The 57,523-nt window shown below is 67.2% G+C and carries 48 protein-coding genes and 3 tRNA genes (1 of these 51 cut by a window edge); 27 read left to right on the plus strand and 24 right to left on the minus strand.

Features of this window, described 5'->3' with window-relative positions; translation table 11 throughout:
• A protein-coding gene (locus E1J61_RS26060; RefSeq protein ID WP_133096835.1) for an ATP-dependent DNA helicase crosses the window boundary here: on the plus strand, positions 1-920 show its final stretch. Its footprint begins 1,288 nt before the window's first position; only the last 920 of its 2,208 coding nucleotides appear in the window; the start codon falls outside the window, past its left edge; the stop codon is at positions 918-920.
• Between the two features lie 84 nt (positions 921-1,004).
• On the opposite strand, the gene E1J61_RS26065 is transcribed toward E1J61_RS26060, so the two are convergent.
• Positions 1,005-1,835 carry an outer membrane protein assembly factor BamD gene (locus E1J61_RS26065; RefSeq protein WP_133096836.1) on the minus strand — a complete coding sequence of 277 codons (831 nt, stop codon included), beginning with the start codon at positions 1,833-1,835 and terminating at the stop codon, positions 1,005-1,007.
• 17 nt (positions 1,836-1,852) lie between these two features.
• On the opposite strand from E1J61_RS26065, the gene E1J61_RS26070 reads away from it, so the two are divergent.
• Positions 1,853-3,100, plus strand: coding sequence for an RluA family pseudouridine synthase (locus tag E1J61_RS26070; protein ID WP_133096837.1), 1,248 nt, complete (start codon positions 1,853-1,855; stop codon positions 3,098-3,100).
• Positions 3,084-3,887, plus strand: a complete 804-nt coding sequence (gene pgeF, locus E1J61_RS26075) for a peptidoglycan editing factor PgeF (protein WP_133096838.1) — start codon at positions 3,084-3,086, stop codon at positions 3,885-3,887. The genes E1J61_RS26070 and pgeF overlap by 17 nt, the downstream gene beginning before the upstream one ends.
• A gap of 10 nt (positions 3,888-3,897) precedes the next feature.
• Here pgeF and E1J61_RS26080 read toward each other — a convergent pair whose 3' ends face one another.
• Complete coding sequence (locus tag E1J61_RS26080) at positions 3,898-4,128, minus strand: hypothetical protein (protein WP_133096839.1); 231 nt, start codon at positions 4,126-4,128, stop codon at positions 3,898-3,900.
• A gap of 433 nt (positions 4,129-4,561) precedes the next feature.
• Between E1J61_RS26080 and phaC the strand changes: the two genes are divergently transcribed.
• The 9 genes from phaC (at position 4,562) to E1J61_RS26125 (ending at position 15,455) form a co-directional block, all read left to right on the plus strand.
• Positions 4,562-6,331 (plus strand): class I poly(R)-hydroxyalkanoic acid synthase, encoded by a 1,770-nt coding sequence (gene phaC, locus E1J61_RS26085; protein WP_133096840.1) that lies wholly within the window; start codon positions 4,562-4,564, stop codon positions 6,329-6,331.
• Positions 6,332-6,412: 81 nt separating this feature from the next.
• Positions 6,413-7,594, plus strand: a complete 1,182-nt coding sequence (locus E1J61_RS26090; protein ID WP_133096841.1) for an acetyl-CoA C-acetyltransferase — start codon at positions 6,413-6,415, stop codon at positions 7,592-7,594.
• Positions 7,595-7,698: 104 nt separating this feature from the next.
• Positions 7,699-8,439 carry a 3-ketoacyl-ACP reductase gene (locus E1J61_RS26095; RefSeq protein ID WP_133096842.1) on the plus strand — a complete coding sequence of 247 codons (741 nt, stop codon included), beginning with the start codon at positions 7,699-7,701 and terminating at the stop codon, positions 8,437-8,439.
• Positions 8,440-8,864: 425 nt separating this feature from the next.
• Positions 8,865-9,416: a polyhydroxyalkanoate synthesis repressor PhaR gene (gene phaR, locus E1J61_RS26100; RefSeq protein WP_018004481.1), complete on the plus strand. Its 552-nt coding sequence runs from the start codon at positions 8,865-8,867 to the stop codon at positions 9,414-9,416.
• A 229-nt stretch (positions 9,417-9,645) separates the two neighbouring features.
• Positions 9,646-10,614, plus strand: coding sequence for a tRNA-dihydrouridine synthase (locus tag E1J61_RS26105; protein WP_133096843.1), 969 nt, complete (start codon positions 9,646-9,648; stop codon positions 10,612-10,614).
• Between the two features lie 144 nt (positions 10,615-10,758).
• On the plus strand, positions 10,759-12,138 hold the full coding sequence (gene rimO, locus E1J61_RS26110) for a 30S ribosomal protein S12 methylthiotransferase RimO (protein WP_133096844.1): 1,380 nt from the start codon (positions 10,759-10,761) through the stop codon (positions 12,136-12,138).
• A gap of 115 nt (positions 12,139-12,253) precedes the next feature.
• Complete coding sequence (bktB, locus tag E1J61_RS26115) at positions 12,254-13,438, plus strand: beta-ketothiolase BktB (RefSeq protein ID WP_133096845.1); 1,185 nt, start codon at positions 12,254-12,256, stop codon at positions 13,436-13,438.
• Positions 13,439-13,455: 17 nt separating this feature from the next.
• Positions 13,456-14,064 (plus strand): hypothetical protein, encoded by a 609-nt coding sequence (locus tag E1J61_RS26120; RefSeq protein WP_243736978.1) that lies wholly within the window; start codon positions 13,456-13,458, stop codon positions 14,062-14,064.
• Between the two features lie 164 nt (positions 14,065-14,228).
• Positions 14,229-15,455 (plus strand): cystathionine beta-lyase, encoded by a 1,227-nt coding sequence (locus tag E1J61_RS26125; RefSeq protein ID WP_133096847.1) that lies wholly within the window; start codon positions 14,229-14,231, stop codon positions 15,453-15,455.
• A gap of 45 nt (positions 15,456-15,500) precedes the next feature.
• Here the strand turns inward: E1J61_RS26125 and E1J61_RS26130 are convergent, their stop codons facing one another.
• The 7 genes from E1J61_RS26130 to mfd form a co-directional block, all read right to left on the minus strand.
• Positions 15,501-15,740 carry a DUF2789 domain-containing protein gene (locus E1J61_RS26130; RefSeq protein WP_029049291.1) on the minus strand — a complete coding sequence of 80 codons (240 nt, stop codon included), beginning with the start codon at positions 15,738-15,740 and terminating at the stop codon, positions 15,501-15,503.
• 64 nt (positions 15,741-15,804) lie between these two features.
• Entirely contained in the window at positions 15,805-17,451 is a 1,647-nt protein-coding gene (locus E1J61_RS26135) for a PepSY domain-containing protein (protein WP_243736979.1), read from the minus strand.
• Between the two features lie 10 nt (positions 17,452-17,461).
• Positions 17,462-17,764: a hypothetical protein gene (locus E1J61_RS26140; RefSeq protein WP_165971543.1), complete on the minus strand. Its 303-nt coding sequence runs from the start codon at positions 17,762-17,764 to the stop codon at positions 17,462-17,464.
• Entirely contained in the window at positions 17,761-18,075 is a 315-nt protein-coding gene (locus E1J61_RS26145) for a hypothetical protein (RefSeq protein WP_133096848.1), read from the minus strand. The genes E1J61_RS26140 and E1J61_RS26145 overlap by 4 nt, the downstream gene beginning before the upstream one ends.
• A 232-nt stretch (positions 18,076-18,307) precedes the next feature.
• Complete coding sequence (gene serB, locus E1J61_RS26150) at positions 18,308-19,162, minus strand: phosphoserine phosphatase SerB (protein WP_133096849.1); 855 nt, start codon at positions 19,160-19,162, stop codon at positions 18,308-18,310.
• 262 nt (positions 19,163-19,424) lie between these two features.
• A complete protein-coding gene (gene argE / locus E1J61_RS26160) occupies positions 19,425-20,639 on the minus strand; it encodes an acetylornithine deacetylase (RefSeq protein ID WP_133096850.1) in 1,215 nt (404 codons plus the stop codon).
• Between the two features lie 91 nt (positions 20,640-20,730).
• Positions 20,731-24,180, minus strand: coding sequence for a transcription-repair coupling factor (gene mfd / locus E1J61_RS26165; protein ID WP_133096851.1), 3,450 nt, complete (start codon positions 24,178-24,180; stop codon positions 20,731-20,733).
• Positions 24,181-24,414: 234 nt separating this feature from the next.
• Here mfd and ispD point away from each other — a divergent pair, with 234 nt between their 5' ends.
• On the plus strand, positions 24,415-25,164 hold the full coding sequence (gene ispD, locus E1J61_RS26170; protein ID WP_133096852.1) for a 2-C-methyl-D-erythritol 4-phosphate cytidylyltransferase: 750 nt from the start codon (positions 24,415-24,417) through the stop codon (positions 25,162-25,164).
• Positions 25,165-25,178: 14 nt separating this feature from the next.
• The gene (gene ispF, locus E1J61_RS26175) at positions 25,179-25,688 is read left to right on the plus strand and encodes a 2-C-methyl-D-erythritol 2,4-cyclodiphosphate synthase (protein WP_133096853.1); all 510 of its coding nucleotides are present in this window, start codon (positions 25,179-25,181) and stop codon (positions 25,686-25,688) included.
• Positions 25,689-25,730: 42 nt separating this feature from the next.
• On the opposite strand, the gene E1J61_RS26180 is transcribed toward ispF, so the two are convergent.
• The 5 genes from E1J61_RS26180 to ompR all read right to left on the minus strand — a co-directional run bounded on the left by E1J61_RS26180 (position 25,731) and on the right by ompR (position 30,123).
• Positions 25,731-26,306 (minus strand): GNAT family N-acetyltransferase, encoded by a 576-nt coding sequence (locus E1J61_RS26180; protein WP_133096854.1) that lies wholly within the window; start codon positions 26,304-26,306, stop codon positions 25,731-25,733.
• A 214-nt stretch (positions 26,307-26,520) separates the two neighbouring features.
• The gene (locus tag E1J61_RS26185; RefSeq protein WP_133096855.1) at positions 26,521-27,042 is read right to left on the minus strand and encodes a carboxymuconolactone decarboxylase family protein; all 522 of its coding nucleotides are present in this window, start codon (positions 27,040-27,042) and stop codon (positions 26,521-26,523) included.
• Between the two features lie 118 nt (positions 27,043-27,160).
• Entirely contained in the window at positions 27,161-27,709 is a 549-nt protein-coding gene (locus tag E1J61_RS26190; RefSeq protein WP_133096856.1) for a peroxiredoxin, read from the minus strand.
• A gap of 317 nt (positions 27,710-28,026) precedes the next feature.
• On the minus strand, positions 28,027-29,376 hold the full coding sequence (locus E1J61_RS26195; protein ID WP_133096857.1) for an ATP-binding protein: 1,350 nt from the start codon (positions 29,374-29,376) through the stop codon (positions 28,027-28,029).
• A gap of 24 nt (positions 29,377-29,400) precedes the next feature.
• Positions 29,401-30,123: a two-component system response regulator OmpR gene (gene ompR, locus E1J61_RS26200; RefSeq protein ID WP_010810107.1), complete on the minus strand. Its 723-nt coding sequence runs from the start codon at positions 30,121-30,123 to the stop codon at positions 29,401-29,403.
• Between the two features lie 316 nt (positions 30,124-30,439).
• Here ompR and E1J61_RS26205 point away from each other — a divergent pair, with 316 nt between their 5' ends.
• Entirely contained in the window at positions 30,440-30,790 is a 351-nt protein-coding gene (locus tag E1J61_RS26205; protein ID WP_133096858.1) for a hypothetical protein, read from the plus strand.
• Positions 30,791-30,806: 16 nt separating this feature from the next.
• Here E1J61_RS26205 and E1J61_RS26210 read toward each other — a convergent pair whose 3' ends face one another.
• Together E1J61_RS26210 and hpnD are read right to left on the minus strand one after the other, a co-directional pair.
• Entirely contained in the window at positions 30,807-32,069 is a 1,263-nt protein-coding gene (locus E1J61_RS26210; protein WP_133096859.1) for a Zn-dependent hydrolase, read from the minus strand.
• A gap of 36 nt (positions 32,070-32,105) precedes the next feature.
• Complete coding sequence (hpnD, locus tag E1J61_RS26215; protein ID WP_133096860.1) at positions 32,106-32,942, minus strand: presqualene diphosphate synthase HpnD; 837 nt, start codon at positions 32,940-32,942, stop codon at positions 32,106-32,108.
• 300 nt (positions 32,943-33,242) lie between these two features.
• On the opposite strand from hpnD, the gene E1J61_RS26220 reads away from it, so the two are divergent.
• Entirely contained in the window at positions 33,243-34,430 is a 1,188-nt protein-coding gene (locus E1J61_RS26220; RefSeq protein WP_133096861.1) for an efflux RND transporter periplasmic adaptor subunit, read from the plus strand.
• A 7-nt stretch (positions 34,431-34,437) separates the two neighbouring features.
• The gene (locus E1J61_RS26225) at positions 34,438-37,551 is read left to right on the plus strand and encodes an efflux RND transporter permease subunit (RefSeq protein WP_133096862.1); all 3,114 of its coding nucleotides are present in this window, start codon (positions 34,438-34,440) and stop codon (positions 37,549-37,551) included.
• 41 nt (positions 37,552-37,592) lie between these two features.
• Here E1J61_RS26225 and E1J61_RS26230 read toward each other — a convergent pair whose 3' ends face one another.
• The 3 genes from E1J61_RS26230 to E1J61_RS26240 all read right to left on the minus strand — a co-directional run bounded on the left by E1J61_RS26230 (position 37,593) and on the right by E1J61_RS26240 (position 38,475).
• The gene (locus tag E1J61_RS26230) at positions 37,593-37,946 is read right to left on the minus strand and encodes a hypothetical protein (RefSeq protein WP_133096863.1); all 354 of its coding nucleotides are present in this window, start codon (positions 37,944-37,946) and stop codon (positions 37,593-37,595) included.
• A complete protein-coding gene (locus E1J61_RS38920; protein ID WP_133096922.1) occupies positions 37,943-38,389 on the minus strand; it encodes a MarR family transcriptional regulator in 447 nt (148 codons plus the stop codon). Before E1J61_RS38920 ends, E1J61_RS26230 begins: the two co-directional genes overlap by 4 nt.
• Positions 38,389-38,475: transfer RNA gene (locus tag E1J61_RS26240), tRNA-Leu, on the minus strand. Before E1J61_RS26240 ends, E1J61_RS38920 begins: the two co-directional genes overlap by 1 nt.
• A gap of 259 nt (positions 38,476-38,734) precedes the next feature.
• Between E1J61_RS26240 and E1J61_RS26245 the strand changes: the two genes are divergently transcribed.
• Positions 38,735-39,106, plus strand: a complete 372-nt coding sequence (locus E1J61_RS26245) for a VanZ family protein (RefSeq protein WP_133096864.1) — start codon at positions 38,735-38,737, stop codon at positions 39,104-39,106.
• Positions 39,107-39,137: 31 nt separating this feature from the next.
• Here the strand turns inward: E1J61_RS26245 and E1J61_RS26250 are convergent, their stop codons facing one another.
• Positions 39,138-39,995 carry a 23S rRNA (adenine(2030)-N(6))-methyltransferase RlmJ gene (locus tag E1J61_RS26250; protein WP_133096865.1) on the minus strand — a complete coding sequence of 286 codons (858 nt, stop codon included), beginning with the start codon at positions 39,993-39,995 and terminating at the stop codon, positions 39,138-39,140.
• Between the two features lie 143 nt (positions 39,996-40,138).
• On the opposite strand from E1J61_RS26250, the gene mnmC reads away from it, so the two are divergent.
• The 8 genes from mnmC to E1J61_RS26290 all read left to right on the plus strand — a co-directional run bounded on the left by mnmC (position 40,139) and on the right by E1J61_RS26290 (position 51,272).
• Positions 40,139-42,112 (plus strand): bifunctional tRNA (5-methylaminomethyl-2-thiouridine)(34)-methyltransferase MnmD/FAD-dependent 5-carboxymethylaminomethyl-2-thiouridine(34) oxidoreductase MnmC, encoded by a 1,974-nt coding sequence (gene mnmC, locus E1J61_RS26255; protein WP_133096866.1) that lies wholly within the window; start codon positions 40,139-40,141, stop codon positions 42,110-42,112.
• A gap of 210 nt (positions 42,113-42,322) precedes the next feature.
• On the plus strand, positions 42,323-43,681 hold the full coding sequence (gene tig, locus E1J61_RS26260; RefSeq protein WP_133096867.1) for a trigger factor: 1,359 nt from the start codon (positions 42,323-42,325) through the stop codon (positions 43,679-43,681).
• Between the two features lie 120 nt (positions 43,682-43,801).
• Positions 43,802-44,452, plus strand: a complete 651-nt coding sequence (gene clpP / locus E1J61_RS26265; protein WP_029049269.1) for an ATP-dependent Clp endopeptidase proteolytic subunit ClpP — start codon at positions 43,802-43,804, stop codon at positions 44,450-44,452.
• 271 nt (positions 44,453-44,723) lie between these two features.
• Positions 44,724-46,001 carry an ATP-dependent Clp protease ATP-binding subunit ClpX gene (gene clpX / locus E1J61_RS26270; protein WP_133096868.1) on the plus strand — a complete coding sequence of 426 codons (1,278 nt, stop codon included), beginning with the start codon at positions 44,724-44,726 and terminating at the stop codon, positions 45,999-46,001.
• Between the two features lie 255 nt (positions 46,002-46,256).
• Positions 46,257-48,668, plus strand: a complete 2,412-nt coding sequence (gene lon, locus E1J61_RS26275) for an endopeptidase La (protein ID WP_133096923.1) — start codon at positions 46,257-46,259, stop codon at positions 48,666-48,668.
• Positions 48,669-48,849: 181 nt separating this feature from the next.
• Positions 48,850-48,925 (plus strand) — tRNA-Val (locus E1J61_RS26280).
• Positions 48,926-48,975: 50 nt separating this feature from the next.
• Positions 48,976-49,052: transfer RNA gene (locus tag E1J61_RS26285), tRNA-Asp, on the plus strand.
• A 288-nt stretch (positions 49,053-49,340) separates the two neighbouring features.
• On the plus strand, positions 49,341-51,272 hold the full coding sequence (locus tag E1J61_RS26290) for a SurA N-terminal domain-containing protein (protein WP_133096869.1): 1,932 nt from the start codon (positions 49,341-49,343) through the stop codon (positions 51,270-51,272).
• Between the two features lie 118 nt (positions 51,273-51,390).
• Here the strand turns inward: E1J61_RS26290 and E1J61_RS26295 are convergent, their stop codons facing one another.
• On the minus strand, positions 51,391-52,080 hold the full coding sequence (locus E1J61_RS26295) for an arylesterase (protein ID WP_133096870.1): 690 nt from the start codon (positions 52,078-52,080) through the stop codon (positions 51,391-51,393).
• Between E1J61_RS26295 and E1J61_RS26300 the strand changes: the two genes are divergently transcribed.
• A complete protein-coding gene (locus E1J61_RS26300; RefSeq protein WP_133096871.1) occupies positions 52,067-52,765 on the plus strand; it encodes an ABC transporter ATP-binding protein in 699 nt (232 codons plus the stop codon). The two genes, E1J61_RS26295 and E1J61_RS26300, sit on opposite strands and share 14 nt — an antisense overlap.
• 4 nt (positions 52,766-52,769) lie before the next feature.
• Here the strand turns inward: E1J61_RS26300 and pgi are convergent, their stop codons facing one another.
• The 3 genes from pgi to E1J61_RS26315 form a co-directional block, all read right to left on the minus strand.
• On the minus strand, positions 52,770-54,413 hold the full coding sequence (gene pgi, locus E1J61_RS26305; RefSeq protein ID WP_133096872.1) for a glucose-6-phosphate isomerase: 1,644 nt from the start codon (positions 54,411-54,413) through the stop codon (positions 52,770-52,772).
• A 181-nt stretch (positions 54,414-54,594) separates the two neighbouring features.
• Entirely contained in the window at positions 54,595-56,202 is a 1,608-nt protein-coding gene (locus E1J61_RS26310) for an NAD(P)H-hydrate dehydratase (protein WP_133096873.1), read from the minus strand.
• Positions 56,203-56,207: 5 nt separating this feature from the next.
• On the minus strand, positions 56,208-57,503 hold the full coding sequence (locus E1J61_RS26315) for a D-amino acid dehydrogenase (RefSeq protein WP_133096874.1): 1,296 nt from the start codon (positions 57,501-57,503) through the stop codon (positions 56,208-56,210).
• Between the last annotated feature and the right edge of the window lie 20 nt (positions 57,504-57,523).

Consider the following 57,523-nt stretch of genomic DNA (forward strand, 5'->3'; position numbering starts at 1 on the left):
CCCAGGCGCCGGCGCCCGCTGAAACCGTACGCTGGGTCGAAGTGTTCTCCCACACCGTGCAGCTGCACCGAACCCCGCTGTCGATCGCGCCGATTTTCTCGCGCCAGCGCGGCGGCCAGCCGCGTGCGTGGGTCTTTACCTCGGCCACGCTGTCGGTCAAGGGCAACTTTACGCACTATGCAGCCCAGCTTGGTCTCGACAAGGACCGTTCGCTGACGCTGCCGAGTCCGTTCGACTACGCGAAGCAGGGGCTGCTGTATGTGCCGCGCGACATGCCCGCGCCGCAGTCGCCGCAGTTCACCGATGCCGTGGTGCAGGCCGCGCTGCCGCTGATCGAAGCGGCCGGCGGGCGCACCTTCCTGCTGTGCACCACGCTGCGCGCGGTGCAGCGCGCCTCCGACCTGCTCTACGACGCCTTCGCCGAGCGCGGGCTGAACCTGCCGCTGCTGGTGCAGGGCCAGGCCAGCCGCACCGAGCTGCTCGATCGCTTCCGCGAACTGGGCAACGCCGTGCTGGTGGGCAGCCAGAGTTTCTGGGAAGGGGTGGACGTGCGCGGCGAGGCGCTGTCGCTGGTGATCATCGACAAGCTGCCGTTCGCGCCGCCCGACGACCCGGTGCTGGCCGCGCGCATGGAAGTGCTGCAGAAGAAGGGGCTGAGTCCGTTTGCCGCGCACCAGCTGCCGCATGCGGTGATCACGCTGAAGCAGGGCGCGGGGCGGTTGATCCGCTCGGAGTCCGACCGCGGCGTGCTGGCCATCTTCGACACCCGGCTGGTGGAAAAGCCCTATGGCCGCCAGATCTGGCAGAGCCTGCCGCCGTTCACGCGCACGCGCGAGGCGGCCACGGTGGTGCGCTTCCTGGAATCGCTGCGCGGGGAGGGCAAGGCGGCGCGTGCCGCGGAAGCGGGCGCGGAAGACTGAAGGGCGCACCCCTGGAAAGCAAAAACGGGACGGTCATGCGACACGTCCCGTTTTTTTATCGCCGCCCGTGGGCGTTGGCGAGGTTCAGAACACTTCCCACCAGGACTTGTCCTTGCGGCGTTCGCCGTACTTGATGAAGTCGCTTTCCGGGAAGTTCTTCTCCATCACGCGGGCGGTATCGTCGCGCAGGTCCTTCATGCCCAGCGCATCGTACGAACGGATCATGATGTACAGCGCTTCCTCGTTAGCCGGCGCGCCGTCATAGTCCTTCAGCGCCTGCTGCGCGCGGTTCACCGCGGCCAGGTAGGCGCCGCGCTTATAGTAGTAGCGCGCGGCATGCACCTCGTGCTGGGCCAGCGAGTTGACGATGTACTGCATGCGCAGCGCGGCGTCGGGGGTGTACTTGCTGTCCGGGTACTTGGTGACCAGCGTATTGAACGCGTCGTAGGCGGCGCGTGCGGCCTTGGGGTCGCGCTCGCTCAGGTCCTGGCCGGAGAAGCGGCCCAGCCAGCCCAGGTTGTCGTTGAAGTTGATCAGCCCCTTGAGGTAGTAGGCGTAATCGATGTTGGGGTGGTTCGGGTGCAGCTGGATAAAGCGGTCCACCGCGGCCAGCGCTGCGGCCGTCTCGCCGTCCTTGTAGTTGGCGTAGGCGGTGTCGATCTGCGCCTGCTGCGCATAGCGCCCGAACGGATAGCGGCCTTCGAGCTTTTCGTACAGCTTGACGGCGCGGGTGTAGTCGCCGCCATCCAGTGCGTCCTTGGCTTCCGAATATAATTTGTTGGCCGACCAGCCGGCAGTTTCGTCGGGCTGGTCCGCCAGCAGGCCGCATGCCGACAGCATGACGCAGCCGCCTGCGAGCAGAACCGCTCCAATTGTCGCGCGCCACGGCGCGCGTTTCATGCTCTGCAATTGCATGGGCAATCGTATCCCGGATGAAGAAAAATAGCGTCAAGCATTATAGCCCAAGCCCCCAACCTCAAGCCCGACCGGGCGCGGGTGTGGGAGGACTGCCACCCGAACAGGTGCGCGCCGCCGCAGCCGTGGCCGATTCCGAGGAATTCGAGGACCTTGCCGAGGCCGCGCCGGCCAATGCCGCGCCGGGCGCCGAGGCCGGGGTAACGCTGTCCCTGGAGGTGGACAGTGCCGCGCATGGCGAACGCCTCGACAAATTGCTCGCGCGTCACTTCAGCGAGTTCTCGCGCAGCCGCCTGCAGCAGTGGATCGAAAGCGGCGCGGTGCGCGTTGACGGCCAGGTGCGGCGCCCGCGCGATGCGGTGCAGATGGGCAACCGCATCGAGGTGCAGCCGCAGGCCGCGCCCGAATCTTCTGCCTTTGCGCCCGAGGATGTGCCGCTGGACGTGGTCTATGAAGACGACACGCTGCTGGTCATCAACAAGCCCGCCGGGCTGGTGGTGCATCCGGCCGCCGGCAACTGGAGCGGCACCGTGCTCAACGGGCTGCTGCATCGCGACCCGGCCGCCAGCGCCCTGCCGCGTGCGGGCATCGTGCACCGGCTCGACAAGGAAACATCTGGCCTGATGGTGGTCGCGCGCACCCTGACCGCGCAGACCGACCTGGTGCGCCAGCTGCAGGCGCGCACGGTCAAGCGCACGTACATTGCGCTGGTGTGGGGCCGCACCTACGACGAGGGCACCATCGACGCGCCGATCGGCCGCGACGCGCGCGAACGCACGCGCATGGCGGTGGTGCATACGGCCAGCGGCAAGCCCTCGCGCACGCATTTCCGCACGCTGGCCACGGTGCCGCTGGGCCGCAGCTTTGTCTCGATGGTGATGTGCAAGCTCGAGACCGGGCGCACGCACCAGATCCGCGTGCACTTCGAATCGATCGGCCATCCGCTGGTGGGCGATCCGGTCTACTTCCGCGCGACCCAGCGCGGCCAGCGTCCGGCCATCCGCGTGCCGCTGCCGGTGCCGTTCGAGCGCCAGGCGCTGCATGCGTACAAGCTTGGCCTGGTGCATCCGGCCACCGGCCGGCACATGTCGTGGACCGCGCAGCCGCCGGCGGACCTGCAGGCACTGGTCGATGCGCTCGACTTCGAAAGCGCGCAGGATGAAGAGGAAGAAGAGGCCTGGGACGAGGTGTGGGAAGGCGGTGAAGCCCACTGGGAATATGCCGGCGAGGGTGACGAGGATGAAGACGATGAGCGCGACGCCTGACTCCCAATGGCTGGTGCCCGGCTGGCCGGCGCCGGCGCGCGTGCGCGCGCTCTCGACCACACGCCATGGCGGCGTCAGCCAGGGACCGTACGGGCTTGCCGGCGGCATGCCGGGCGGGCTCAACCTGGGCACGCATGTGGGCGACGATCCGGCGGACGTCGCGCGCAATCGGGAACGGCTGGCCGCGCACCTGCCGTCGATGCCGCGCTGGCTAGACCAGGTGCATGGCTGCGCCGTGGCCACGGCCGGCCACGTGGCCGGTGCAGGCGATCAGGCCCCGCAGGCCGATGCCAGTGTCGCGAGCGCACCGGGCCATGTCTGCGCCGTGATGACGGCCGACTGCTTGCCGGTCCTGCTGTGCGATGCGCAAGGCACGGTGGTGGGTGCGGCGCACGCCGGCTGGCGCGGGCTGTGCAATGGCGTTATCGAAGCCACGCTGGCCCGCATGCAGGCCGCGGCCGGCGGTCAGGACCAGCGCTGGCTGGCGTGGCTGGGTCCGGCCATCGGGCCGGATGCGTTCGAGGTCGGCGCCGAGGTGCGCGACGCCTTCCTGGCGCAGGCGCATGCCGGCGAGCAGGCCGCTGTTGCGGCGGCTTTCCGTGCCGGTGCCCCGGGCAAGTACCTGGCCGACATCTATGCACTCGCGCGCACGCGGCTGGCACGGGCCGGCTGCACCGAGGTGTATGGCGGTGATGCCTGCACCGTCACCGACGCAGCGCGCTTCTACTCCTATCGCCGCGACGGCGTGACCGGCCGCATGGCCAGCCTGGTCTGGCTGGCCGACTGAGGCGTCAGTCCTACTTCTCCGGCGGTGTTTCCGCCACCGGCGGCGCATTGCCGCCGGCCTGCGCCGCGCGCTCGGCTTGCGCTTTGCGCCGCCGCCGCGCCGGCGTGCCCAGGATGTACAGCACCAGTGCCACCGGCGCCAGGCCATAGAACACGAACGTGGCGACGCCCGCCACCACCGTGTGCTCGGTGATCGCCATCATCAGCGCGACATAGAGCCAGCCAATGGCTACGATGTACATAAAATTTTCATCCTTCTCGCCTATCCTGCGGAGCCTCGGCGGAGGCAGGCGCGGCATACCGTCCGGTAGGTCGGGGAGCCCGTTTCGCCAGGAGGGATTTCCACATTGACAGTACATACGTTGCAAGGCAACAATGGCCTCAAATGTCTCGGGATCGCTGACGATTCCAAGGGTTTTTGCCGGCAAGCATACCGCATGGCGTTGCCAGCCAGAGCGCCGCGGTAGCCGGTAAAAAGGGAGTTGCTATCGGGATGGGCGGAATCCGCCGCGCAAGCGCGGCGCCGGGGTTCCGGCGAATTATCTGGCTAGCCTGCCCGGTTCGGGTGAGGCGCGCGCCGGGTCCATCCGGATAGCATCTCCCAATGCAAAAGTGCCGGCCAGGGCAATGCCCGGAGCCGGTTCGTATAGTGACGGCAGAGAGACAATTCACATCATGGCGACCGGCAAAGGTGCGGCAGCTTCCACCCAGGAAGGCAAGTCCCAACCGTTCAAGTTCACGCCGGGGCCATTCGATCCAGCCACATGGCTGGAATGGTCCCGCCAGTGGCAGGGCACAGGAGGTAACGGCCATGCGGCCGTCGCAGGCATTCCGGGCCTGGACGCGCTCGCAGGCATGAAGATCGCCCCGGCGCAGCTGGGCGATATCCAGAAGCGCTACATGAACGACTTCGTGGCCTTGTGGCAGGCCATGGCCGAGGGTAATCCCGACGCCGCGGGGCCGCTGCATGACCGGCGCTTCGCCGGCGAGGCGTGGCGCAATAACGTTCCTTATCGCTTCGCCGCCGCGTTCTACCTGCTCAACGCACGCGCCATGACCGAGCTGGCCGACGCTGTCGAGGCCGATGCCAAGACGCGCCAGCGCATCCGCTTTGCGATCTCGCAATGGGTCGATGCCATGTCGCCGGCCAATTTCCTGGTCACCAACCCCGAAGCGCAGCGGCTGCTGATCGAATCGGGCGGCGAATCGCTGCGCGCCGGCGTGCGCAACATGCTCGAAGACCTGACGCGCGGCAAGATTTCGCAGACCGACGAGACCGCGTTCGAGGTCGGCCGCAACGTTGCCGTGACCGAAGGTGCGGTGGTCTATGAAAACGAATACTTCCAGCTGCTGCAATACAAGCCGCTGACCGCCAAGGTCCATGCGCGCCCGCTGCTGCTGGTGCCGCCGTGCATCAACAAGTACTACATCCTCGACCTGCAGCCGGAAAGCTCGCTGGTGCGGCATGCGGTGGAGCAGGGCCATACGGTGTTCCTGGTGTCGTGGCGCAATCCCGATGCCAGCCTTGCGGCCGCCACCTGGGACGATTACATCGAGCACGGCGCCATCAAGGCCATCGAGGTTGCGCGCGATATCGGCGGCCAGGACCAGATCAACGTGCTGGGCTTCTGCGTGGGCGGCACCATCGTCTCGACCGCGCTGGCAGTGCTGGCCGCGCGCGGCGAGCATCCGGCCTCGAGCCTGACGCTGCTGACCACGCTGCTCGATTTCGCCGATACCGGCATCCTCGACGTGTTCGTGGACGAAGCCCATGTGCAGCTGCGCGAAGCCACGCTGGGCGGTGGTGCCGGCGCACCCTGCTCGCTGCTGCGCGGGCTGGAGCTGGCCAATACCTTCTCGTTCCTGCGCCCGAACGACCTGGTGTGGAACTACGTGGTCGACAACTACCTGAAGGGCAACACGCCGGTGCCGTTCGACCTGCTGTTCTGGAATGGCGACGCCACCAACCTGCCGGGCCCGTGGTACTGCTGGTACCTGCGCCACACCTACCTGCAGGACGAGCTGAAGGTGCCCAACAAGCTGACCGTGTGCAACGTGCCGGTCGACCTGGGCAGCATCGACACGCCGACGTATCTCTACGGCTCGCGCGAGGACCATATCGTGCCGTGGACCGCCGCCTATGCCTCGACCGCGCTGCTGAAGAACAAGGTGCGCTTCGTGCTGGGCGCATCCGGGCATATCGCTGGCGTGATCAACCCGCCGGCCAAGAACAAGCGCAGCCACTGGACCAACGACAAGCTGGCGGCATCGCCGCAGCAATGGCTGGCCGATGCCACCGAGCACCACGGCAGCTGGTGGCCAGACTGGATGGCATGGCTTGCCGGCCATGCCGGTGCCAAGCGCGCCGCGCCCGCCGAGTACGGCAACGCGCGCTATCCCGTGATCGAACCCGCGCCTGGGCGTTACGTCAAAGCCAAGGCATGATGCTTGCATGATGGCCGGGCCGCCACACTGGCGGCATCGGCTGCCGCGCAGGCTTTCCATTTCCATCGAAAGGACTACACCATGACTGACGTTGTCATCGTTTCCGCGGCCCGTACCGCAGTAGGCAAGTTTGGCGGATCGCTGGCCAAGATCCCGGCCCCCGAACTGGGCGCAGTAGTCATCAAGGCGGCGCTGGAGCGTGCCGGCATCAAGCCGGAACAAGTCAGCGAAGTCATCATGGGCCAGGTGCTCGCCGCCGGCTCGGGCCAGAACCCGGCGCGCCAGGCGTCGATCAAGGCCGGCCTGCCGGCCATGGTGCCGGCCATGACCATCAACAAGGTTTGCGGCTCGGGCCTGAAGGCCGTGATGCTGGCGGCCAATGCCATCGCTGCCGGCGACGCCGAGATCGTGGTGGCCGGCGGCCAGGAAAACATGAGCGCCGCTCCGCACGTGCTGCCGGGCTCGCGCGACGGCTTCCGCATGGGCGACACCAAGCTGGTCGACACCATGATCGTCGATGGCCTGTGGGATGTGTACAACCAGTACCACATGGGCATTACCGCCGAGAACGTCGCCAAGGAATACGGCATCACGCGCGAGGCACAGGATGAATTTGCCGTCGGCTCGCAGAACAAGGCCGAGGCCGCGCAAAAGGCCGGCAAGTTCGACGAGGAAATCGTGCCGGTGCTGATCCCGCAGCGCAAGGGCGACCCGGTTGCGTTCAAGACCGACGAGTTTGTCCGCCAAGGCGCCACGCTGGACAGCATGTCCGGCCTGAAGCCCGCCTTCGACAAGGCCGGCTCGGTAACCGCGGCAAATGCCTCGGGCCTGAACGACGGCGCCGCCGCGGTGGTGGTGATGTCGGCGGCCAAGGCCAAGGAACTGGGCCTGACGCCGCTGGCCACGATCAAGAGCTTCGCCAACGCCGGCGTCGATCCCAAGGTGATGGGCATGGGCCCGGTGCCGGCTTCCAAGCGCGCGCTGTCGCGTGCCGGCTGGACGCCGCAGGACCTCGACCTGATGGAAATCAACGAGGCCTTTGCCGCGCAGGCGCTGGCGGTGCACCAGCAGATGGGCTGGGATACCTCCAAGGTCAACGTCAACGGCGGCGCCATCGCCATCGGTCACCCGATTGGTGCATCGGGCTGCCGTATCCTGGTGACGCTGCTGCACGAGATGAAGCGCCGCGACGCCAAGAAGGGCCTGGCCTCGCTGTGCATCGGCGGCGGCATGGGCGTGGCGCTGGCGGTTGAGCGCAACTGATCCGCAACCAGTTCGGTATCAAGCGGCAACGAATCAGCAGTAGGCCGGGCCAGCGGTCCTCGCGGGCCCGGCAACGATAACGAAGAGCCAATCAAGGAGTGGACATGACTCAGCGCATTGCGTATGTGACCGGCGGCATGGGCGGCATCGGGACCGCCATTTGCCAGCGCCTGGCCAAGGATGGCTTTCGTGTGGTGGCCGGCTGCGGCCCCAACTCGCCGCGCCGTGAAAGGTGGCTCGAGCAGCAGAAGGCGCTCGGTTTCGATTTCGTTGCCTCGGAAGGCAACGTTGCCGACTGGGATTCGACCAAGGCCGCTTTCGACAAAGTCAAGGCCGAGGTTGGCGAGGTCGATGTGCTGATCAACAACGCCGGCATCACGCGCGACGTGGTGTTCCGCAAGATGACGCGCGCCGACTGGGATGCGGTGATCGACACCAACCTGACCTCGCTGTTCAACGTCACCAAGCAGGTGATCGACGGCATGGTCGACCGTGGCTGGGGCCGGATCGTCAATATCTCGTCGGTGAACGGCCAGAAGGGCCAGTTCGGCCAGACCAACTACTCCACCGCCAAGGCCGGCCTGCACGGCTTCACCATGGCGCTGGCGCAGGAAGTGGCGACCAAGGGCGTGACGGTCAACACCGTTTCGCCGGGCTATATCGCCACCGACATGGTCAAGGCGATCCGCCAGGACGTGCTCGACAAGATCGTCGCCACGATCCCGGTGAAGCGCCTGGGCGAGCCGGACGAGATCGCTTCGATCTGCGCCTGGCTGTCGTCCGATGAGTCCGGTTTCTCGACCGGCGCCGACTTCTCGCTGAACGGCGGCCTGCACATGGGCTGACCTGCCGGCGTGATCGGCAACCGCGCCGGCGGCCGCATTTTGCGGTGCAGCCAGCGCGGCGCACAAGGCGGCGGAGGTTTGGTTTCGCTGTCTCTTTCGCGGGCCGCAAGGGCCCGCGAATCATTTCCGCGCAGCGGTTTGTCTGCCGATTTGGCGTGGGTTTACCGGGTTTTCCTTAAGCTGGGTCGCTTTTCTTAGTGCTGTGTTGGGCATAGAATCAGGGCAGCGGCGCAGCCAGCACCATAGTCGTGCAGTGCGGCCCTCGCGGGGGCGAGGTGGCGAAGCCGCAACGCGCAGCCATGCGCGAACACGCCGCGGCAAGCCGACACGACAAACACAGATGGCGCAGGCGGTACCGATTTGCGCAGTGCACCCCATGCGGTGCAGCAGCGCGCAATCAGCGACGACACAAGGACAGAGCACCGATGGCCACGACCAAAAAAGGCGCAGAGCGACTGATCAAGAAGTATCCGAACCGCAGGCTCTACGACACCCAGACCAGCACCTATATCACCCTGGCTGACGTCAAGCAGCTGGTCATGGATTCCGAAGAATTCAAGGTCGTTGACGCCAAGTCGGGGGATGAACTGACCCGCAGCATCTTGCTGCAGATCATCCTTGAAGAAGAGACCGGCGGCGTGCCGATGTTCTCCAGTGCCATGCTGTCGCAGATCATCCGGTTCTACGGCCATGCCATGCAGGGCATGATGGGCACCTACCTGGAAAAGAACATCCAGGCCTTTATCGATATCCAGAACAAGCTGGCCGAGAATTCCAAGGGCCTGTATTCGGGCGAGGCCTTCAGCCCCGACATGTGGTCGCAGTTCATGAACATGCAGGGCCCGATGATGCAGGGCATGATGAGCAACTACATCGAGCAGAGCAAGAACCTGTTCGTGCAGATGCAGGAACAGATGCAGAACCAGGCCAAGAACATGTTCGGGACGTTCCCGTTCAACCAGCCGGACAAGAAGTAATCGACGTGGCGGCGGGCCGTTCGGCCTGCCGCTTTTCCTGTGCGCTGTCGATAAACAGCCCCGTCGTGCAGCGCAGCGGCCAAAGCGGTTAAAATGCCGACCTCCTGAACTGGCGGCTCATTTGCGGACTCGCCTGCATAGCGCGAATCCCGATGCCTTCCAGAATCCACCGTCCTTGCCATTTATGCGCCCGCGAAGCCGGCGCACGCCGCCTGGCGCACTCCTGATCATGAGCCGGCTGATCCTCGCTCCGATGGAGGGGCTTGCGGACTACGTCCTGCGCGACGTGCTGACCGGCCTTGGCGGCTACGACGGCTGCGTATCGGAGTTCGTCCGGGTGACGGGCTCGCTGCTTCCCGCGCGCGTCTATGAGCGTGATACGCCCGAAACCCTGCAGGGCGGCTACACCAACAGCGGTACGCCGATGGTGATCCAGCTGCTCGGCAGCGACCCCGAATGGCTGGCGCGCAATGCCGCCTATGCCGCGACCCTGTCGCCGCACGGCATCGACCTGAATTTCGGCTGTCCGGCGAAGGTGGTCAACCGGCATGGCGGCGGCGCCATGCTGCTCGGGCAACCTGACTTGCTGAACCGCATCGTGGCCGCAGTACGCGCCGCGGTGCCGGCGCATATCTCCGTGACCGCCAAGATGCGGCTGGGCATTTCCGATACCGCTCTCGCGCTGGACTGCGCCGCCGCGCTGGCGGAGGGCGGGGCGGCGTCGCTGGTGGTGCATGCGCGCACGCGCGACGACGGCTACCGGCCGCCCGCGCATTGGGAGTGGATCGCGCGGATCGCCGAGGCCATCGACATTCCGGTCATTGCCAACGGCGACGTCTGGACCGTCGCCGACTGGGAGCGCTGTTGCGCAGTGACCGGTTGCGACGATGTGATGATCGGGCGCGGCGCGGTCTCCGACCCTTTCCTGGTCCGGCGCATCCGCGGCCAGATGGAGCGCACGCCGTCCGCCGCCGAATGGCCGCTGGTGCTGCGCCAGATCTCGCTGTACCTGAAGAAGCTGCACGAACGGATCTCGTCCTGCCATGAGCACGGCCGGGTCAAGCTCTGGCTCAGCTACCTGAAGCGGACCTGGCCGCAGGCCACCGAACTGCATGACGCAATCCGGCGCATGCACGACTCGGCCGAGATCGCGCGTCTGCTGCTGAGTGTTCCCGGCGCCTCTCCGATTCCTGGCTGAACCAGCCATCAAGTGTGGCGTCAGGCGCCGGCAAAGACTGGCAAACGGGTAAAATACGCGATTGGCCTGCATCGCCTGGCGCCCGATCGCCCGCGCGATAACCGGATATACTCCGCCGCGCCTGCCCCACATTCGTATCGCACCGTGAAAAACCCTTCAGAATCAACGACCCAGAAAGACAGCAGTCCGCGCGTGGGTTTCGTTTCGCTCGGCTGTCCCAAGGCCCTGGTCGACTCCGAGCAGATCATCACCCAGCTGCGCGCCGAGGGCTATGCCATCAGCGGCACCTATGACGGCGCCGACCTGGTGGTGGTCAATACCTGCGGCTTTATCGACGAGGCTGTGCAGGAAAGCCTGGACGCCATCGGCGAGGCGCTGACCAAGAACGGCAAGGTCATCGTGACCGGCTGCCTCGGTGCCAAGAAGGATGCGGCGGGGCACGACATCGTGTCGTCGGTGCACCCCAAGGTGCTGGCCGTGACCGGCCCGCATGCGCTGGGCGAAGTGATGCAGGCCGTGCACACGCACCTGCCGAAGCCGCACGACCCGTTCACCGACCTGGTGCCGGCCGCCGGCATCAAGCTGACGCCCAAGCACTACGCCTACCTGAAGATTTCGGAAGGCTGCAACCATCGCTGCTCGTTCTGCATCATCCCGTCGATGCGTGGCGACCTGGTGTCGCGCCCGGTGGCCGAGGTCATGCTGGAGGCCGAGAATCTGTTCAAGGCCGGCGTCAAGGAACTGCTGGTGATCTCGCAGGACACCAGCGCCTATGGCGTCGACGTCAAGTACCGCACCGGCTTCTGGAACGGCCGTCCGCTCAAGACCCGCATGACCGAACTGGTGGCGGCGCTGGGCGAACTGGCCGCGCAGTACGGCGCCTGGGTGCGCCTGCACTACGTCTATCCGTACCCGCACGTCGACGAGATCATCCCGCTGATGAACAACGGCCACGTGCTGCCGTACCTGGACGTGCCGCTGCAGCACGCCCACCCGGACGTGCTCAAGCGCATGAAGCGCCCGGCCAACGCCGAGAAGACCATGGACCGCATCCGTGCCTGGCGCGAGATCTGCCCCGAGCTGACCATCCGCAGCACCTTTATCGCCGGCTTCCCGGGCGAGACCGAGGCCGAGTTCCAGACGCTGCTGGACTTTATCGCCGAGGCCGAGCTGGACCGCGTCGGCTGCTTTGCATACTCGCCGGTGGAAGGCGCCACGGCCAACGACCTGCCGGGCGCGCTGCCCGACGAGGTGCGCGAGGAGCGCCGCGCCCGCTTCATGGAAGTGGCCGAGGAAGTGTCCGCGCGCCGGCTGCAGCGCAAGGTCGGCCAGACCCTGCGCGTGCTGGTCGACGAGGTCAACCAGGACGGCGGCATCGGCCGTTCGTCGGCGGATGCGCCGGAAATCGACGGCCTGGTCTATATCGCGCCGCCGGAGCGTACCTCGCAGCGCTACCGCGCAGGCGAGTTCGTCGACGTGAAGATCACGGGCGCCGATGGTCACGACCTGTGGGGCGAGGTCTGAGCTAGTCCTGCCGGACGAGGCGGGGCGCGGCGCGATTAGGTAAAAGTACGGTCGTTCGTTTCTGGCGCTGCACCGCTATACTGTGCGGTGCAGCATAACCTCCTGGAGACAAGTCATGACGCGTGAAGTCGTAGTGGTGAGCGGTGTCCGTACCGCGATCGGGACCTTTGGCGGCAGCCTGAAGGACGTGGCGCCGGCAGAATTGGGCGCGCTGGTCGTGCGCGAGGCGCTGGCCCGCGCGCAGGTGTCGGGCGACGACGTCGGCCACGTGGTATTCGGCAACGTGATCCAGACCGAGCCGCGCGACATGTATCTGGGCCGTGTCGCCGCGGTCAACGGCGGGGTCTCGATCAACGCACCCGCGCTCACCGTGAACCGCCTGTGCGGCTCGGGCCTGCAGGCCATCGTCAGTGCCGCGCAGACCATCCTGCTGGGCGATACCAACGTCGCCATCGGCGGCGGTGCCGAAAGCATGAGCCGCGCCCCGTACCTGGCGCCGGCGGCCCGCTGGGGCGCCCGCATGGGTGACGCCGGCCTGGTCGACATGATGCTGGGCGCGCTGCACGACCCGTTCCACCGCATCCACATGGGTGTCACGGCCGAGAACGTGGCCAGGGAATACGACATTTCGCGTGCGCAGCAGGACGAAGCCGCGCTGGAATCGCACCGCCGCGCGTCCGCCGCGATCAAGGCCGGCTATTTCAGGGACCAGATCGTCCCGGTGGTGAGCAAGGGCCGCAAGGGCGATGTGACGTTCGACACCGACGAGCACGTGCGCCATGACGCCACCATGGACGACATGACCAAGCTCAAGCCGGTGTTCGCCAAGGAAAACGGCACCGTCACGGCCGGCAATGCCTCGGGCCTGAATGACGCTGCCGCCGCGGTGGTGATGATGGAGCGCGCCGAGGCCGAGCGCCGCGGCCTGAAGCCGCTGGCGCGCCTGGTCTCGTACGGCCATGCCGGCGTCGATCCGAAGACCATGGGCATCGGCCCGGTGCCGGCGACGAAGATCGCGCTGGAACGCGCCGGCCTGCAGGTGGCGGACCTGGACGTGATCGAAGCCAACGAGGCCTTCGCCGCGCAGGCTTGCGCCGTGACCAAGGCGCTGGGCCTGGACCCGGCCAAGGTCAACCCGAATGGCTCGGGCATCTCGCTGGGCCACCCGATCGGCGCCACCGGCGCGCTGATCACGGTCAAGGCGCTGTACGAGCTGCAACGCGTGCAAGGCCGCTACGCGCTGGTGACGATGTGCATCGGCGGCGGGCAGGGCATTGCCGCGATCTTCGAACGCGTCTGAGGTTCGACTTGCGCCGTGTGCTGCTGAAATTGTCTGTCCCGGCGCTGGCTGCCGTGCTCGTCCTGGCGGGCACGGCGCAGGCGGCACCGGCGACCGAGTTGTCGACCGGCCCGGTTGGGGCGGCATCGGTTGGCGGTGAAAGCCTGGGCATCAACCAGGCCATCCGCGATGGCGAGGCCAAACGTGGCACGGCACTGTCGACCGGCGCGCCCAGGCCGCTGGCGCCGCGCCCCGAGTATTCCTCGCTGCCGGTCTATGTCGGCAAGGTCGGCGACCAGCCCGTGCGACTGCGGCTCGGCCCCAAGCCCGACGAGCGCGACAGCGTGCGCGGCGAATACAGCGGCCGCGGCGCCGGTGTGCGCCTGCTTGCCGGCGAATGGGAAAACGGCGCTTTCCTGATGGAAGAGTCGGACGATGGTACGCGCGTAACCGGCAACTGGGAGGGCAACATCGACGCCAGCGGCGCCGTGCGCGGCACCTGGACCGATGCCTTCAATCCCGCCATCGTGCTGCCGTTCTTTATCCGCCCGCTGGGCGTGCTGGTCATCCCGCCTTTCGACATGACGCCCAACAGCGGCGTCACCTACGCCCCGCCGCCGCCCAAGTCGTCGATCTCGGGCTGGTAAGCGCACGCATCTTCCCCTGAAATGCGAACCGCCGTCGTTCCCGGTGGCGCGGCCGGCATTTGCTGGTAAGCTCGAAGGCTCACCGAGTCTCATTCCTGGCCGGACAGCGTGATGCCTGCTTGGCATCGTGCCAGCGCCGGCCAGCAGCCAGCAAGGAATCCGCCGTGTCCGATTCGCCGTCCGACAAGCCCGCATCCCGCCCCCATTACCTGCAGACCGTCGCGGTCCAGCCCGAGCTGGACATCGCCTCCGGCTTTGCCTCATTCTCGCCCGCCACCCACCGTGGCTCGACCGTGGTGTTCCGCAACCTGGCCGAACTGCGTGCGCAAGGTGACGGCTCCACCACCTACTGGCGTTACGGCCTGCACGCCACCCCGACCAGCGAGGCGCTGTGCCAGCACCTGGCACTGATTGAAGGGGCGCGCCATACCTTGCTGCTGCCTTCCGGGCTGGCGGCGATTTCGCTGGTCTACTTCGCGCTGCTCAAGAGCGGCGACGACGTGCTGATGCCGCACAACGTCTACGGCCCCAACCGCGACCATGGCGAATGGCTGGCGCGCGACTATGGCGTGTCGGTGCGCTACTACGATCCGATGGACGCTGCCGGCATGGCCGCGATGATCCGGCCCGAGACGCGCCTGATCTGGATGGAGTCGCCGGGTTCGGTGACGATGGAAGTGGCGGACACCGATGCCATCGTCGCCGCCGCGCGGGCGCATGGCGTGCTGACCGCGATCGACAACACCTGGTCGGGCGGCGTCTACTTCCGCCCGTTCGAGAAAGGCATCGATATCTCGGTGCAGGCGCTGACCAAATACCAGTCCGGCGGCAGCGATGTGCTGATGGGCGCTGTCATGACCTGTGACGAAGCGCTGCACGACCGCCTGCGGCGCACCCGCATGCTGATGGGCTGGGGCGTGTCCGCCGATGACTGCCACCTGGTGCTGCGCGGGCTGCCGAGCCTGCCGGTGCGGCTGGCGGCGCACGACCGCGGCGCGCGCGAAGTCGCCGAATGGCTGCGCCAGCGGCCCGAGGTCGCGCGTGTGCTGCATCCCGCGCTGCCTGACTGCCCGGGCCACGCCAACTGGCGGCGCGACTTCACCGGCGCTACCGGCCTGTTCGCCATCATCCTGCGCGCGCGCTACTCGCGCCAGCAGGTCGATGCCTTTGTCGAGGCGCTGCAGTTGTTCGCGATCGGCTGGTCGTGGGGCGGCGCGCACAGCCTGGCAGTGCCTTACCACGTCCAGAACATGCGTCCGGCAGGCACCTGGCCGCCGGCCGGCTGGCAGGACACCGGTGAACTGGTGCGGCTCTATATCGGCCTGGAAGACACGCGCGACCTGATCGCCGACCTGCGCCAGGCGATGGAGGCGCAGTTGGGCGCGGCGTAAGGGATGTAAGGCTTAGGCGGGGCGCGCAGGCGCCCCGCGCCCGCTTCAGGCAGGCTTGCGCAGAGCCAGGTTGAGCTGGTCGACCACCTCGGCCCAGTCGGCGTCGTCGAGAAGCTCGTCGTGCAGCAGCGCTGACTGCGCCGGCGTCCAGAACGGCGCCTCTGCCAGCTCCACATCGTCTGGCAGCGGCGCGTGCTGGCCGATGAAGCTGCGGATGCTGGCCTCATCGGAAGCCAGGCCGAGTTGCGCGAACAGTTCGGAAAACTGGTGGAAGGTCGGTTCCATGGCGGTCGGGTCTGTTGGTTGGGGGCTCATGTAGTGTAGCCGAGCCCCGTTCAACCGCCGGCGCTCAGCGGGCGTCGGCGCCGGACATCGGCTTGGCGCCGGCGGCGGCCGTGTCCGTGGCCGCGGCGGCGGCACGCGGCAGCGCCCACACCGACTCGGCCGGTCCGCTGCGCGCACGCCGCCGGGTGGCGCGGGCGAGGGCGACGAAGCCTGCCGCCAGCGCGATGGCGCCGATATCGAAGCCGGCGATGATCCAGTGCCCGCTGGGGATGCTGCGCAGCAGGTGGTCGCCGGTCAGGATGGCGTTGGACAGCGGCACGGCCAGCGCGGCCAGTGCCGCCACGTACAGCAATTCGATCGCCCCGCAGACCGGCGCGCGCAGCAGCGCCCACGCGCAGGCAAGGCCGAACGCCGTGAAGTAGGTGTAGCTCACCGCGCGTTCGGGCCACAGCAGCGCTGCCGGAAAGCACAGTGCCACGCCGATGCAGCAGCCGATGCAGACACCGACGGTCGCCTGCGCCAGCAGCCGGTGCACGCGCGGCTGTTCGGCCTGGCGCAGCTTGCGCCGCGACTCGATCCACAGCAGGTTGCCCGAGTAGAACAGAAATGCGCCTGCCAGGCCCGCCAGCAGGTAAACCAGCCGCACCGGCAGGTCGCCGAAGGTGCCGAAGTGCAGCGCGTACAGTGCGCTGTAAAGCCCGTGATTGCTGTCGCGCGCGCCGGCAGTCTGGTTGGCGGTCAGCTGGCCCGCATTCGGTTCGCCCTGCGCGGCGTGGATGCCGACCGCGCCGAGGCTGCCGAGCGCCCTGGTGCTGGTGCCGCGCACTTCGACCACGGCATTGGCGTCGCCGAAGCGCTGGAAGCGGAACGACTCCGGCGTGAAGCGTTCGCCGCCATGCTGTTGCGCGATCCGCACCAGGGTCTCGGTGGACATCGTCGGCACCGCGCGGCCGGCGGCAGCTACCTCCGGCACCGCGGTGGTGGCGCGCGGCACCGCTTCGAACAGGCGGCCGTCGAAGGTCAGCGCGTTGAACACCATCATCAGCACCAGCGACAGGCAGAACAGTGCGCCGGTGATGGCAAAGACCAGGTGGAAGGGCAGGCTGAACAGCCCCAGCACGTTGTGCGTATCCATCCAGAAGCGCTTCAGGTTGCGTCCTGGGCGCACTGCGAACAGGTCCTTCCCGAGGCGCGGCAGGTGCAGCAGCACGCCCGATACCAGCGCCAGCCCGTACAGCACCGAGATCGCGCCCATAAAGTAGATTCCGCCGACCGGGATGCCGAGCGAATAGTGCAGGCTGTTCAGGAACGCCGAAAGTTCGCCGATCACGTGGTCGTGCGAGGTGTCGCGCTGCATCGTGGCGTCGCCGGCCAGGCGTGAGTCGGTGGTCATCTGCCATTCGCCGGCGTTGTCCTGCCAGTAGGCGGCGATATTGGGCTCGCCTTCGGACGGCATGATCACATAGGCGCTGGCGGCGGCCTCCGGGTGGAGCGCCACAAGCTTATGCATGAAGCGGTCGACCGCTGCCGGGTCGGCCTTGGCCTCGACCGGCGCACTGCCTTTCAGGCGCGTCGGCGACTGCCAGACGTGCAGCTCGTGGTGGAACACGGTCACGGCGCCGGCAAAGAAGGCGATGAACAGGGCCCAGCCGGCCATCAGGCCGACCCAGGTATGCAGCGTCTGGTACAGGCGCAGGGTTGCGGTTTTCATGATGGCGTTCTCAGGAGACGGGCAGTGCTGCCGGCACCAGGCCGGCCAGCCGCAGCGCCCACAGCGCGCCGAAACAGACCAGGTTGGCGCCCCCCAGCCACAGCCAGGCCGAGCGGCTGGTGCCGAACAGCAGGCTGCAGCTGATGATGGTCACCCATACTGGCAGGCAGGCGACTACGGCGGCGACGATACCGGTTTCCCAGCCGCCTGGCAGCCACAGGATCGACAGCGTGCACAGCGCCACGGCGAGGGGCAGGCCGAGCAGGATGCCTGCCAGCCACTTGGTGCCCATGGTATCGGAGGCCGCGTTCATGCCCGTTGTCCTCCTTGGCCGGTTTGCACCATCCGAGCCAGCGCCGCCTGGCGCTTGCGATGGGCATAGGTGCCGACGAAGGGCCAGGCCGACAGCGCGCAGGGCACCGTCGCCAGGCTGGCGGCGATCGCCACCGGCCAGCCATTGGTGGTGCTCCACAGCCAGGTGCTGGCGATCACCAGCGCCAGGCCCAGCCAACCAAATACGCGCGGCCGCGGGCTGCGTCCGGGCGGCAGCAGGACCTGGTTAGGCGCAGCCAGGTACAGGCACGCAGCCGCGGCCAGGCCCAGGAAAACGGCCAGAACTTGCATGAAGGGAAATGTCAGCGAATCGAAACATTAATGGTAATGATTCGTATTTGACGCTGCAAGCGGAATGTTGGAGAAGGGGCGTCGAAAGGTGGCACAACCGCCACCCACCGGCGCAACGGACCTGACGCCATGGAATCCACGCCATGGAATCCACGCCATGGAATCGACACCAGGGAATCGACGCCACGGAATCGACGCCACGGAAGCGGCGCTGCCGCCCCCTTGCGTGACTTCAGTGGGGGAACAGTGCCAGCAGCCCGTCCAGCCCGACATGGTTGAACGCCACGCTGGCCTGCGCGCGCACCACCGGCTTGGCGCGGAAGGCCACCGAGAGCCCGGCTACGGCCATCATCTTGAGGTCATTGGAACCGTCGCCCATGACGATGGCCTGGTCCGGCGTGGCGCCGATCCGCGCGCAGACCTCCTGCACGGTACGGGCCTTGACGTCGGCATTGACGATCTCGCCGACCACGTTGCCGGTCAGCTTGCCGTCGACGATTTCCAGCGTATTGGCACGGGTGAAGTCCAGCTTCAGGCGCGGCTTGAGCTGATCGGTAAAGTGGACGAAGCCGCCCGACACCAGCAGCGTCTTGATGCCCAGCGCCTGCACGGCCTGCAGCATGCGCTCGGCACCCGGCGACAGGCGCAGGCGCTCGGCGTAGACGCGGTCGAGCACGCTGGCGTCCAGGCCCTTTAGCAGCGCCACGCGGCGCCGCAGGCTTTCGTTGAAGTCGGTGATCTCGCCACGCATCGCGGCTTCGGTGATGGCGGAGACCTCGGCCTTGAGGCCGCAGAAGTCGGCGATCTCGTCGATGCACTCGATCGTGATCAGCGTCGAGTCCATGTCCATCGCCACCAGCCGGAAATCCGACAGCCTGCGTCCGGCCGGGACCACGGCCCAGTCGATCGCGCGCGGACCGCAGAAATCATCCAGCGCATCGCGCAGCGCCGGCGTCAGCGGCGCGCAGTCCTCGGCGGCAGCCACGGTGTCGCTGCGCGGCACCAGCGCGGAGGCGCGGGCGAGGGTGCGGGCGGTGTCGAGGTCGGCGGCGGAAAGCGGGGCGGTGCTCTGGAGGATCAGGGGCATGGCAGGTGAGGATCGGGCGCGCGCAGCATGGCGGGCAGGCAGGGCGGCAACGCGGAAAAACCGCTATTGTAGCCGCCCTGGCCGGCTGGCTGAGCACTGCCCGGATGCTCAGCGCCGCGCCATCAGCATGTAGTCCACCGTCAGGTTGGACAGCGCGCGCACGCCGTTGATCAGCGCCGGCTCGTCCACATAGAACTCGGGCGAGTGGTTGAAGGGCGCCCTGGTCACATCCTGAGCCTGGTGTCACGCCAGACATAGTTGGTCAGGCCATGCGCAGGCTATCCACCACCTTATGCAGGAACGCTTCGCACGCCGCCAGCTGCTCCAGCGCGACAAACTCATCCGGCTTGTGCGCCTGCTGGATATCGCCAGGCCCGCACACCACCGCCGGAATGCCCGCGCGCTGGAACAGCCCGGCCTCGGTGCCATAGGCAACCTTGTTGGTCTCGCGATCGGCCGTCAGCGCGCGCACCAGCTGCGTGATCGCGGCCTGCTCGGCAACATCCAGCGACGGCGCGGCGGCAATCTTGCTGAGCGTCAGGTCGGCATCGGCATGCTCGGCGCGCATCTTCGGCAGCAGCACGTCGTTGGCGTAGGCATGGATCCGCGCGTAGATCGCTTCCGGATCCACCCCGGGCAAATTGCGAAACTCGAATACGAACTCGCACAGCGCCGGGATGGTGTTGAGCGCGATCCCGCCCTGGATGGTGCCGGTCTGCGCGGTGGTATATGGCACGTCGAAGGCCTGGTCGTAAGGGCCGTTGGCCTTGAATTCATCGGCGATATCGCGGATGAAGCAGATCAGCCGCGCCGCGTATTCGATCGCGTTGACGCCCCGCGGCGTCAGCGACGAGTGCGCGGCCTGGCCCCGCACGCAGCAGCGGTAGGCATTGATGCCCTTGTGCGCGACGATCACGCGCATGCTGGTCGGCTCGCCCACGATGCAGCCGCTGGGCGTCACGCCGCGGTCGCGCAGTTCGGCCAGCAGGTAGGGCGCGCCCATGCAGCCGATTTCTTCATCGAAGGAGAGGGCGTAGTGCACCGGCTCGCGCAGCTTCGCGCCGAGGATGGCTGGCAGCAGCGACAGGCTGGTGCCGATGAAGCCCTTCATGTCGCAGGTGCCGCGGCCATAGAGCTTGCCGTCGCGGATCACCGGCTTGAACGGATCGGTGGTCCAGTCCTGGCCGTCCACCGGCACCACGTCGGTGTGGCCCGACAGCACGATGCCGCCGTTGGTGCCGCCATCGGCCGCGGGCACCGTGACAAAGAGATTGGCCTTGTCCTGCTGCGGGTTGTAGCTCAGATGCGGCTTCAGGCCCTTGGCCAGGAAGTGGTCGCGCACGGTCTCGATCAGGCCGAGGTTGGAGTGGCGGCTGGTGGTGTCGTAGGCGACCAGCCGCTGGGTCCATTCGAGCGCGCTGCCTCGCGCGGCGTGGTCATTGACGGTCTGGCTGGGGGCGGCGGCTTGGGCTGGCATGGGGCGCTATCACTAACCGATCAGGAGTCCGATGCTACACCCGGTCGTGTACCGAGTCCATGCAATCGGCGCATGACGCCGCCCCGCAGGTTTACGACAGTTGCCGCAGCGTGTGCTTGATCGTCTGCGCGCGTACCGTCACGTCCGGCATCTTGGCCTCGATGCGCAGCTTGTCCTGCCCGGCCAGCTTGATATGCCGGTTCTTCTGCACCAGGTCGATGATGCGCATGGCATCGATCGGCGGGTTGGGCACGAACTGCACGCTGAAGGTGGCCTCGCCCGCATCGATCTTGCGCACGCCCAGCGGCGCCGCGGCGATGCGCAGCCGGTGCGTTTCCACCAGCGCCTGCGCCTGCGCCGGCAGGCGGCCGAAGCGGTCGATCAGTTCTTCCTGGATATCGTCGACACGCTCGGCGGTTTCGCAATTGGCCAGGCGCTTGTACAGCGACAGGCGTTCATGCACATCGCCGCAGTAGTCGTTGGGCAGCAGTGCCGGCGTGCCGAGGTTGATCTCGGTGGTCGCCGCCAGCGGTGCCATCAGGTCCGGCTCCTTGCCGGCCTTCAGCGCCTTGACCGCGTGGTTGAGCATGTCGGTGTAGAGCTGGAAGCCGATCTCGTGGATCTCGCCCGACTGCTTGTCGCCGAGCACCTCGCCGGCGCCGCGGATTTCCAGGTCGTGCATGGCCAGGTAGAAGCCCGAGCCCAGTTCCTCCATCTGCTGGATCGCCTCGAGCCGGCGCTGCGCCTGCTTGGTCAGGCCGTCGACATCATGCACCAGCAGGTAGGCATAGGCCTGGTGGTGCGAACGCCCGACACGGCCGCGCAGCTGGTGCAGCTGCGCCAGCCCGAACTTGTCGGCGCGGTGGATCAGGATGGTGTTGGCGGTCGGCACGTCGATGCCGGTCTCGATGATGGTGGTGCACAGCAGGATGTTGTCGCGGCGCGAGACAAAGTCGCGCATCACGCGCTCCAGCTCGCGCTCGTGCATCTGGCCGTGCGCCACCGCGATGCGCGCCTCGGGCACCAGCTCGGCGAGCTTCGCGCGCTTGTTCTCGATGGTCTCGACCTCGTTGTGCAGGAAGTAGATCTGGCCGCCGCGCTTGAGTTCGCGCAGGATGGCCTCGCGGATCACGCCGTCTTCCTCGCGGCGCACGAAGGTCTTGATCGCCAGCCGCTTCTGCGGCGCGGTCGCGATTACCGAAAAATCGCGCAGGCCTTCCAGTGCCATGCCCAGCGTGCGCGGGATCGGCGTGGCGGTCAGCGTCAGGATGTCGACCTCGGCGCGCAGCGTCTTCAGCGCTTCCTTCTGGCGCACGCCGAAGCGGTGTTCCTCGTCGATGATGACCAGGCCCAGCCGCTGGAACCTGACCTGGTCGGACAGGATCTTGTGCGTGCCGATGACGATATCGACGCTGCCCTCGTTGATCTGCCTGATGGCCGCGTCGATCTCCTTCTTGGTCTTGAAGCGCGACAGTTCGACGATGCGCACCGGCCATTCCGCGAAGCGGTCGGACAGCGTCTGGAAGTGCTGCTCGGCCAGCAGCGTGGTCGGCGCGAGCATCGCCACCTGCTTGCCGCCCAGCACCGCGACAAAGGCCGCACGCAGCGCGACCTCGGTCTTGCCGAAGCCGACGTCGCCGCAGACCAGCCGGTCCATCGGCTTGCCCGAGGTCATGTCGGCGATCACTGCGGCGATGGCGGCGGCCTGGTCCGGCGTTTCCTCGAAGCCGAAGCTTTCGGCAAAGGTCTCATAGTCCTTCGGCGACAGCGGGAAGGCGAAGCCCTCGCGAGCGGCGCGGCGTGCGTAGAGGTTGAGCAATTCGGCAGCGGTATCGCGGATCTGCTGCGCAGCGCGGCGCTTGGCCTTGTCCCACTGGCCCGAGCCCAGGTGGTGCAGCGGCGCGGTGTCCGGGTCGGCGCCGGAGTAGCGCGAGATCACGTGCAGCTGGTGCACCGGCACATACAGCTTGCTGCTTTTGTCGTATTCGAGGTGCAGGAATTCCTCGTCGCCCTGGCCCATGTCGAGGGACACCAGGCCGTGGTAGCGGCCGATACCGTGCTCGCTGTGCACCACCGGATCGCCGATCTTCAGTTCGGCCAGGTCGCGCACCATCGAGTCGACAGCGGTGGCCTGCTCCTGCTTGCGGCGGCCGGCGCGGCGCGCGGTGCCGGCATATAGCTCGGCTTCGGTGACGAAGGCGAGCTGACCTTGCGGCAACGCGAAGCCGCTCTGCAAGGGTGCCACCGCGATCGAGAAATGCGCCTCGCCGGCGAGGAATGCGGCAAAGTCGTCCACCGGATGCGGGCGCAGGCCGCTTTCGGCGAACAGCTGCAGCAGCGTCTCGCGCCGGCCGGCGGAATCGGCGCACATCAGCACGCGGGTCTGCTTGTCGAGCAGCAGCGATTCCAGGTTGACCAGCGGATCTTCCGCGCGCCGGTTGACGGAGACATCCGGCAGGATCGCCGAGAACGGCACCTGGTCCGCGCCTGGCTCCGTCTGCAGCACCAGCCGCGCCATCGGCTTGGCGCCGACGAAAAACTGCTCCTCGGACAGGAACAGGTCGGCCGGCGGCAGCAGCGGACGCTCGCGGTCGTGCCGCATGAAGTTGTAGCGCTGCGTGGTGTCGGCCCAGAAGCGGCGGATCGCTTCGTCGATGTTGCCCGCGAAGGCTAGTTGGGTATCCGCGGGCAGGTAGTCGAACAGCGTCGCGCTCTCTTCGAAAAACAGCGGCAGGTAGTACTCGATGCCCGCCGACGGCACGCCGTTGCCGATGTCCTTGTAGATCGGCGACTTGGTCGGGTCACCCTCGAAGACTTCGCGCCAGCGGCCGCGGAACGCGGTGCGCGCGGCTTCGTCGAGGGGGAATTCGCGGCCCGGCAGCAGGCGCACTTCCTTGACCGGGTAAAGGCTGCGCTGCGTGTCCGGGTCAAACGCGCGGATAGTCTCGATCTCGTCGCCGAACAGGTCGATCCGGTACGGCAGCGCAGATCCCATCGGGTACAGGTCGATCAGGCCGCCGCGCACGCTGTATTCGCCCGGGCGCATCACGGCGCTGACGTGCTCGTAGCCGGCCAGCGTGAACTGCGCCTTCAGCGCGGCCTCGTCCAGGCGCTCGCCCTGCTTGAAGAAGAAGGTGTAGGCGGCCAGGAAGGACGGTGGCGCGAGCCGGTACAGCGCGGTGCTGGCCGGCACCAGCATCACGTCGCATTGCCCGCCCTGGATGTCGTGCAGCGTGGCCAGGCGTTCGGAGACCAGGTCCTGGTGCGGCGAGAAGCTGTCGTAGGGCAGCGTTTCCCAGTCGGGCAGCAGGCGCACGCGCAGCTCGGGCGCGAACCAGGGGATTTCCTCGGCCAGGCGCTGGGCGTCGACGGCATTGGCGCACACCACTGCCAGCATCGGCGCGCGCGCGCGGTGCTGCCGCGCGTAGGCGGCAAGGGCCAGGGCATCGGCCGAGCCACGCAGGCCGGCCACGGTGTGGCGCAGGCCGGGCTTGACCAGCGGCAGGTTGACGAAGGGCAGGGAGGGCGTAGCGTCAGGCATGTCGGCAACGGGGCGTTCAAAACGACGACACCCCGCCGGCAGCGCGGGCGGGGGTCGGACAGAATGCTGCGGGCACGTGGCGGCACCCGCCCACGCCGCCGGGCACGCATGCGCCATGGCGACGGGGAAGGGCCGTATTATAGAATGCGACCCGGTTGTCCCGCTGGCGCCACGGCGCCTGCGCTAGCCCAGTCCCTTGCAGCTTCACTTCGCCATCCACTTCCTGCCCCAGCCGTGTCCGCTCGCCGCTTTGCCCTGATTCCCTGTGCCGGTACCGGCAGCCGCGCCGGCGGCGCCGTTCCCAAGCAATACCAGACCGTGGCCGGCCGGCCGATGATCTGGTACGCGCTGGCGGCGTTCTCGGCGTGCGACGCGATCAACGCCACCGCGCTGGTGCTGGCGCCCGACGACATGCCGCTGGAATCGCGCTTCGGCGCCGCTGCGTTCGCCGGGCTGCGCTTCGACACCGCCTTCGTTGGCGGCGACACGCGGCATGCGTCGGTGCTGGCCGGGCTGCATCACCTGGCCCAGCTCGGCGCCACCGATACCGACTGGGTGCTGGTGCACGACGCGGCGCGCCCGGGCCTGACCCCCGCGATGATCCACGCGCTGGTGCGCGCGGTCGAAAGCGACGGCGACGACGATCCGGATGCGGCCATCGGTGGCATCCTGGCGGTGCCGGTGCCCGACACCCTCAAGCGCGCGCAGGACGATGCCCGCATTGGCGGCACCGTGCCGCGCGAAGGGCTGTGGCAGGCGCAGACGCCGCAGATGTTCCGGCTGGGCGTGCTGCGCCAGGCGCTGCAGGATGCCTTGGCGGCCGGCGCGGTGGTGACCGACGAAGCCAGCGCGATCGAACGGCTGGGGCTGCATCCGCGGCTGGTCAACGGCTCGCTGCGCAATTTCAAGGTGACATACCCGGAAGACTTCGCGCTCGCCGAAGTGCTGCTGGGTACAGGCGCACCAGGAGCAACAGGAGCATAAGGAGCGTAACCGCAATGATGCCTTTCGATATCCGCGTGGGTCAGGGCTATGACGTCCACGCGCTGGTGCCGGGCCGCAAGCTGATACTGGGCGGCGTGGAGATCCCGCACGACCGCGGCCTGCTGGGCCATTCCGATGCCGACGCGCTGCTGCACGCGGTGACTGACGCGCTGTTCGGCGCAGCCGCGCTGGGCGATATCGGCCGCCATTTCCCCGATACGGACGCGCGATTTGCCGGCGCCGACAGCCGCGTGCTGCTGCGCGAGGCAGCGCGCCGCGTGCGCGAGGCGGGCTATGAAATCGGCAATGTCGATGCCACCGTGATTGCGCAGGCGCCCAGGCTGGCACCGCATATCGGCGCGATGGTGGCTAACCTGGCGGAAGACCTCGGGCTGGCGCCGGGGCGCTGCAACGTCAAGGCAAAGACCAACGAAAAGCTGGGCTTCGAAGGACGGCAGGAAGGCATCGTGGCGCAGGCCGCGGTGCTGGTCTGGCGCGCCTCGGTGACGGGCGCGCAGGACTGAGCGACCTGTGGCGGGCGCAGTGGGTGGCGCGGACGAGCTTTGCTAGCTGCGCGGCGCGTCCGCCGCCGGGGCGTTGTCCGGCGGGATGGCGTAGGTGTAGTCGATCAGCCGCGCCATCGCGCCCGAGCGCGCACCGGCCTCGGTGCGCTTGGTGAAGCCCATCTGCTGCACCAGCCGGTTGGCCGAGTCCATCTCCGGCATGGTTCGCACCAGCAGCGTAGGGGAGCCGATATCGCGCGCGCGCTGGATGCAGATCTGCATCAGGGTGCGCCCCAGCCCCAGGCCGCGCGCCTGCGGGCTGACCGACAGCAGCCGCGCCTCCGGCTGCGTCAGCGTGATGGTGCTGCCGTCGAGCGCGGGCAGCGTAGCCCCGGGATGGCAGAACAGCACGGCACCCATGATGCCGTGATCGGTTTCCGCCACCCACCATTCCATGTCGGGATTGCTGGTCGCCAGTACCGCCTGCATGCCGCGCTGGAACGAGGCCCGGCAGTCTTCCATGATTTCCAGCTCATACTGGCCATAGGCTTGCTGCGTGACGGCAGCGATGTCGCCCCAGTCATGCACCGCGGCAAGGCGGTAGTGGAAACGGGGGGAAGTCGGCGAAGGCAGGGTCATGGCAGGCTGAAAGTGCATATGCTGCCTGGATTGTAGGCCGATCGCCGCGCCAGTGCAGTCCCGATGCGGGGGCGGTTGCAAGATGGGAACAGCCGGCAGTTCCCGCTGGGAAGCTGCCGGCTGCTGTGCTACAGGGGCCGTGGGACGGCCCCGTCGGAGGGCGCGGGGGCGCGCTGTGTGCTTGTTGCGTGCTCGTTACGTGCTCGCTGCCTGCTTACTCGGCGGCGATCACGTTGGCCGCGGCCACGATCACCGCGGCGATGCGGCCCACGTCGCGCAGCTGCTGCGCGGTCATGCCCTGTTCGTTCTTCAGCAGCTGGTAGTGCGACTTCACGCAGAAGTGGCACTTGCCCACGATCGACGCGGCCAGAGCGTACATCTCGAAACGGCGCTTGTCCACGCCGCCATGGGTGGCGTAGGCGTTCATCCGCAGGCCGGCCGGCTGGGTCGACAGGTCGGTATCGTCCGCCATTTCGACGTACGGGTACCAGGTGTTGTTCATGCCCATCAGCGCCGCGGCGGTCAGTGCGCCGTTGGTTTCCTCGGGCGATAGCACGCCGGCATTGCGGATGGCATCCACCAGCACCTTGCTCTGCGCCGCGAATGCCGCCGCCAGCGCCACGCCGACCGCATCGTTGCCTTCCAGCGAGGAACGGGCGATGGTGCCGTCCACATTCAGGCGGATATCCTTGGCGTAATCGGGGATGAGATTTTTAATTGTGCTGAGGAATTCCATTTATTTCTCCTATCGATCGGGGCCCAAAAAACCCGCGCAAGCGGGTTTCGGAGCGGAGGGCAGGGCCCTCCGCGGCTCGCCACGGTGTCTGGCGAAGAATTGCAGGTGACAGCGCAAATTACAGCGTTGCGCCACCAACGGCACGGTTGCACGGGCACAGCTCGTCCGTTTGCAGGCCGTCCAGGATACGCAGGACTTCGTCCGGGTTGCGGCCGACGTTCAGGTTGTTCACCGAAACGTGCTGGATCACGTTGTCCGGGTCGACGATGAAGGTCGCGCGCAGGGCCACGCCGGCGGCCTGGTCACGCACGCCCAGCTGGTCGATCAGCGAGCCGGTCACGTCGGCGAACTGCCACTGGTTCAGCTTGTTCAGGTCCTTGTGCTCGCGGCGCCATGCCAGCTTGACGAACTCGTTGTCGGTCGAACCGCCCAGCACGATCGCGTCGCGGTCAGCGAAGTCGCCGTTCAGCTTGGCGAAGGCAACGATTTCGGTCGGGCACACGAAGGTGAAGTCCTTCGGGTAGAAGTAGATGACCTTCCACTTGCCTTCGAACGACTTTTCGGTGATGTCTTCGAAAGCCGACTGGCCGTTCTCTTCGTGATTGTTGAAACCCGGCTTGACACCGACGACGTGGAAGGCTTCGAGCTTTTCACCAACGGTCTTCATAAGACTATCTCCAGATACGGTTGCGATAAGTACAGTGTCCGCCGCTGGCCCGGCGTGAAGCTTGCCAGGCACTTTGCTGCGGCGCACCGCGACAAAACGTGATTATGCGTGAACATCCCGCGGGGGGCTAATTGATATTCTCAAAGAGCCCGATAGGCACGGCATGCAGTGGTTCAGCGCCGGGCAGGGTCGACGCTGCGAAGCGGCAAGTATGCCATGCAAGGCAGGCACACAAAGGGCAAGTTGGTGACGATCCGCCGGGATTCAAGCCGGCTGCAGCACGGCACCGCTGCGACGCGCGCGGAAGGCAGCCGCGCTCAGGCGCGGCGGAAGCAGGCGCTGACCACCAGGCCCGAATCGGGCGCGGGGCGGTTGGCCAGCAGCAGCCGTCCGCCGTTGCGCTGCATGATGCGGTTGACGATGGACATGCCCAGTCCCGCGCCCTTGGCCTCGCTGCGCGCGCTGTCGAGCCGGTAGAACGGCCGCGTCAACAGCGACAGCTGGCCTTCGGGCACGCCATTGCCGCGGTCGGCTACGGTCAGCACGGCTTCCTTGTCATCGACGCGGGTGGAGATCTCGACCACCGCCATGCCGCTCTGCTCGTCCTTGGCATAGCGGCGCGCGTTCTCGACCAGGTTGTCGAGGATGCGCTGGACTTCCATGCGGTTGGCCACGGCCATCACCGGCGCGTTGGCGCGCACATGCACGCGCACGTCGTCGTGCGCGGCATAGACGCCCACGGCATCGTGCACCAGTGCCGACAGGTCGACCGGTTCGACGGTCTCCAGCGGCGGCCGCGCGTAGTTGAGAAACTGGCCGATGATCGCGTCCATCTGCTCGATGTCGGCGATCATGGCGTCGCGCGTGGGCGTGTCCATCGGCGACATCTCGGTCTCCAGCCGCAGCCGCGTCAGCGGCGTGCGCAGGTCGTGCGAGATGCCGGCCAGCATCACCACGCGGTCGTCGTCAAGCTGGCGCAGGTCTTGCACCATCTGGTTGAAGCTGTGGTTGGCCAGCGCCACCTCGCTGGCGCCGCGCTCGGGCAGCGGCGGTGGGTCGCCGCCGGCGCCGATCGCGCGCGCGGCATTGGCCAGCCGCTTGAGTGGATAGTTGACACGCGCGGTGATAAAGGCCGCGCCGATGATCGACAGCAGCAGCGCGGCAATGCTCCACCACAGCCACTGGATGCCGGGCACGCGTTCGAAGCGCTCGGGGCTGATCGCGACCCAATAGTCGTCGCCCTCGATCTCGAAGCTGACCCAGACACCAGGGATATCGTTGACGGTGGTGGCCAGCACGGTGTCCTCGCCCAGGCGGCTGCGGATTTCCTGCTGGACCAGCGAGGTCAGGAAGGGATTGGCGGTGGGCGCGGCGAAGTCGTCATCCTTCTCGCGCGGATAGACCTTGATGCCTTCGTTCTGCACCAGGTCGAGCAGCAGGAAGCGGCGCCGCGCGGGGTCGGAGTAGAGCAGCGCGGCGCGCGTGAGCTTGACCACGCTGACCACCTGCATGGCGATCTGCTGCGCGCGCGGGGCGCGTTCGAACAGCCGGTAGCTCTGGAACCAGATGCCCAGCGAGATCGCCAGCAGCAGGGCGATAAGCATGAAGGTTCGCCAGAACAGCGAACCAAAGAACCGCGTCGCGGTTCTGCCGATAACGGTCGCCACGATAGGAACAGCGGCCGTTATCGGTTATTTCACGCCATCGGGAATGAAGACGTAGCCCAGGCCCCAGACCGTCTGGATAAAACGCGGGTTGCTGGGGTCCGGCTCGATCAGCTTGCGCAGGCGCGAGATCTGCACGTCCAGGCTGCGATCGAACACTTCATATTCGCGGCCGCGCGCCATTTCCATCAGCTTTTCGCGCGACAGCGGCTGGCGCGGATGGCGGGCGAATACCTTGAGCACCGAGAATTCGCCGGTGGTGAGCGTGATTTCCTCGTCGTTCTTGGTCAGCGTGCGCGTGGCCAGGTTCAGCACGAAGTCGCCGAAGGCAAAGGTCTCGGGAGTTTCCGACGGGGCGCCGGGCACTTCGGCCGGGCCCTTGCGGCGCAGCACCGCGTGGATGCGCGCGATCAGCTCGCGCGGATTGAACGGCTTGGGCAGGTAATCGTCGGCGCCCATTTCCAGGCCGACGATGCGGTCCACGTCCTCGCCCTTGGCGGTGAGCATGATGATCGGAGTCTGGTCGTTGGCACCGCGCAGCCGGCGGCAGATCGACAGGCCGTCTTCGCCCGGCATCATCAGGTCCAGCACCAGCAGGTCGAAACGCTCGCGCAGCCAGAGCTTGTTCATCGCGGTGGCGTTTTCCGCCACCAGCACGGTGAAACCCTGTTCGCCCAGATAGCGGCGCAGCAGATCGCGCAGACGCGGGTCATCGTCGACGACAAGAATCTTGTGGCTGGTATTTTCCATGGCGGTATCTTAGCGACTATCGCTTTCGCTCAAAATGGCTTAACAAAACGTTACATACTTTACCCCGTGGTATGGCAGCGTGCATCAATCGTGCGATTACACTGCGCCATCCCGTCTATTTGCGCTCCTTGCGGACTGATTTTCCGCGCATTTGCACTGCATGATCCGCGGCATCGGCTGCCCTGGCTCGCGGGCCCTGGCCCGATGCTTGCAGAGGCCAGCAGCGCCAGGCGGGGATCGGACGGGGTAACGAAATTTCCCCGGCTTCAGATGGTTTCAACGACCGCGTTTCCCGAAGCCAAGACCGCCATTATCAATGAAAGTGAACCGAACCCGGCACGGGCCTCCGCAGCATGGTATAGCCGGCGCATGTATTGCGCTTGCGGCTGCCGCATGGCTGCTGGGGCCGGCCGGGCCGGCGCGGGCCCAGTCGGCCGGCATGGCCAACCTGCTCAAGCGCCATCCGTCGACGCAGGCGAGCGATCCGGGCAACGGCCAGCGCGAGGCGCGTGCCCGTGCCGAGCGCCATCGCGCCGAGCAACGCGAGACCGACCGCCGCCGCGCGGACGAACGCGAGCGCGGCGGTTCGCGGCTGTCGCCGGACGAGCGGCGCCGCCTGCGCAAGAGCCTCTACGATCTCGGGCGGGAGATGTACGACGGCACCTGAGCGCTGCCGTGTGCTGTCAGCCGCGCGGCTGGAAGTGGCGCAGGAAGTCGACGAAGACTTCGGCCGCCAGCTGCGCATCTTCGGCGGTGATGGTCTCCAGCGGGTTGTGGCTGATCCCGCCATTGCCGCAGCGCACGAACAGCATCGCCACGTCGGTGATGCGGTGCATCATCATGGCGTCGTGGCCGGCGCCGGAAGGCAGCTCGAACGCCTTCATCCCCCGCTTCTTCAATACCGCGCCGAACTGGTCCATCAGCCAGCGGGCGCAGGGCGCGTTGTTGACCGGCGGCACGCGCTCGACCTGCGCCAACAGCCCGCGCCGTACGGCGATCCGTTCGATGCCGGCGACGATGTCGGCAATGGCCGCCTCGCGGATGTCGTCGGCGCCGGCGCGGATGTCCATCGAGAAGGTGCAGGCGGCCGGGATCACATTGCTCGAGCCATTCGGCACCTGCAGCTGGCCGACGGTGCCGACCAGCGTGGGCGCGGCGGCGCAGCGCTCTTCCACCAGCAGGATCATCTCGGCCGCACCCGCGGCGGCGTCCTTGCGCATGCCCATCGGGGTGGTGCCGGCATGGCTGGCCTGGCCTTCCACCCGGACCTGGAAGCGGCTGCTTCCGGCAATCTGCGTGACCACGCCCAGCGGCAGGCCGTGGTGCAGCAGCACCGGCCCCTGTTCGATATGCACTTCGACAAAGCCCAGCAGTGTCGCCGGATCGATCGCCGCGGCACGCAGCGCATCCAGGCCGCCGGCGCCGGGCAGGCCGGAGGCGGCCAGCGCCTCGGCCAGCGTGACGCCGTCAGCGTCGGCGCGGGCGAGCAGCGCGGGGTCGAAGCGGCCCGCCAGCACGCTGCTGGCCAGGAAGCTGGTCTTGAAGCGCAGCCCTTCCTCCTCGGCGAACCCCACCACCTCGAAGTGGTACGGCAGCCGTATCCCGGCCCGGTTCAGCGCATCCACAACGGCGATCGGCAGCAGGATGCCGAGGCGCCCGTCATAGCGGCCGCCATTGCGCACCGTATCGAAGTGCGAGCCGGTCATCAGCACGCGCGCATCAGTGACGGCGGGGTCGGCGGCGTAGCGGCCGATGACATTGCCGATGGCGTCGATGCGCACCTGCATGCCCGCGGCTTCCATCCATTGCGCCAGCCGGTCCTGCGCGGCGCGGTGCGCCGGCGTCAGGTAGGCGCAGGTGAGGCCGCCTTCCATGTCGGAGAAGCGGGCGAGCTGGTCGGCGTGGTCGAGGATGGCCTGGCCGAGGGAAGCGGTGGTCTGGGTCATGGCGGGTATCGTGGCTTGCGGCCTGTTTGCTATGTGTCAGCTATTGCGGATCCAGGTCTTCCATGCGATCCACAGCTTGCGCAGCGGCGTCAGTGCGATGCGCTGGCTGAGGACCTGGAACTGGCTGGCTTCCAGCTCATCGAGCAGCGCATGATAGATCGCCCCCATCAGCAGGCCGGCGCGCTGGGCGCGGCGGTCCTGGCGGGGCAGGGCTGCCAGCGCCTCGCGGTACAGCTTGCGGGCGCGTTCGGCGTGGTATTGCATCAGCGCGACGAAGCGCTCGGAATGCTGGCCCTTGAGGATTTCCGAAGCCGGCACCTGGAACTGCTGCAGCGTATTGACGGGCAGGTAGATGCGGCCGCGCCGGGCATCCTCGCCCACGTCGCGCAGGATATTGACCAGCTGCAGCGACAGGCCGAGCTTCTCGGCAAACTCCAGCGTCTTGGGGTCGGTATAGCCGAACAGCCGCGCGCTGAGCGTGCCGACCACGCCGGCCACGCAATGGCAGTAGTGGTTCAGGCCGGCCTCATCAAGGTAGCGTGTCTGCGTCAGGTCCATCTCCATGCCGTCGAGCACTTCGGCCATTTCGCCCTGCGGCAGGCCGGCGCCGGCAACATGCGGCTGCAGCGCCTGGGTCGTCGGGTGCGTGGGCGCGCCGTCGAACAGCCGCCGCAGTTCCGCGCGCCACCAGTCCAGTTGCTGGTGCGCCAGGCCAGTATCATGCGTATCGTCGACCACGTCGTCGACTTCGCGGCACCAGGCGTACAGCGCGGTGATGGCGCGCCGGCGCTCGGCCGGCAGGAACAGGAAGCTGTAATAGAAGCTGGAGCCGCTCTGGGCGACTTTCTCTTGGCAATACTGATCGGGCGTCACGCCGGTCTCGGTCTGAAGATGGGGTGGGGGAAGGTGGCAGAAGCGCGGGGCGCCGATTGTAGCATCGCCGATCCGGACAGCCGGACGCCGGCTGACGACCCGGCGGCGGCCATTTAACCACAGCTCGTCCGCCGGGAACGGCACCCGAGGAGGCATTCCAGACGTTTCGTCGCCTGTCGTTTGACGCACCCCCGCGGGGATCGCTATATTACTGACCGGCCAGTTATTTATTGCCCGGCACTGGCCTCCACGGCCGACGGCCTGCCTTGCCAGCTGTTCCATCCGACTCCTAGCTTACCGATGCCAGTGCTTTGCCCAGTGCCGGAAGTTGCGGCCGCAGCGACTCTTTTTGACACAAAATCGTTACGCCGCGCGCGCTTCGGGCGCTTCGCGGCTGCCGCGCTGGTGACCGTCGCCGCTGTCATGGTCGCGGGCTGCGGCAAGAAGGCCGAGCCGGTGCAGGAAGTCCGTCCGGTGCGCCTGATGCAACTGAGCCAGCACAGCGGCAAGACCGCCTTCGAATTTTCCGGCGACGTGCGACCGCGCGTCGAATCGCGGTTGGGGTTCCGTGTGGGCGGCAAGATCGCGGCCCGCCTGGTGGATGTGGGTGCCGTCGTCACCAAGGGCCAGCCGCTGGCCCGGCTCGACCCGACCGATCTTTCGCTGGCCGAAGCAGGCTCGCGCGCCCAGTTCGAGGCGGCGAAGACCGACCGCGACCTTGCCGCGTCCGACCTGAAGCGCTACAACGACCTGTTCGCCAAGGGCTTTATCAGCGCCGCCGAGCAGCACCGCCGCCAGGCCAGTTTCGAGGCGGCCGACTCGCGCCTGCGCCAGGCCCAGGCCGGCCTGCGCAGCCAGGCCAACCAGACCGGCTATGCCGTGCTGCACGCCGACGCCGACGGCGTGGTCACGGCCATCGACGCCGAGGTGGGCCAGGTCGTCACCGCGGGCCAGCCGGTGGTGCGCGTGGCCCAGACCGCGGAGAAGGAAGTGGCGATCGGCCTGCCGGAAGACCAGGTAGACCTGCTGCGCGGCATTACCGATGTCAGTATCCATACCTGGGCCGAGCCGAAGCGCGCGCTGCCCGCCCGCGTGCGCGAGATTGCCGCGGCAGCCGACCCGGTCACGCGCACCTATGCGACCCGCGTCACCATTCCCGATCCGCCCGCCGACCTCAAGCTCGGCATGACCGCTGTGGTGACCTTCGTGCGGACCGGGGCCACTCCCGCGATCCGCGTGCCGCTGACCGCGCTGCTGCAGGAGCAGGGCCGCAACCAGGTGTGGATCTACGACGCCGCCGCCGGCACGGTCAAGCCGGTCACGGTGACGCTGGGCGAGGCCGTCGGCAACGAGGTGGAAGTGCGCCAGGGGCTGGCGCCGGGCCAGGCCATCGTCACCGCAGGCGTACACCTGCTGCGCCCGGGGCAGAAGGTGCGGCCGCTGCAGACCGTCGCGCCCGCTTCCGCGCCGACCCCCAGGGAGGGCTGAAGCCGGCATGGATCATTCCCGCTTCAACCTGTCGCGCTGGGCGCTCGAGCACCAGCCGCTGACCCGTTACCTGCTGGTGGTGCTGTTGCTGGGCGGCCTGCTGGCGTTCTTCCAGCTGGGCCAGGACGAGGACCCGCCCTTTACCTTCCGCGTGATGGTGGTGCAGGCGTTCTGGCCGGGCGCCACCGCCGAGCAAATCGCGGTGCAGGTGACCGACAAGATCGAACGCCAGCTGCAGGAAGTGCCTTACGCCGACAAGATCCGCAGCTTCTCCAAGCCCGGCGAGACCACGGTGATCTTCCAGCTCAAGGACACCTCGCCGGCGAAGGAAACCGGGCAGATCTGGTACACCGTGCGCAAGAAGATCGGCGACGTCCAGCAGACGCTGCCCGCGGGCGTGCGCGGGCCGTTCTTCAACGACGAGTTCGGCGACGTCTACGGCACAATCTATGCGTTGTCCGCCGACGGCTTCAACTACAAGGAGCTGCGCGAGTACGCCGACCTGGTGCGGCAGGAATTGCTGCGCGTGCCGTCGGTGGCCAAGGTGTCGCTGATCGGGCTGCAGGACGAGAAGGTCTATATCGAGTTCAACCAGGCGCGCTTTGCCCAGCTCGGGCTGGACATCAATGCCATCGCCGACCAGATCTCGCAGCAGAACAACCTGACCGGCAGCGGCGTGCTGGTCACGCCGAGCGACAACCTGCAGGTGCGCCTGTCCGGCCAGTTCGCCAGCGTCGGCGACCTGGAGAACCTGGTGCTGCGCGGGCCCAACGGCATCGCCAATATCCGTCTCGGCGACATAGCGCATGTGTACCGCGGCTATGTCGACCCCACGCAGACACGCATGCGCTTCAACGGCAAGGATGTGATCGGGCTGGGCATCTCGATGCAGAAGGGCGGCGACATCATCCAGCTCGGCAAGGACCTGCGCGCGGCCTTCGAGAAGCTGCGCGGCCAGCTGCCGGTCGGCATCGAGATGGACCAGGTGCAGGACCAGCCCAAGGCGGTCAGGCAATCGGTGGGCGAGTTCGTGCGCGTGCTGATCGAGGCCGTGGTGATCGTGCTGGCGGTCAGCTTTGTCGCGCTGGGCTTGCATACGCGGCCGCTGCGGCTGGACGTGCGGCCCGGGCTGGTGGTGGCGCTGACGATTCCGCTGGTGCTGGCGGTGACCTTCCTGTTCATGCACATCTTCGGCATCGGCCTGCACAAGATCTCGCTGGGCGCGCTGATCGTGGCGCTGGGGCTGCTGGTCGACGACGCCATCATTGCGGTCGAGATGATGGTGCGCAAGCTGGAAGAGGGCTTCTCCAAGATGGAGGCAGCCACCTTTGCCTATACCTCGACGGCGATGCCGATGCTGACCGGCACGCTGATCACGGCGGCGGGCTTCCTGCCGGTGGGGCTGGCGCGCTCGACGGTGGGCGAGTACACCTTCGCCATCTTTGCCGTGACCGCGCTGGCGCTGGTGCTGTCGTGGCTGGCGGCGGTGTACTTCACGCCTTACCTCGGCTACCTGCTGCTCAGGACGCGCGGGCCGGGCGCCGGCGAGCACCATGAGGTGTTCGACACGCCGTTCTACGCGCGCTTCCGCCGGCTGGTGGACTGGTGCGTGACGTGGCGCAAGACCGTGATCGCCATCACGCTGGTGACGTTCGTGCTGGGCATCTATGCGTTCAAGTTCGTCGAGAAGCAATTCTTCCCCGACTCCAGCCGGCCCGAGCTGATGGTGGAACTGTGGATGTCGGAAGGCACCAGCTTTGCCCAGATGGAAGCCGAAGCCAAGCGCTTCGAGCGGCTGGTGGGCAAGGACAAGCAGGTGGAAAGCCTGACCACCTTCGTCGGCACCGGCGCGCCGCGCTTCTACCTGCCGCTCGACCAGATCTTCCCGCAGAGCAACGTGGCGCAGGTGATCGTGATGCCGGTCAGCACCGAGGTGCGCGATGCATTGCGCCGTCGCATCATCGCGCTGCTCGACACCGAATTGCCGTACCTGCGTGGCCGCGTCAAGCTGCTGCCGAACGGGCCGCCGGTAGCGTATCCGGTGCAGTTCCGCGTGATCGGCCCGGAGGCGGGCGCGGTGCGCCAGCTGGCCGACCAGGTCAAGGCCGAGATGCGCGCGAACCCGAACACGGTCGGCGTCAATGACAACTGGAACGAGAACGTCAAGATGCTGCGCCTGGAGATCGACCAGGACAAGGCGCGCGCGCTGGGCGTCACCACCAGCGCGATCGCGCGCGTGACGCAGACCGTGCTGACCGGCGTGCCGGTCGGGCAGTACCGCGACGGCGACAAGCTGATCGAGATTTTGATGCGCACGCCGCGCAACGAGCGCGATGCCATGTCCGACCTGAACAACGTGCTGGTGCCGACCAACACCGGCCGCACCGTACCGCTGACGCAAGTGGCCCGCGTGGCGCTGAAGTCCGAGCCCGGCGTGGTCTGGCGCGAGAACCGCGACTTCGGCGTGACCGTGCAGGCGGACGTGGTCGACGGCATCCAGGGCCCGACCGTGACCGCGCAGATCAACCCGCAGCTGGACAAGCTGCGCGCGCAGTTGCCGGCGGGCTACCGCATCACGGTGGCCGGCGCGGAAGAGGAAAGCGGCAAGGCCGGCGCTTCGATCGCGGCGCAGCTGCCGCTGTGCATCTTCCTGATCTTCACGCTGCTGATGCTGCAGCTGCACAGCTTCTCGCGCGCGCTGATGGTGTTCCTGACTGGCCCGCTGGGCCTGATCGGCGCCGCCGCGACGCTGTTGCTGCTGCGCGCGCCGATGGGGTTCGTGGCGCAGCTGGGGATCACCGCGCTGCTGGGCATGATCATCCGAAACTCGGTGATTCTGGTCGACCAGATCGAGCAGGACATCAGCGCGGGCGTGCCGCCCTGGACCGCCATCGTCGAGGCCGCGGTGCGCCGCTTCCGCCCGATCATCCTGACCGCCGCGGCGGCGGTGCTGGCGATGATCCCGCTGTCGCGCTCGATGTTCTGGGGGCCGATGGCGGTGGCGATCATGGGCGGGCTGATCATCGCCACCGTGCTGACGCTGCTGTTCCTGCCGGCGCTGTATGCGGCGTGGTTCCGCATCAGGCGGCCCGAGGCAGGGGTGGGGGCGCTGGCAAGCTGACGGGCCGCGGCGCGCCAGCATCACGCCTCAGGCCTGCGCGCCTAGTTGCAGATCGTGCCGGGAACCGGCTTGCCGGAGTTGGTCAGGCCCTGGCAAGCGTCGCCGGTGACCAGGCTGGTGTCGGAGGCCGAAGCCGGCGACAGCTTGAGCTTGCCTGCTACCGTGCAGCAGCCGCGCGGCGGTGGCGGCATCGGTGTGCGCTTGAGGGTCGGCGCCGGAACCGGGCTCGGCCCGCCGGCTTCGGCCGTTTCTTCGGCATCAGGGAATACGCACTGCCCTTGCTGGCAGATCCGCTCCCCTTTGCACTGCATGTCGTACTGGCATCCGGCAGCCTGGGCGAGCGATGACCAGCCAGCGGCCATCGACGCTGCCAACAGCAAGGCAGAAACTTTCATATGCCCTCCGATAGGGCTGAGGTGAAGACTGGAGCGGCAGGCGAAGTGCGCAACAGCGCTCCAACACCTTCAGCATAGATGGCGGGGAAGGGCTGCGAAAGCCGTTGGCACTCAGGTGTTCTACCACCTCGCCAGTCTTTTCCTGGCATCGGCAATACCGACACGATCGGCGCGACGAGACCACCCATGTCGACGAGGAAAAATTCCGCCTCACTGCAGGCGTACCCCTGCGCTCGCTGATACCTGTCGACGTAGCCGCGCGCCTCGAGCGTATGGACTGTCCGCTGAGCCGAACTGCTGGTCATGCCGGTCAGCGCTGCCAGTTGCGGCGGTGTCAGCGGCCGTCGAATGGCACGAGTGAATGCCGGCGCGGCGATCCGCGTTGCCTGAGAGGGTTCCGTGACGATTGGGGATGTGCTGGCGCCGCCACAGGAAGGGCGGATGGTGCGAGGGAGGGGACTCGAACCCCTACACCATTGCTGGCGTCAGGACCTAAACCTGGTGCGTCTACCAATTTCGCCACCCTCGCGGTCCTTGCGGCCCAGCCCGGACGGGCGGCCGCGATGCTCGTTGCCTGCGCAGACTCGAAAGCAAAAAAGGCGGCTGGAACTGCCCGCCTTTCATCGGTCCGCTGCTGCCGGCGCCTGCCGCGGCAGTTATGCGCCCGCAGCGCAACGAGGCTGCGGATTGTAGCGCAAGGCGCGGGGGGAATCCAGCCCTGCCGGCCAGCGATATATATTGTCGGCATTGCCAACGCGTGCCGCATGGGGCGGCGCGCTCCTCGTCCCATGCTCCCTGGTCAGACTTCCTCCCTCAAGGCGCCGCCATGGCGCCTGCTGTTCTGGGCTTGCGCCGCCGCCGTGCTGGCGCTGTCGCTGATGCCGCCGTCCCAGCCGCTGCCGACAACGGGCTGGGACAAGAGCAATCACCTGCTGGCCTTCGGTGTGCTGGCGCTGCTGGGGCGCCGCGCGTTTGCCGGCCACGGGCTGCCCTTGCTGCTGGTGCTGGTCGTCTATGGCGGCGTCATCGAGCTGCTGCAGGGCATGACCGCCTACCGCGAGGCCGACTGGCTCGACCTGGTGGCGGACGCCTGTGGGGTGCTGGCGGGCCTGGCGCTTGACTGGCTGTGGCGCGGCCGTGGCCGGCGCTGGCCGCGCTAGTTCGCGCGGCGGCGCCTGTCGGTCTGCCGCTCTACCGCTCTTCGGCTTCCAGTGTGAACTTCGCCCCGCCGTCCTGGCCGAGCAGGTCGACCAGCAGCGGCATCGCCTCCTGCAGCATCTCCTTCAGCCGCCACGGCGGGTTGACGATGAACATGCCGCTGCCGTGCAAGCCGAGGCCGCCTTCGACCGGGTTCCTGACGGTCAGCGTCACGTGCAGCCAGCTCTTCAGCGGCAGCGCCTTCAGTTGCACCGGCAGCTGCAGCGATTCGCGCCGCTGCACCTGCGGGTACCAGACCGCGTAGACGCCCGTGGCGAAGCGCTCCAGGCCGTCGCGCACGGTCTGCACGGTGCGGGCATAGTCCTGCTTGTCTTCGTAGGACGGGTCCACCAGCACCAGCGCGCGCCGCGGCGGCGGGGGCAGGATCGCCTTGATGCCGCCGAAGCCGTCGCCGTCGTACAGCATCACGCGGCGGCCGGCGCCGCGGAAGTTATCGCGCAGCACCTGGATCTCGGTGCTGTGCAGTTCGAACAGGCGCAGCCGGTCCTGCTCGCGCAGCATCTGCCAGGCGAGCCATGGCGAACCGGGATAGTGGCGCAGTGTGCCGTCCTGGTTCAGCGCCCGTACCTGGGCCAGGTACTCGTCCAGCAGCGGCGGCAGCGCGGTGCCGCTGGCGGCGGCCTGCCACAGGGGCGCAATGCCGGTCTCGAACTCGGCCTTCTTCTGCGCCCACTCGTGCTCGAGCGCATAAAGACCGGCGCCGGCGTGGGTGTCGATGTACCAGAACGCCTTGTCCTTCTGCGTCAGATGCTCGAGCAACTGCACGACGATGGCATGTTTGAGGACATCGGCATGGTTGCCGGCATGGAAGGCGTGACGATAGCTGAGCATGGCGAAGCGGGCGCCGCTGAGGCGCAAGATCGGGAGCAGGGCGGCGTGGCCACTGCGGGGAAGGCCGCTATGCTACCATCCGCGGCGAGTCGCCCCCTCCCCATGTCCGGCACCTCCGCCCGGGCCCCAAGTATCCGTATCCCATGCCGCGCGCACTCGAGCCCGCCGAGCCCATCCTGTCTGCCGAGGGCACCCCGTATTCACCCCGCTACGACGACGTCTACCACAGCACCGAAGGCGGGCTGGCGCAGGCCGCCCATGTCTTCCTGGGCGGCAACGGCCTGCCGCAGGCGTGGGCCGGGCAGCGCCAGTTCGTCATCGTCGAGACCGGCTTCGGCCAGGGGCTGAATTTCCTGGCGACCTGGCAGGCGTGGCGCGACGATCCCCGGCGCTGCGGCACGCTGCATTTCGTCTCGATCGAGAAGCATCCCTTCACGCGCGAGGGCCTGTCCCGGCTGCATGCCGGCCTGCAAGGGCTGGAACCGCTGGCGCAGGCGCTGCAGGCGCAATGGCCCGACGCCTTGCCGGGCCTGCACCGGCTTGCCTTCGACGGCGGGCAGGTGGTGCTGACGATTGCGCTTGGCGACGCCGGGCAGTTGCTGCCCAGGCTGTCGGTGGGCGCCGACGCCTTCTACCTCGACGGCTTTTCCCCGGCGCGCAATGCGGACATGTGGTCGCCGCCGGTGTTCCGCGGGCTGGCGCGGCTGGCCCGGCCGGGCGCGACGCTGGCCACCTACACCGCCGCCGGGTTTGTCCGGCGCGGGCTGAAGGAGGTCGGGTTCGAGGCCAGCAAGGCGCCAGGCTTCGGTGGCAAGCGCGACATGACGGTCGCGCGCTTCCGCCCGCTGTGGAAGTCGCGCCGCCATGCGCCGCCGCTGGCGGCGCAATGGCCCGACCGGCATGCCATCGTGATCGGTGCCGGCCTGGCCGGCTGCGCCGTGACCGAGCGCCTGGCCGCGCGCGGCTGGCGCATTACGCTGTTCGATGCCCATGACGGCCCGGCGCGGCAGACCTCGGCGCATCGCGCGGCGGCCATGCATGCCCACGTGTCTGCCGACGACAGCCTGCTTTCGCGCCTTTCGCGCGCCGGCAACCAGTATGCGCTGCGAGCCTGGGCGGCGCTGGGCGAAGCCGGTCACCCGGTCGGCTGGCACGGCTGCGGCGTGCTGCAGATCGGCGAGGACGAAGCCGAGGGCGAGGCCCAGCGCGCCGCGCTCGCGGCCATGGGACTGCCGGAATCGTTCGTGCGCTGGATGAGTGCCGAAGAGGCGGCGTCCGCCCACCGGGCCGGCGTGCCGCGAGGGGGGCTGTGGTTCCCGGCCGGCGGCTGGGTTGCGCCGCCCGATGTCTGCAAGGCGCAGCTGGCGCGTGCGGGCGATGCCGTCGCCCCGCGCTTCGGTTGCCGCGTGGCGCGCATCGCGCGCGACGACGACCGGTGGCACGCGCTGGCTGCCGACGGCGCCGTGCTGGCGTCGGCGCCGGTGCTGGTGCTGGCCAATGCGCACGAGGCGCAGCACCTGCTGCCGCAGCAGCACTGGACCATGCGGCGCGTGCGCGGCCAGCTCACCACGCTGCCGGCCGCGCAGGTCGATGCGATCGGCGGCTGGCCGGACTGCGTGGTCACGGGCGCGGGCTACCTGCTGCCGCGTGCCGCCGACGACACGGGCCGCGTCGGCTCCAGCTACGACCCCGACGAAGGGCCACTGGCCGATCATCCGGACGTGCATGCCGCCAACCTCGCGCGCCTGGCCGGCCTGCTGCCGCGGCAGGCCGGCGCGGTGGCCGGCATCGACCCCGCCGCGCTCACCGGCTATGTCGGCGTGCGCACGGTCACGCACAACCGGCTGCCTCTGATCGGGCAGGTCGCCGACGAAGCGGCGGCACGTGCGCACGCGGGTGCCTTGCGCGGCGCGCACCTGCGCGACCTGCCGAGAATCCCCGGCCTGTACGCGGCCCTTGCCTATGCGTCGCGCGGCCTCACATGGTCCGCACTGGGGGGCGAGCTGCTGGCCAGCCAGATCGAAGGCGAGCCGCTGCCGCTCGAGGCCGACCTGGCCGATGCCATCGATCCGGCACGCTTGCTGCTGCGCGCGCTGCGCCACGGCCAGGTGAGCTAGGGGCGAGGGTGCCGGAAAGCGGTTCCCGGCCCGCTTCAGGGTAAAAACGCCGGAAGCGAATCAAAACCGTGCGATAATCCCCGTTTTCCGTTTGCGCGGAGCCCTCCGTGCGCCGTCGCGCCGCGGCGGCCCCAGGCAGTGCTGCATATGGCGCAGCGCAAGCGGTAGCGCCAACGAACACAACTACATTTCTGGATTGGATCTACGACCATGTCGAACGTGATTGAGAACCTCGGCAAGCTGGACCGCAAGGTGACCCTGGCCATCCCCAAGGCCGAAGTGGAGAAGGAAAAGCAGGAGCGCCTGGTTCGCCTGTCGAAGACCGTGAAGATGTCGGGCTTCCGTCCGGGCAAGGTGCCGATGAAGATGGTCGAGAAGCAGTACGGCCAGCAAGTCGAGTTCGAAGTGCGCTTCGACAAGGCCGCGCGCAAGTTCTTCGACATCACCAAGGAACAGGACGTCAAGGTTGCCGGCCAGCCCAAGTTCGAAGTCAAGACCGAAGGCGTGGGCGCTGACGAAGTCGCGTTCGATGCCACCTTCGAGGTGTACCCGGAAGTGAAGATCGGCGACCTGTCGGCCGCCGAAGTCACCCGCACCGGCACCGAGATCACCGACGCCGAAGTCGACAAGACCGTCGACATCCTGCGCAAGCAGCGCGTGCACTACCACGCCCGCGGCGAAGCCGGCGAGCATGGCGACGGCGGTGCCGACGTCACCGCCCAGAACGGCGACCGCGTGACGCTGGACTTCGTCGGCAAGATCGACGGTGAAGAGTTCGCCGGCGGCAAGGCTGAGGACTTCCCGTTCGTGCTGGGCGAAGGCCGCATGCTGCCCGAGTTCGAGCAGGCCACGCTGGGCCTGAAGGTCGGCGAGAGCAAGACCTTCCCGCTGGCGTTCCCGGAGGACTACCACGGCAAGGAAGTGGCCGGCAAGACCGCCGAGTTCACCGTGACGCTGAAGAAGATCGAGTGGGCCCACCTGCCGGAAGTCAACGAAGCCTTCGCCAAGTCGCTGGGCATCGCCGACGGCAGCGTCGAGAAGATGCGCGCCGACATCCGCGAGAACCTGGAGCGTGAAGTCAAGCGCCGTACGCATTCGATGCTGAAGGACCAGGTCATGGAAGCGCTGCTGAAGGCGAGCGAGCTGGACGTGCCCAAGGCCCTGATCGAGCAGGACCAGGAGCGCCTGGTCGAGATGGCCCGCCGCGACCTGGAACAGCGTGGCATGCCCAATGCCAAGGACATGCCGATCCCGGCCGAGATGTTCGCGCAGCAGGCAGAGCGCCGCGTCAAGCTGGGCCTGATCCTGGCCGAGATCGTCAAGGCCAACGGCCTGGAAGCCAAGGCCGACCAGATCAAGGCCGAGATCGAGGACTTCGCCAAGAGCTACGAAGACCCGAAGGAAGTGATGCGCTGGTACTACGGCGACCAGCAACGCCTGGCTGAAATGGAAGCCTACGTGCTCGAAAACAACGTGGTAAATTTCGTGTGCGACAAGGCCAAGGTCACCGACAAGAAGGTGTCCTTCGAGGAACTCACCGCCGAAGGCAACCAGCAGCAAGCTGCCTGAGGTCGGGGATAACCCGCAAGCCCGCTTTCTTCCGCGCCCCGGCGCGGAGGCAAGCGAAAGCGGGCCAGTGTCCCGAGTGACTGATCGCCTTGCGATCCGATGAATCCATGGAGAACCTGCATGACCCGCAATGATTTGCTTGACCGTCTCGCCACCACGCAGGCTTCGGCACTGGAAACCCAGGGCCTGGGGCTGGTGCCGATGGTCGTCGAGCAGTCCGGCCGGGGCGAGCGCGCCTATGACATCTATTCGCGCCTGCTGAAGGAGCGTGTGGTGTTCATGGTGGGCGAGGTCAACGACCAGACCGCCAACCTGGTGGTGGCACAGCTGCTGTTCCTGGAGAGCGAGAACCCCGACAAGGACGTGTCGCTCTACATCAACTCGCCGGGCGGTTCCGTCTCGGCGGGGCTGGCGATCTACGACACCATGCAGTTCATCAAGCCGGACGTGTCCACGCTGTGCATGGGCATGGCGGCGAGCATGGGCGCCTTCCTGCTGGCGGCCGGCGCCAAGGGCAAGCGTTTCGCGCTGCCCAACTCGCGCATCATGATCCACCAGCCGCTGGGCGGCGCGCGCGGCCAGGCCTCGGATATCGAGATCCAGGCGCGCGAGATCCTGTACCTGCGCGAGCGGCTGAACAGCATCCTGTCGGAAGTGACCGGCCAGCCGGTCGAGAAGATTGCACGCGATACCGATCGCGACAACTTCATGAGCGGCGACCAGGCGGTGGACTACGGCCTGGTGGACAAGGTCATCGCCCGCCGCGGCTGATGCCACGGGCCGTCGGCGGCGCAATCCGCAACGGCGGCTATGCCAGCCTGCCGGGAAACCCGCATTGCGCGGAACGTCCTGGCGCGGCAGCATTGCCCAACTGGCGAAGGCTACACCGGAACGAGGCCTTGTGCCTCGTTTTTTGCTTTTGCCCCACAGCTGGGGGAGAGCGCCGGTGAGGCCAATTGTTTTGGCGTATGATGCGTTTAAAGCGTATTGCTGGGGAGCCTTTCGCCCCGCGGTGTGCGCAATGCAAAAGTGACTGATTCCTATGGCGGACAAAAAAGGTTCATCCAGCGAAAAGCTTCTCTACTGCTCCTTCTGCGGCAAGAGCCAGCATGAGGTCAAGAAGCTGATCGCGGGCCCCTCGGTGTTCATTTGCGACGAATGCATCGACCTGTGCAACGAGATCATTCGTGACGAAGCCACCGCAACCGAGAAAGACGCCGCCGCGGCCGCGCGCTCGGACCTGCCCACGCCCCACGAAATCCGCGAAAGCCTGGACCAGTATGTGATCGGCCAGGAACAGGCCAAGAAGATCCTGGCGGTCGCGGTCTACAACCACTACAAGCGCCTGAAGCACCTCGGCAAGAAGGACGACGTCGAGCTGTCCAAGAGCAACATCCTGCTGATCGGGCCGACCGGCTCCGGCAAGACGCTGCTCGCGCAGACGCTGGCGCGCCTGCTCAACGTGCCATTCGTGATCGCCGACGCGACCACGCTGACCGAAGCCGGCTACGTGGGCGAGGACGTCGAGAACATCATCCAGAAGCTGCTGCAGAACTGCAACTACGAAGTCGAGAAGGCGCAGCGCGGCATCGTCTACATCGATGAGATCGACAAGATCTCGCGCAAGTCCGACAACCCGTCGATCACGCGCGACGTGTCGGGCGAGGGCGTGCAGCAGGCGCTGCTGAAGCTGATCGAGGGCACGATGGCCTCGGTGCCGCCGCAGGGTGGCCGCAAGCATCCGAACCAGGACTTCCTGCAGGTCGACACGACCAACATCCTGTTTATCTGCGGCGGCGCGTTCGACGGCCTGGAAAAGGTCATCATGCAGCGCTCGGACAAGACCGGGATCGGCTTTGCCGCGCAGGTCAAGAGCAAGGAAGAGCGCGACGTCAGCGAAGTCCTGCCGCAGACGGAGCCGGAAGACCTGATCAAGTTCGGCCTGATCCCCGAGCTGATCGGCCGCCTGCCGGTGGTCGCCACGCTGTCCAAGCTGGACGAGGCCGCGCTGGTGCAGATCCTGGTCGAGCCCAAGAACGCGCTGGTCAAGCAATACCAGAAGCTGCTGGCGATGGAAGGCGTCGAGCTGGAAATCCGCCCGGGCGCGCTGACCGCGATCGCGCGCAAGGCGATCCGCCGCAAGACCGGCGCCCGCGGCCTGCGTTCGATCCTGGAGCAATCGCTGATGGACGTCATGTATGACCTGCCGAATTACAAGGGCGTGCAAAAGGTGGTGATCGATGAAAATACGATTACCGGGGATGCGCCGCCGCTGCTGATGTACGAAGAGCAGCAGCCGAAAGTGGCAGGCTCCAACTGACGCGAGGGCTGCCAACGGTGGTAAGTGTTTGGAACCACACCGGCAGCCAGGCGAGAAAGCCGTTCGCGTAGAAGCGAGCGGCTTTTTTTGTTTATTTCCACCGACGAGAAGGAGGAAACGCGGGTATGCTGTTTCAGAGGGGCCTGCAAGTGCAGGGAGCGGCATCTCCCTGCCTTGGTGAATCGATTGGCATGTATCTTGTAATCGAATCAGGCGGCCCAATTTACGCCTTAAATGACTGACTTGGGGAAAATGATGTCCGGAACACAACTCCTCCCGGCCGAGCCGATTCGCCTCCCGTTGTTGCCGCTGCGCGACGTGGTGGTGTTTCCGCACATGGTGATCCCGCTGTTCGTGGGACGCCCGAAGTCCATCAAGGCGCTTGAGACTGCGATGGAGGCGGGCAAGAGCATCATGCTCGTAGCCCAGAAGACGGCGGCCAAGGACGAGCCGACCGCCGACGACCTGTATGAGGTCGGCTGCATCGCGAATATCCTGCAAATGCTGAAGCTGCCCGACGGTACCGTGAAGGTGCTGGTCGAAGGCACGCAGCGTGCCAATATCCGCGAGGTGAGCGAGGACGAATCGCACTTCATGTGCGAAGCCGTGCCCGTGCCGCCCGCACCTGGCGAAAGCGCCGAGACCGAGGCCCTGCGCCGCGCGATCGTGTCGCAGTTCGACCAGTACGTGAAGCTCAACAAGAAGATCCCGCCGGAGATCCTGACCTCGCTGTCGGGCATCGACGAGGCAGGGCGCCTGGCTGACACCATCGCCGCGCACCTGCCGATCAAGCTCGAGCAGAAGCAGAAGATCCTGGAGATGGTCAATGTGACCGAGCGCCTGGAAAGCCTGCTGTCGCAACTCGAGGGCGAGATCGACATCCTGCAGGTTGAAAAGCGCATCCGTGGCCGCGTCAAGCGCCAGATGGAGAAGAGCCAGCGCGAGTACTACCTGAACGAGCAGGTCAAGGCCATCCAGAAGGAACTGGGCGAGGGCGAAGAAGGCGCCGACCTGGAAGAGCTCGACAAGCGCATCAAGGCTGCGCGCATGCCGAAGGAAGCCAAGAAGAAGGCCGACGCCGAATTCAAGAAGCTCAAGCTGATGTCGCCGATGTCGGCCGAAGCCACCGTCGTGCGCAACTACATCGACACGCTGGTGAACCTGCCGTGGCGCAAGAAGAGCAAGGTCAACAACGACCTGGCCAACGCCGAGCGCGTGCTGGATGAAGACCACTACGGCCTGGAGAAGGTCAAGGAACGCATTCTCGAGTACCTCGCGGTGCAACAGCGCGTGGACAAGGTGAAGGCGCCGATCCTGTGCCTGGTCGGGCCTCCCGGCGTGGGCAAGACCTCGCTCGGCCAGTCGGTGGCGCGCGCGACGAACCGCAAGTTCGTGCGCATGGCACTGGGTGGCGTGCGTGACGAGGCCGAGATCCGCGGCCACCGCCGTACCTACATCGGTTCGATGCCGGGCAAGATCCTGCAGAGCCTGTCCAAGGTCGGCGTGCGCAATCCGCTCTTCCTGCTCGATGAAATCGACAAGATGGGCATGGACTTCCGCGGCGATCCGTCGTCGGCGCTGCTTGAGGTGCTGGACCCGGAACAAAACCACACGTTCCAGGACCACTACATCGAGGTGGACTTCGACCTGTCCGACGTGATGTTCGTGGCGACGTCGAACTCGCTGAACATCCCGCCGCCGCTGCTCGACCGGATGGAAGTGATCCGCCTGTCGGGTTACACGGAGGAAGAAAAGCTCAACATCGCCACACGTTACCTGCTGCCGAAGCAGATCAAGAACAATGGTCTGAAGGTTGGCGAGATCGAGGTGACCGATGCCGCGATCCGCGACATCATCCGCTACTACACGCGCGAAGCTGGTGTCCGTTCGCTTGAGCGCGAGGTGTCCAAGATCGCCCGCAAGGCGGTCAAGCTCCTGCTGCTGAAGAAGGAGTCCGGCACGATCAAGGTCGATTCGGAGAACCTCGACAAGTTCCTCGGCGTGCGCAAGTACGACTTCGGCCTGGCCGGCAAGGAAAACCAGGTAGGCCAGGTGACCGGTCTGGCGTGGACGGAAGTGGGTGGCGACCTGCTGACCATCGAAGCCGCGATCATGCCGGGCAAGGGCAACATCACCCGCACCGGTTCGCTGGGCGACGTCATGAAGGAATCGGTCGAGGCCGCGCGTTCGGTGGTGCGTTCGCGGGCACGCCGCCTGGGTATCACGGATGAGATGTTCGAGAAGCGCGACATCCACATCCACGTACCCGAAGGCGCCACGCCCAAGGACGGCCCGTCGGCAGGCGGTGCCATGACCACGGCGCTGGTGTCGGTGCTGACCGGCATCCCGGTGCGCGCGGATGTCGCCATGACCGGCGAGATCACGCTGCGCGGCGAGGTGCTGCCGATCGGTGGCCTCAAGGAGAAGCTGCTGGCGGCCCACCGTGGCGGCATCAAGCTGGTTCTGATCCCGGAGGAAAACGTCAAGGATCTGGCCGAGATCCCCGACAACGTGAAGAACGCCATCGAGATCGTGCCTGTGCGCTGGATCGACAAGGTGCTGGAACTGGCGCTCGAGCGCAAGCCCGAGCCGTTGCCGGAAGAAGATGCCAAGCCCGCTGACGTGGCGGACAAGGCCACGGCCAAGGTGGAGCGTCTGCACCACTGATTGGCTGCGTGAAATGAACGCCGCGGGGCAGCGATGCCCGGCGGCGTTTTTTTATGCGCACGGCCTTGGCAAACTGAAATCTCCTGTATTACACTTGCGCCCTCGCAACGCAAACCACGGCAGCTGCCGCGAGGTGCGAAGCGAAAGCAACCTGCAGGCAGCTTGCCTGCGATGGTCGAACGGGTGCTTAGCTCAGCTGGTAGAGCGGCGCCCTTACAAGGCGTAGGTCGGGGGTTCGATCCCCTCAGCACCCACCACGTTCCCCATCGCAAGTGCGGTACATATGCGGCAGGAAGCAACCGACAAAGGAGTGGTAGTTCAGTCGGTTAGAATACCGGCCTGTCACGCCGGGGGTCGCGGGTTCGAGTCCCGTCCACTCCGCCAGTTTTATGAAACGCCCGCTTTCGCGGGCGTTTTTCATTTTTGCGGAGTGGAGGAAGCCGCCTGCGCGGCTTCCGGCGGGAGTCGAAGGGCTGCGCTTGCAAGCGCAGCCGCGGCCCGCGGGACGTGGGCGAGTCCCGTCCACTCCGCCAGTTTTATGAAACGCCCGCTTTCGCGGGCGTTTTTCCTTTCTGCGCCATGTTTCGCGCCCTCCACAAAAGGTCTGCCCCCACCGGCTCCTGCTAGAATCGCGAAGTTTGTCTTTCGTGCCAATCCACTACCCGAATCCGCATGCTTGATTTCGTACGCAACAACCGGCGCCTGATGCTCTTGCTGCTGCTGGTGCTTGTTTTCCCGTCGTTCGTGTTCTTCGGCGTGGAGAGCTACTCGCGCTTCATGGACAGCTCGCACGATGCGGCCAAGGTCGAGGGCCGGGCCATCAGCGTGCAGGAAGTCGACAACGTCGTGCGTGACCAGAGCGAGCGTGCGCGCCAGATCCTCGGCAACAACTACGATCCGCGCCAGTTCGAAGGCCCGGAGGCGCGCAAGGCGGTACTGGACCAGCTGATCCTGCAGCGCGTCATGGCCAATACCGTGGCGCGCGAGCACCTGACCGTGTCGGATGCCAAGCTGCTCGAGGAAATCAGCAACCTGCCGGCGATCGCGCAGCTGCCGCGCAAGGCGGACGGCAAGATCGACGACAAGGCCTATCTGCAGCTGCTGCAGTCGCAGGGCATGACGCCCGAGCAGTTCGATGCCCGCATGCGCTTCGAGTTGGCGACGCAGCAACTGGGCGCCTCGGTGGCCGCCACGGCATTTATGCCCAAGTCGCTGCTCGAGCGCCTGATCGCCGTGCGCGACCAGCAGCGCGATGTGCAGGCACTGGTGTTCAAGCCGGCCAGCTACACCGCCAAGGTGCAGCCCGATGCCGCCGCGCTGAAGGCTTACTATGACAGCCACCAGTCGGCGTTCTCGGTGCCGGAGCAGGCCAAGGTCGAATATCTGGTGCTGTCGGGCGAAGCCCTTGCTGCCGCGCAGGCGGTCACGCCGGAAGAGCTGAAGTCCTACTACGAAAGCAATATCGCGCGCTTCCGTACCGATGAGCAGCGCCGTGCCAGCCATATCCTGATCGTCGCGCCGAAGGATGCACCGGCTGGCGAACGCCAGGCCGCCAAGGACAAGGCGACCAAGCTGCTGGAAGAGCTGCGCAAGCATCCCGAGACCTTTGCCGATGTGGCGAAGAAGCAGTCGCAGGATCCGGGCTCGGCCGAGAAGGGCGGCGACCTCGGCTTCATGGGCCGGGGCGCGCTGGTCAAGCCGTTCGAGGAGGCGATGTACGCGCTCAAGGATGGCCAGATCAGCGACGTGGTCGAGACCGACTACGGTTTCCACATCATCAAGCTGACCGGCGTCAAGGCGTCGGAAACCAGGCCGCTTGAAGCCGTGCGCACCGAACTGGAAGCCGAGCTGCGCAAACAGCTGGCCGACAAGAAGTTCGCCGAGCAGGCCGACGCCTTCGGCAACATGGTGTACGAACAGGCTGACAGCCTGAAGCCGGCCGCCGACAAATTCAAGCTGACGATCCAGACCGCCGACAACGTGACGCGCAAGCCGAACCCGGCCCAGGGCGCGCAGAACCCGCTCAACAACGAAAAGGTGCTGAAGGCACTGTTCAGCGAAGAGTCGGTCCAGAAGAAGCGCAATACCGAAGCCGTCCAGGTCGCGCCGAATACGCTGGTCGCGGCCCGCATCGTCGACTATCGCCCGGCCACCGTGCGCAAGTTCGAGGAAGTGGAAGCCAAGGTGCGCGAAGGCTATATCGCCCAGCAGGCTGCGGAACTGGCCCGCAAGGATGGCGAGGCGCGCCTCGAGGCGCTGAAGAAGGCCGACAGCGCCGACGGCTTCGGCGCGGTGCAGACCGTGTCGCGCGCCAAGGCCGATGGCGTGCCGCCGAAGGCGGTCGAGGCAGTGATGCGGGCCGATGCCACCAAGCTGCCCGCGGTAGTTGGCGTTGACCTGGGCGCCGATGGCTATGCCGTCTATCGCATCTCCAAGGTCAGCCAGCCGGCGCAAGCCAACCCGGCGCAACGCCAGGCCGAAGCGCAGCAACTGTCGCAACTCGCCGGCCAGGCTGACCTGCAGGCCTTCTATGAAAGCCTGAAGGCGCGCTCCAAGGTCAAGCTGTTGACGCCGGCGGACAAGCAGGCGCAGAACGCCGAGTAAGGCTGGTAAGGCTGGCACGCGCCACGCCGCGCGCCGCAAGCAAAAAACCCCTGCCATGGAGGCAGGGGTTTTTTGTTGCTGGAAGCTTCGCCGTGATCGTCTCTTATCTCTTAATCGTCTACCTGTCAGCGTTACGCTTGAGCATCGGCTTGAGCTGCGGCCACACCGTCTCCAGCAGTGCCGGCTGCGCCTCGGCGGTGGGGTGGATGCGGTCCGGCTGGAACCAATCCTGCCTGGCCATCACCTTGTCGAGGAAGAACGGCACCAGCCGCACCTTGTATTCGCCGGCCAGCTTCGGATACAGCGAGAAGAACTTTTCGGTGTAGTCCTGGCCATAGTTGGGCGGGATGCGCATGCCGACCAGCAGCACCCCGGCGCCGGCCTTCTGCGCGCTGCTGACGATCTGGCGCAGGTTGGACTCCGTGGTCTGCAGCGGCAGGCCGCGCAGGGCGTCGTTGGCACCCAGCTCCACCACCACGATGGCCGGCTTGTGCCGCGACAACAGGTCCGGCAAGCGAGTCTTGCCGCCGATGGTGGTCTCGCCGCTGATGCTGGCATTGACGACGTTATAATCGAAGCGCTCTTGCCTGAGCCGGTCTTGCAGCAGGGTGACCCAGCCGGTGCCGCGCGTGATGCCGTATTCGGCGGACAGGCTGTCGCCCAGCACCAGCAACGCAGGCGCTGCGGCCTGTGCGTGCTGCATCCCGCCCAACATCGTCAGCGTCGCCGCGGCTGCCAGCAGCAGCCTGCGCCTTTTGTGCCGGATTTCTCCGATCACTCGGATCACTTTATCCATGTCCTCTTCCATTCTTGCCGTCGAGTCCCTTGGAAAGACCGTAGCCGACACGACAGGTTCGCTGACGATTTTGCACGAGGTGTCGTTTTCCGTCACGCCGGGCGAAACGCTGGCCATCGTGGGCGCGTCCGGCTCGGGCAAGTCGACGCTGCTGGGACTGCTGGCCGGGCTGGACCTGCCCAGCGCGGGCACGGTGCGCCTGCATGGGCAGGACCTGTATGCACTGGACGAGGACCAGCGCGCAGCGCTGCGCGGCCGGCATGTCGGCTTTGTGTTCCAGTCGTTCCAGCTGGTGGGGCACCTGACCGCGCTGGAAAACGTGATGCTGCCGCTGGAATTGCGCGGTGAAACGTCGCAGGTGCGCGAGCGCGCGGTGGACATGCTGCAACGCGTCGGCCTGGGAGCGCGCCTGAGCCACTATCCGCGCACGTTGTCGGGCGGCGAGCAGCAGCGCGTGGCGCTGGCACGCGCGTTCGTCGCGCGTCCCGACATCCTGTTTGCCGACGAACCCACCGGCAGCCTCGACACGGCCACCGGCGAGGCGGTGATCGCGCTGATGTTCGCGCTCAACCGCGACGCCGGCTCGACGCTGGTGCTGGTCACGCATGACCGCTCGGTGGCGGCACGCTGTGGGCGCATCCTGACCATCGACGCCGGCCGTGTGGCCAGCGACGAATGGATGGGCGCTGAGGTCTGACGCGCTAGCTGGCGGCGCCTGCCTTCAGGACCGCGCGGGCGCGCTCGATCAGCGCCGCGGTCGAGGCGTCGTGCTGGCCGGTGCCGGCGCCGGTGAGCTCGGCTTCGATCGGCCGCGCGAGGATCTTGCCCAGTTCCACGCCCCACTGGTCGAACGAATTGATCTTCCACACCACGCCCTGCACGAAGGTGCGATGCTCATAGAGCGCGATCAGCGCGCCCAGCACGTGCGGCGTCAGGTCCTCCATCAGCAAGGTATTGCTGGGCCGGTTGCCATCGAACACCATATGGGCGATGCGAACTTCGTCGTTCAGCCCCGCGGCGCGCAGCTCGTCGGCGCTGCGGCCGCGCATCAGCGCCTCGGCCTGCGCAAAGCAGTTGGCGAGCAGCTTGGCGTGATGGCCCGGCAGCCGGCGCGGCGGCACCAGCGGCGCGACGAAATCCACCGGCACCACTTGCGAGCCCTGGTGAATCTGCTGGAAGTAGGCATGCTGGCCGTTGGTGCCGGCCGTGCCCCACACCACCGGCGAGGTATGCGTGCGCACGCGCTGCCCGTCGAGCTGCACCGACTTGCCGTTGCTCTCCATCTCCAGCTGCTGCAGGAATGCGGGGAACAGTTCGAGCGAAGTCGAGTAGGGCGCCATGCAGCTGGTCGGCAGGTGCCAGAAATTGCGGTACCAGATGCCCAGCATGCCGAGGATCACCGGCATGTTGCGCTCCAGCGGCGCGGTGCGGAAGTGCTCGTCCATGGCGTGGCCGCCGGCGAGCAGGTCGGCAAAGGCGTTGAAGCCCACCGCCAGCGTGATCGACAGGCCGACCGACGACCACAGCGAGAAGCGCCCGCCGATCCAGTCCCAGAACTCGAACATGTTGGCGGGATCGATGCCGAACTCGCGCACCGCGTCGGTATTGGTCGAGACCGCGACGAAATGCTTGGCCAGGTCGTTCTCGGCCACCCCGCTGGCGATGAACCAGGCACGCGCGCTGCGCGCATTGGCCATGGTTTCCAGCGTGGTGAAGGTCTTGGAACAGACGATCACCAGCGTACGTTGCGGGTCGAGGCGCACCAGCGTTTCGGCGAGGTCGGTGCCGTCGACATTGGAGACGAAGTGCATGCGCGGGCCGTCGTGGCCATCAGCGTCGGACAGGTGCGACAGCGCGCGGCATACCATGCGCGGCCCGAGGTCGGAGCCGCCGATGCCGATGTTGATCACGTCGGTGATGCGTTCGCCCGTGGCGCCTTTCCATGCGCCGCTGCGCACGCGCTCGGAGAAGTCGCGCATGCGCACCAACACCTGCTGGATGGCCGGCATGACGCGCTCGCCGTCGACCTTGTAGCCATCACCGGCCGTGGCGCGCAGCGCCACATGCAGCGCCGCGCGGTCCTCGGTGGTGTTGATATGCTCGCCGGCAAACATCGCGTCGCGCCGCTGCGGCACACCGGATTCGGCTGCCAGTTGCACCAGCAGCCGCATGGTCTCGGGCGTGATGCGGTTCTTCGAATAGTCGAGATAGAGGCCGGCGGCTTCCAGCGAAAACTGCGCGACGCGCTGCTTGCCATCGGCATCGAACCACTCGCGCATCTGTGCATCGCGAATCGTGTCATGGTGCCGAAGCAGGGCGTTCCAGGCGTGAAGGTCAGTGGGCATGCAGGACAATTCAGGTTGCAGGGGCGCGAGCCGAGTCGCAGACAGGAAGTATAGCGTCAGCAATGTGACCATCCGTGCAGGTCGCCACGCCATATCGTTACCACTTGCAACATAGCATCCGGCGTGCCAGCCAGCTATCGGACGTTGTCTGACGGCCGCGTCGTGACCGGCGCACCGGACGTCACGCGCCGCTCTCCGTGAGCAACCGGTTGAATACGGCGCGTGCGGGCAGGTACAGTTCGCTGGCGGTCACGCCGGCCGGTCCGGTGCCTTGCGTGACGAGGTCGTCCGCCGCCTGGCCGTGGATCCATACCGCCGCCTGCGCGGCCGGCAGCGGCGGCATGCCCTGCGCCAGCAATGCGCCGATCATGCCGGCCAGCACGTCGCCGGTGCCGGCGCTGGCCAGCGCCGCGTTGCCGGTCGGGTTCAGTGTGGCGGGACTGCCGTCCGGCGCTGCGATCACCGATCCCGAGCCCTTCAGCACGACCACCGCCTGCCATTGCCTGGCCAGCGCGGTGGCCGCCGCGATGCGGTCGCGCTGCACGTCCGTCACCGAGGTGCCCATCAGGCGCGCCGCTTCAAGCGGGTGCGGCGTCATCACGCAGGGTGCGCGGGCGGCGGCCAGCGCGCCGGCATGGGCGGGATCGGCAGCGAGCAGGTTGAGCGCATCCGCGTCGAGCACCGTCGGCACCGGCGTCGTGGCTAGTGCCTGCAGCAGCCGCGCGAAGTGTCGCTGCGCCGTGGCGTCGGTGCCAAGCCCGGGGCCGATCACTAGTGCCGACATTGCGCCCGGCGCCAGGCCGTCCAGCGCATGCAGCATCAGTTCCGGATGCACCGGGTCGAGCAGCGGCGCCGGCTGCGCGAGAAAGCCGATATGGACCTTGCCCGCGCCCAGGAACTGCGCGGCACGGGCACCGAGCAAGGGCGCGCCCGTCATGCCGTGGTTGCCGCCGATCACCGCCAGCGAGCCATGCGTGCCCTTGTTGCCGGCATGGTGCCGTCGCGGCAGCGCTGCGCCGAACAGCGCCGTGCCGTTGGCCATTGCATGCGGCGGTTCCGCGGGAGGATAGTCGAGGCCGATCGGCGCGATGTCGACGGCGCCGGCACAATCGCGGCCATCCAGCGTCAGCAGGCCGGGCTTGGCGGCAATGAAGGTCAGCGTGCGGCGGGCGCGGATCGCCGGTGCGCCCGCACCGGTATCGGCGAACAGCCCGCTGGGAATGTCGAGCGCGAATACCGGCAGCCCGCTGCGGTTAACCTGCTCGATCCACCACGCCATGGCGCCGCCGGCCGCGCGGTTCAGCCCGATGCCGAGCAGGCCGTCGACGATGGCGGCGGCCTGTGGCGGCCACTCCGGTGCGGGATCCGATGCGGATGCCGGCATCTCCCCGGCTTCTCGGATCGGCACGCCGGCCGCCTGCGCCTGCTGCCACGCGATCGCCGCATCGGCCGGCAGCCGGGCCGGGTCCGCCGCGATCCATACCTGCACCGTGCGGCCCGCGCCGTGCAGCAGCGTCGCGGCCACCAGTGCGTCGCCACCGTTGTTGCCCGGCCCGGCAAGAAATAACAATGGACCCGCCGGCGCATGCCGCGCCAGCCAGTCCGCGGCGGCAGCGCCGGCGCGCGACATCAGCGTGAACGAAGGCAGTCGTGCGAATGCGGCATTCTCGATGCGGCGGATGGCGGCGACGTCGTACAGCGGCACAGCCAAGGGCGAGGCGGCGTCGAGCTCGAACCAGCCGTCGCCCTGGTCTTGCGGCGCGGCGGTGGAAGTGGCAGGGTGGCTCATGGTGGCTATCCGGCGGGGCCAAGGCCATAGCGGTCCGGCAGCAGCCCCTCCATGTCGATGTCGGGCCCGCGTGCCGCGCCGGCGCTGGCGGCGATCTGGTCAGCCGCAATCTTGCCTGATCCGCAGCTCATCGCCCAGCCCGTCGAGCCGTGGCCGAGGTTAAGGAACAGGCCGGGCACGGCGGTGGGGCCGATCAGCGGCGGTCCGTCCGGCAGCATCGGGCGCGCACCGGCCCATTGCGTGGCTTCCTGGTAGTTGCCCGCCACCGGGAACCAGTCGCGCGCTACCTTGACCAGTGTGCGCAGCGCGGCGGGGCGCAGGTCGAGCCGGCGCGAACCCAGCTCGGCCGTGCCGGCGACGCGCATGCGGTTGCCCAGCCGCGTGATCGCGATCTTGTACGACTCGTCCATCAGCGCGCCCAGCGGCGCCTGCAGTTCGTCGCGCACCAGCAGCGTGATCGAGTATCCCTTGACCGGATACAGCGGCACGCGCAGGCCCAGCGGCCGCAGCAGCGGGACACTGTCGACCCCGGCGGCGACCAGCACGCGGTCGGCGGCCAGCACCAGCGCGCTCTCGCTCTTGCCGTGCGCGAGTTCGACCTGCAGCTTGCCACGCTGGTCTGGCCGGATGCGCGCTACCTGAGCTTCGAAGCGAAATGCGACCCCCGCCGCCTCGGCATGCCGGTGCAGCGCGCGCACGAACATCGGGCAGTTGCCGGACTCATCCTCGGGCAGGTGCAGGCCGCCGGCCAGCGGCGTATCGGCCGCCAGGCCGGGTTCGATGCGCCGGCATTCCTGCGCGCTGACCAGCCGGTGCGGCACATTGTTCTCGCGCAGCAGCGCCACCGCGGGGCCTGCCAGGTCCAGGTCGCGCGCGGTGCGGAACAGCTGCAGGTAGCCTTGCGACTGCTCGTAGTCGATCTCCAGTTCACTGCGCAGCCGGTGCAGGCAGGCGCGGCTGTAGAACGCCAGCCGCTGCATGCGCAGCTTGTTGGCACGGTAGCGTTCCAGATCGCATTCGCGCAGCCAGCGCGCGATCCAGCGCCACATCGCCGGGTCCGCCGACGGGCGGAACACCACCGGCGCCTCGCGCGCGAACAGCGTGCGCAGCACCTTGCCCGGCATGCCCGGCGCCGCCCACGGCGTGACATAGCCCGGCGCGATCATGCCGGCATTGCCGAAGCTGGTTTCCTGCGCGGGCGCGGCGCGCCGCTCCAGCACGGTCACGTCGAAGCCGGCCTGGCGCAGGTACCACGCGGAACAGACGCCGATTACGCCGGCGCCGATGACAATCACATGCATGCGGTCAGCGGCCTCCGCCC

Source organism: Cupriavidus sp. L7L, assembly GCF_004353535.1.
GTDB lineage: Bacteria > Pseudomonadota > Gammaproteobacteria > Burkholderiales > Burkholderiaceae > Cupriavidus > Cupriavidus oxalaticus_A.

Coding starts and splice junctions, on each gene's coding strand:
- E1J61_RS26065 (WP_133096836.1), bottom strand. CDS start 1,835: ATGCAATTGCAGAGCATGAAACGCGCGCCGTGGCGCGCGACAATTGGA.
- E1J61_RS26070 (WP_133096837.1), top strand. CDS start 1,853: ATGAAGAAAAATAGCGTCAAGCATTATAGCCCAAGCCCCCAACCTCAA.
- pgeF (WP_133096838.1), top strand. CDS start 3,084: ATGAGCGCGACGCCTGACTCCCAATGGCTGGTGCCCGGCTGGCCGGCG.
- E1J61_RS26080 (WP_133096839.1), bottom strand. CDS start 4,128: ATGTACATCGTAGCCATTGGCTGGCTCTATGTCGCGCTGATGATGGCG.
- phaC (WP_133096840.1), top strand. CDS start 4,562: ATGGCGACCGGCAAAGGTGCGGCAGCTTCCACCCAGGAAGGCAAGTCC.
- E1J61_RS26090 (WP_133096841.1), top strand. CDS start 6,413: ATGACTGACGTTGTCATCGTTTCCGCGGCCCGTACCGCAGTAGGCAAG.
- E1J61_RS26095 (WP_133096842.1), top strand. CDS start 7,699: ATGACTCAGCGCATTGCGTATGTGACCGGCGGCATGGGCGGCATCGGG.
- phaR (WP_018004481.1), top strand. CDS start 8,865: ATGGCCACGACCAAAAAAGGCGCAGAGCGACTGATCAAGAAGTATCCG.
- E1J61_RS26105 (WP_133096843.1), top strand. CDS start 9,646: ATGAGCCGGCTGATCCTCGCTCCGATGGAGGGGCTTGCGGACTACGTC.
- bktB (WP_133096845.1), top strand. CDS start 12,254: ATGACGCGTGAAGTCGTAGTGGTGAGCGGTGTCCGTACCGCGATCGGG.
- E1J61_RS26130 (WP_029049291.1), bottom strand. CDS start 15,740: ATGGAACCGACCTTCCACCAGTTTTCCGAACTGTTCGCGCAACTCGGC.
- E1J61_RS26135 (WP_243736979.1), bottom strand. CDS start 17,451: ATGAAAACCGCAACCCTGCGCCTGTACCAGACGCTGCATACCTGGGTC.
- E1J61_RS26140 (WP_165971543.1), bottom strand. CDS start 17,764: ATGAACGCGGCCTCCGATACCATGGGCACCAAGTGGCTGGCAGGCATC.
- E1J61_RS26145 (WP_133096848.1), bottom strand. CDS start 18,075: ATGCAAGTTCTGGCCGTTTTCCTGGGCCTGGCCGCGGCTGCGTGCCTG.
- serB (WP_133096849.1), bottom strand. CDS start 19,162: ATGCCCCTGATCCTCCAGAGCACCGCCCCGCTTTCCGCCGCCGACCTC.
- argE (WP_133096850.1), bottom strand. CDS start 20,639: ATGCCAGCCCAAGCCGCCGCCCCCAGCCAGACCGTCAATGACCACGCC.
- mfd (WP_133096851.1), bottom strand. CDS start 24,180: ATGCCTGACGCTACGCCCTCCCTGCCCTTCGTCAACCTGCCGCTGGTC.
- ispF (WP_133096853.1), top strand. CDS start 25,179: ATGATGCCTTTCGATATCCGCGTGGGTCAGGGCTATGACGTCCACGCG.
- E1J61_RS26180 (WP_133096854.1), bottom strand. CDS start 26,306: ATGACCCTGCCTTCGCCGACTTCCCCCCGTTTCCACTACCGCCTTGCC.
- E1J61_RS26185 (WP_133096855.1), bottom strand. CDS start 27,042: ATGGAATTCCTCAGCACAATTAAAAATCTCATCCCCGATTACGCCAAG.
- E1J61_RS26190 (WP_133096856.1), bottom strand. CDS start 27,709: ATGAAGACCGTTGGTGAAAAGCTCGAAGCCTTCCACGTCGTCGGTGTC.
- ompR (WP_010810107.1), bottom strand. CDS start 30,123: ATGGAAAATACCAGCCACAAGATTCTTGTCGTCGACGATGACCCGCGT.
- E1J61_RS26205 (WP_133096858.1), top strand. CDS start 30,440: ATGAAAGTGAACCGAACCCGGCACGGGCCTCCGCAGCATGGTATAGCC.
- E1J61_RS26210 (WP_133096859.1), bottom strand. CDS start 32,069: ATGACCCAGACCACCGCTTCCCTCGGCCAGGCCATCCTCGACCACGCC.
- E1J61_RS26220 (WP_133096861.1), top strand. CDS start 33,243: ATGCCAGTGCTTTGCCCAGTGCCGGAAGTTGCGGCCGCAGCGACTCTT.
- E1J61_RS26225 (WP_133096862.1), top strand. CDS start 34,438: ATGGATCATTCCCGCTTCAACCTGTCGCGCTGGGCGCTCGAGCACCAG.
- E1J61_RS26230 (WP_133096863.1), bottom strand. CDS start 37,946: ATGAAAGTTTCTGCCTTGCTGTTGGCAGCGTCGATGGCCGCTGGCTGG.
- E1J61_RS26245 (WP_133096864.1), top strand. CDS start 38,735: ATGCTCCCTGGTCAGACTTCCTCCCTCAAGGCGCCGCCATGGCGCCTG.
- E1J61_RS26250 (WP_133096865.1), bottom strand. CDS start 39,995: ATGCTCAGCTATCGTCACGCCTTCCATGCCGGCAACCATGCCGATGTC.
- mnmC (WP_133096866.1), top strand. CDS start 40,139: ATGCCGCGCGCACTCGAGCCCGCCGAGCCCATCCTGTCTGCCGAGGGC.
- tig (WP_133096867.1), top strand. CDS start 42,323: ATGTCGAACGTGATTGAGAACCTCGGCAAGCTGGACCGCAAGGTGACC.
- clpP (WP_029049269.1), top strand. CDS start 43,802: ATGACCCGCAATGATTTGCTTGACCGTCTCGCCACCACGCAGGCTTCG.
- clpX (WP_133096868.1), top strand. CDS start 44,724: ATGGCGGACAAAAAAGGTTCATCCAGCGAAAAGCTTCTCTACTGCTCC.
- lon (WP_133096923.1), top strand. CDS start 46,257: ATGTCCGGAACACAACTCCTCCCGGCCGAGCCGATTCGCCTCCCGTTG.
- E1J61_RS26290 (WP_133096869.1), top strand. CDS start 49,341: ATGCTTGATTTCGTACGCAACAACCGGCGCCTGATGCTCTTGCTGCTG.
- E1J61_RS26300 (WP_133096871.1), top strand. CDS start 52,067: ATGTCCTCTTCCATTCTTGCCGTCGAGTCCCTTGGAAAGACCGTAGCC.
- E1J61_RS26295 (WP_133096870.1), bottom strand. CDS start 52,080: ATGGAAGAGGACATGGATAAAGTGATCCGAGTGATCGGAGAAATCCGG.
- pgi (WP_133096872.1), bottom strand. CDS start 54,413: ATGCCCACTGACCTTCACGCCTGGAACGCCCTGCTTCGGCACCATGAC.
- E1J61_RS26310 (WP_133096873.1), bottom strand. CDS start 56,202: ATGAGCCACCCTGCCACTTCCACCGCCGCGCCGCAAGACCAGGGCGAC.
- E1J61_RS26315 (WP_133096874.1), bottom strand. CDS start 57,503: ATGCATGTGATTGTCATCGGCGCCGGCGTAATCGGCGTCTGTTCCGCG.